The organism is Pseudomonas sp. P1_F1_2, assembly GCF_056405815.1.
On the sequence record NZ_JBFUBK010000097.1, the window covers coordinates 1 to 56,387 of the forward strand.

53 protein-coding genes and 1 pseudogene (1 of these 54 running past the window's edge) are annotated in these 56,387 nt (G+C 59.6%); 35 read left to right on the forward strand and 19 right to left on the reverse strand.

The annotated features are described in order from the left end of the window. Window positions 1-218 precede the first annotated feature (218 nt). Window positions 219-410: a YegP family protein gene (locus tag AC1D2P_RS23685; protein ID WP_046029596.1), complete on the reverse strand. Its 192-nt coding sequence runs from the start codon at window positions 408-410 to the stop codon at window positions 219-221. Window positions 411-641: 231 nt separating this feature from the next. Between AC1D2P_RS23685 and AC1D2P_RS23690 the strand changes: the two genes are divergently transcribed. The 6 genes from AC1D2P_RS23690 to AC1D2P_RS23715 all read left to right on the forward strand — a co-directional run bounded on the left by AC1D2P_RS23690 (window position 642) and on the right by AC1D2P_RS23715 (window position 6,315). Continuing rightward, window positions 642-1,655 carry a glycosyltransferase family 2 protein gene (locus AC1D2P_RS23690; protein WP_477758074.1) on the forward strand — a complete coding sequence of 338 codons (1,014 nt, stop codon included), beginning with the start codon at window positions 642-644 and terminating at the stop codon, window positions 1,653-1,655. Window positions 1,656-1,658: 3 nt separating this feature from the next. Beyond that, window positions 1,659-2,369: a class I SAM-dependent methyltransferase gene (locus AC1D2P_RS23695; protein WP_109787413.1), complete on the forward strand. Its 711-nt coding sequence runs from the start codon at window positions 1,659-1,661 to the stop codon at window positions 2,367-2,369. Then, window positions 2,366-2,752, forward strand: coding sequence for a GtrA family protein (locus AC1D2P_RS23700; RefSeq protein ID WP_109787414.1), 387 nt, complete (start codon window positions 2,366-2,368; stop codon window positions 2,750-2,752). The genes AC1D2P_RS23695 and AC1D2P_RS23700 overlap by 4 nt, the downstream gene beginning before the upstream one ends. Next, window positions 2,749-4,875 (forward strand): DUF6311 domain-containing protein, encoded by a 2,127-nt coding sequence (locus AC1D2P_RS23705; RefSeq protein WP_477758075.1) that lies wholly within the window; start codon window positions 2,749-2,751, stop codon window positions 4,873-4,875. Before AC1D2P_RS23700 ends, AC1D2P_RS23705 begins: the two co-directional genes overlap by 4 nt. Window positions 4,876-4,947: 72 nt before the next feature. Beyond that, window positions 4,948-5,874 carry a LysR substrate-binding domain-containing protein gene (locus AC1D2P_RS23710; protein ID WP_046029608.1) on the forward strand — a complete coding sequence of 309 codons (927 nt, stop codon included), beginning with the start codon at window positions 4,948-4,950 and terminating at the stop codon, window positions 5,872-5,874. A 75-nt stretch (window positions 5,875-5,949) separates the two neighbouring features. Continuing rightward, window positions 5,950-6,315 carry a 5-carboxymethyl-2-hydroxymuconate Delta-isomerase gene (locus AC1D2P_RS23715; RefSeq protein WP_046029609.1) on the forward strand — a complete coding sequence of 122 codons (366 nt, stop codon included), beginning with the start codon at window positions 5,950-5,952 and terminating at the stop codon, window positions 6,313-6,315. A 3-nt stretch (window positions 6,316-6,318) separates the two neighbouring features. Here the strand turns inward: AC1D2P_RS23715 and AC1D2P_RS23720 are convergent, their stop codons facing one another. Further along, on the reverse strand, window positions 6,319-7,254 hold the full coding sequence (locus tag AC1D2P_RS23720; protein ID WP_077430712.1) for a LysR family transcriptional regulator: 936 nt from the start codon (window positions 7,252-7,254) through the stop codon (window positions 6,319-6,321). Between the two features lie 413 nt (window positions 7,255-7,667). Here AC1D2P_RS23720 and AC1D2P_RS23725 point away from each other — a divergent pair, with 413 nt between their 5' ends. The 6 genes from AC1D2P_RS23725 (at window position 7,668) to AC1D2P_RS23750 (ending at window position 14,188) form a co-directional block, all read left to right on the forward strand. After that, window positions 7,668-9,050 (forward strand): glutamine synthetase family protein, encoded by a 1,383-nt coding sequence (locus AC1D2P_RS23725; RefSeq protein ID WP_477758076.1) that lies wholly within the window; start codon window positions 7,668-7,670, stop codon window positions 9,048-9,050. 155 nt (window positions 9,051-9,205) lie between these two features. Next, window positions 9,206-10,855 (forward strand): phosphoethanolamine transferase, encoded by a 1,650-nt coding sequence (locus AC1D2P_RS23730; protein ID WP_477758077.1) that lies wholly within the window; start codon window positions 9,206-9,208, stop codon window positions 10,853-10,855. Window positions 10,856-10,925: 70 nt separating this feature from the next. Continuing rightward, window positions 10,926-11,588, forward strand: a complete 663-nt coding sequence (locus AC1D2P_RS23735) for a class I SAM-dependent methyltransferase (protein WP_046029614.1) — start codon at window positions 10,926-10,928, stop codon at window positions 11,586-11,588. Between the two features lie 123 nt (window positions 11,589-11,711). Then, window positions 11,712-12,845 carry a ribonuclease D gene (gene rnd / locus AC1D2P_RS23740; protein WP_046029617.1) on the forward strand — a complete coding sequence of 378 codons (1,134 nt, stop codon included), beginning with the start codon at window positions 11,712-11,714 and terminating at the stop codon, window positions 12,843-12,845. Further along, the gene (locus AC1D2P_RS23745) at window positions 12,842-13,135 is read left to right on the forward strand and encodes a YcgL domain-containing protein (RefSeq protein ID WP_046029619.1); all 294 of its coding nucleotides are present in this window, start codon (window positions 12,842-12,844) and stop codon (window positions 13,133-13,135) included. The genes rnd and AC1D2P_RS23745 overlap by 4 nt, the downstream gene beginning before the upstream one ends. 120 nt (window positions 13,136-13,255) lie before the next feature. Then, on the forward strand, window positions 13,256-14,188 hold the full coding sequence (locus AC1D2P_RS23750; protein WP_046029622.1) for a D-2-hydroxyacid dehydrogenase: 933 nt from the start codon (window positions 13,256-13,258) through the stop codon (window positions 14,186-14,188). 69 nt (window positions 14,189-14,257) lie between these two features. On the opposite strand, the gene AC1D2P_RS23755 is transcribed toward AC1D2P_RS23750, so the two are convergent. After that, window positions 14,258-14,851, reverse strand: a complete 594-nt coding sequence (locus AC1D2P_RS23755) for a nitroreductase family protein (RefSeq protein WP_046033292.1) — start codon at window positions 14,849-14,851, stop codon at window positions 14,258-14,260. Window positions 14,852-15,018: 167 nt separating this feature from the next. Here AC1D2P_RS23755 and AC1D2P_RS23760 point away from each other — a divergent pair, with 167 nt between their 5' ends. Together AC1D2P_RS23760 and AC1D2P_RS23765 are read left to right on the forward strand one after the other, a co-directional pair. Then, on the forward strand, window positions 15,019-15,468 hold the full coding sequence (locus tag AC1D2P_RS23760; RefSeq protein ID WP_007944020.1) for a YcgN family cysteine cluster protein: 450 nt from the start codon (window positions 15,019-15,021) through the stop codon (window positions 15,466-15,468). Between the two features lie 37 nt (window positions 15,469-15,505). Continuing rightward, entirely contained in the window at window positions 15,506-16,735 is a 1,230-nt protein-coding gene (locus AC1D2P_RS23765; protein WP_477811617.1) for a hypothetical protein, read from the forward strand. 101 nt (window positions 16,736-16,836) lie between these two features. Here AC1D2P_RS23765 and AC1D2P_RS23770 read toward each other — a convergent pair whose 3' ends face one another. The 4 genes from AC1D2P_RS23770 to AC1D2P_RS23785 form a co-directional block, all read right to left on the reverse strand. Next, a complete protein-coding gene (locus AC1D2P_RS23770; RefSeq protein WP_109787947.1) occupies window positions 16,837-17,214 on the reverse strand; it encodes a YgaP family membrane protein in 378 nt (125 codons plus the stop codon). Between the two features lie 92 nt (window positions 17,215-17,306). After that, window positions 17,307-17,777, reverse strand: coding sequence for an RNA methyltransferase (locus tag AC1D2P_RS23775; RefSeq protein WP_477758078.1), 471 nt, complete (start codon window positions 17,775-17,777; stop codon window positions 17,307-17,309). Between the two features lie 188 nt (window positions 17,778-17,965). Beyond that, on the reverse strand, window positions 17,966-18,337 hold the full coding sequence (locus tag AC1D2P_RS23780) for a YajD family HNH nuclease (protein WP_007944009.1): 372 nt from the start codon (window positions 18,335-18,337) through the stop codon (window positions 17,966-17,968). A gap of 48 nt (window positions 18,338-18,385) precedes the next feature. After that, on the reverse strand, window positions 18,386-19,072 hold the full coding sequence (locus AC1D2P_RS23785) for a spermidine synthase (protein WP_258667815.1): 687 nt from the start codon (window positions 19,070-19,072) through the stop codon (window positions 18,386-18,388). Window positions 19,073-19,167: 95 nt separating this feature from the next. On the opposite strand from AC1D2P_RS23785, the gene AC1D2P_RS23790 reads away from it, so the two are divergent. Then, the gene (locus AC1D2P_RS23790; RefSeq protein ID WP_046033297.1) at window positions 19,168-19,458 is read left to right on the forward strand and encodes a hypothetical protein; all 291 of its coding nucleotides are present in this window, start codon (window positions 19,168-19,170) and stop codon (window positions 19,456-19,458) included. Here AC1D2P_RS23790 and AC1D2P_RS23795 read toward each other — a convergent pair. Beyond that, entirely contained in the window at window positions 19,455-19,928 is a 474-nt protein-coding gene (locus tag AC1D2P_RS23795) for a cyclic nucleotide-binding domain-containing protein (RefSeq protein ID WP_258667816.1), read from the reverse strand. The two genes, AC1D2P_RS23790 and AC1D2P_RS23795, sit on opposite strands and share 4 nt — an antisense overlap. Before the next feature lie 136 nt (window positions 19,929-20,064). Continuing rightward, window positions 20,065-22,119: a S9 family peptidase gene (locus AC1D2P_RS23800; protein ID WP_046033299.1), complete on the reverse strand. Its 2,055-nt coding sequence runs from the start codon at window positions 22,117-22,119 to the stop codon at window positions 20,065-20,067. A gap of 102 nt (window positions 22,120-22,221) precedes the next feature. On the opposite strand from AC1D2P_RS23800, the gene AC1D2P_RS23805 reads away from it, so the two are divergent. From AC1D2P_RS23805 to AC1D2P_RS23815, 3 genes are read left to right on the forward strand one after another with little or no spacing between them, the layout of a single operon-like run. Beyond that, window positions 22,222-22,719: a hypothetical protein gene (locus tag AC1D2P_RS23805; RefSeq protein ID WP_046033300.1), complete on the forward strand. Its 498-nt coding sequence runs from the start codon at window positions 22,222-22,224 to the stop codon at window positions 22,717-22,719. Between the two features lie 33 nt (window positions 22,720-22,752). Further along, window positions 22,753-23,529: a class II glutamine amidotransferase gene (locus AC1D2P_RS23810; protein WP_034150022.1), complete on the forward strand. Its 777-nt coding sequence runs from the start codon at window positions 22,753-22,755 to the stop codon at window positions 23,527-23,529. 11 nt (window positions 23,530-23,540) lie between these two features. Next, the gene (locus AC1D2P_RS23815; RefSeq protein ID WP_077430707.1) at window positions 23,541-24,083 is read left to right on the forward strand and encodes a DUF2937 family protein; all 543 of its coding nucleotides are present in this window, start codon (window positions 23,541-23,543) and stop codon (window positions 24,081-24,083) included. Window positions 24,084-24,170: 87 nt separating this feature from the next. Here the strand turns inward: AC1D2P_RS23815 and AC1D2P_RS23820 are convergent, their stop codons facing one another. Continuing rightward, window positions 24,171-25,094 carry a LysR family transcriptional regulator gene (locus tag AC1D2P_RS23820; RefSeq protein WP_477758079.1) on the reverse strand — a complete coding sequence of 308 codons (924 nt, stop codon included), beginning with the start codon at window positions 25,092-25,094 and terminating at the stop codon, window positions 24,171-24,173. 160 nt (window positions 25,095-25,254) lie between these two features. On the opposite strand from AC1D2P_RS23820, the gene AC1D2P_RS23825 reads away from it, so the two are divergent. From AC1D2P_RS23825 to AC1D2P_RS23840, 4 genes are read left to right on the forward strand one after another with little or no spacing between them, the layout of a single operon-like run. Next, complete coding sequence (locus tag AC1D2P_RS23825; RefSeq protein ID WP_046033303.1) at window positions 25,255-26,541, forward strand: MFS transporter; 1,287 nt, start codon at window positions 25,255-25,257, stop codon at window positions 26,539-26,541. A gap of 44 nt (window positions 26,542-26,585) precedes the next feature. Then, a complete protein-coding gene (locus AC1D2P_RS23830; RefSeq protein ID WP_046033304.1) occupies window positions 26,586-27,338 on the forward strand; it encodes a 5-oxoprolinase subunit PxpA in 753 nt (250 codons plus the stop codon). Further along, the gene (pxpB, locus tag AC1D2P_RS23835; protein WP_109787951.1) at window positions 27,335-28,039 is read left to right on the forward strand and encodes a 5-oxoprolinase subunit PxpB; all 705 of its coding nucleotides are present in this window, start codon (window positions 27,335-27,337) and stop codon (window positions 28,037-28,039) included. The genes AC1D2P_RS23830 and pxpB overlap by 4 nt, the downstream gene beginning before the upstream one ends. Beyond that, window positions 28,036-28,962 carry a 5-oxoprolinase subunit C family protein gene (locus AC1D2P_RS23840; RefSeq protein WP_046033306.1) on the forward strand — a complete coding sequence of 309 codons (927 nt, stop codon included), beginning with the start codon at window positions 28,036-28,038 and terminating at the stop codon, window positions 28,960-28,962. The genes pxpB and AC1D2P_RS23840 overlap by 4 nt, the downstream gene beginning before the upstream one ends. Window positions 28,963-29,082: 120 nt before the next feature. Here AC1D2P_RS23840 and AC1D2P_RS23845 read toward each other — a convergent pair whose 3' ends face one another. Continuing rightward, entirely contained in the window at window positions 29,083-30,261 is a 1,179-nt protein-coding gene (locus tag AC1D2P_RS23845; RefSeq protein WP_477811618.1) for a vWA domain-containing protein, read from the reverse strand. 12 nt (window positions 30,262-30,273) lie between these two features. Next, on the reverse strand, window positions 30,274-31,119 hold the full coding sequence (locus AC1D2P_RS23850; protein WP_046033307.1) for an AAA family ATPase: 846 nt from the start codon (window positions 31,117-31,119) through the stop codon (window positions 30,274-30,276). Window positions 31,120-31,321: 202 nt separating this feature from the next. Between AC1D2P_RS23850 and AC1D2P_RS23855 the strand changes: the two are divergent. After that, a pseudogene (locus tag AC1D2P_RS23855) lies at window positions 31,322-31,553 on the forward strand (DUF4160 domain-containing protein). After that, on the forward strand, window positions 31,541-32,044 hold the full coding sequence (locus tag AC1D2P_RS23860) for a DUF2442 domain-containing protein (protein ID WP_223522413.1): 504 nt from the start codon (window positions 31,541-31,543) through the stop codon (window positions 32,042-32,044). The pseudogene AC1D2P_RS23855 and the gene AC1D2P_RS23860 overlap by 13 nt, the downstream one beginning before the upstream one ends. On the opposite strand, the gene AC1D2P_RS23865 is transcribed toward AC1D2P_RS23860, so the two are convergent. After that, window positions 32,041-33,147 carry a DUF748 domain-containing protein gene (locus tag AC1D2P_RS23865; protein ID WP_477758080.1) on the reverse strand — a complete coding sequence of 369 codons (1,107 nt, stop codon included), beginning with the start codon at window positions 33,145-33,147 and terminating at the stop codon, window positions 32,041-32,043. The genes AC1D2P_RS23860 and AC1D2P_RS23865 overlap by 4 nt on opposite strands. 99 nt (window positions 33,148-33,246) lie before the next feature. Between AC1D2P_RS23865 and cysK the strand changes: the two genes are divergently transcribed. Further along, the gene (gene cysK / locus AC1D2P_RS23870; protein WP_109787955.1) at window positions 33,247-34,221 is read left to right on the forward strand and encodes a cysteine synthase A; all 975 of its coding nucleotides are present in this window, start codon (window positions 33,247-33,249) and stop codon (window positions 34,219-34,221) included. 216 nt (window positions 34,222-34,437) lie between these two features. Beyond that, a complete protein-coding gene (locus AC1D2P_RS23875; protein ID WP_077430705.1) occupies window positions 34,438-35,376 on the forward strand; it encodes an aspartyl/asparaginyl beta-hydroxylase domain-containing protein in 939 nt (312 codons plus the stop codon). A gap of 250 nt (window positions 35,377-35,626) precedes the next feature. On the opposite strand, the gene AC1D2P_RS23880 is transcribed toward AC1D2P_RS23875, so the two are convergent. Next, window positions 35,627-36,172, reverse strand: coding sequence for a hypothetical protein (locus AC1D2P_RS23880; protein WP_109787956.1), 546 nt, complete (start codon window positions 36,170-36,172; stop codon window positions 35,627-35,629). 446 nt (window positions 36,173-36,618) lie between these two features. Between AC1D2P_RS23880 and AC1D2P_RS23885 the strand changes: the two genes are divergently transcribed. Further along, complete coding sequence (locus AC1D2P_RS23885; protein ID WP_046033312.1) at window positions 36,619-37,482, forward strand: DMT family transporter; 864 nt, start codon at window positions 36,619-36,621, stop codon at window positions 37,480-37,482. A gap of 36 nt (window positions 37,483-37,518) precedes the next feature. On the opposite strand, the gene AC1D2P_RS23890 is transcribed toward AC1D2P_RS23885, so the two are convergent. The 4 genes from AC1D2P_RS23890 to AC1D2P_RS23905 form a co-directional block, all read right to left on the reverse strand. Next, on the reverse strand, window positions 37,519-38,460 hold the full coding sequence (locus tag AC1D2P_RS23890) for a LysR family transcriptional regulator (protein WP_046033313.1): 942 nt from the start codon (window positions 38,458-38,460) through the stop codon (window positions 37,519-37,521). A 70-nt stretch (window positions 38,461-38,530) separates the two neighbouring features. Further along, on the reverse strand, window positions 38,531-40,060 hold the full coding sequence (locus AC1D2P_RS23895; RefSeq protein WP_109787958.1) for a tripartite tricarboxylate transporter permease: 1,530 nt from the start codon (window positions 40,058-40,060) through the stop codon (window positions 38,531-38,533). After that, window positions 40,057-40,590, reverse strand: coding sequence for a tripartite tricarboxylate transporter TctB family protein (locus tag AC1D2P_RS23900; RefSeq protein ID WP_477758081.1), 534 nt, complete (start codon window positions 40,588-40,590; stop codon window positions 40,057-40,059). Before AC1D2P_RS23900 ends, AC1D2P_RS23895 begins: the two co-directional genes overlap by 4 nt. Before the next feature lie 53 nt (window positions 40,591-40,643). Beyond that, the gene (locus AC1D2P_RS23905; RefSeq protein ID WP_123433935.1) at window positions 40,644-41,660 is read right to left on the reverse strand and encodes a Bug family tripartite tricarboxylate transporter substrate binding protein; all 1,017 of its coding nucleotides are present in this window, start codon (window positions 41,658-41,660) and stop codon (window positions 40,644-40,646) included. 380 nt (window positions 41,661-42,040) lie between these two features. Here AC1D2P_RS23905 and AC1D2P_RS23910 point away from each other — a divergent pair, with 380 nt between their 5' ends. The 6 genes from AC1D2P_RS23910 (at window position 42,041) to AC1D2P_RS23935 (ending at window position 49,522) form a co-directional block, all read left to right on the forward strand. Further along, a complete protein-coding gene (locus AC1D2P_RS23910) occupies window positions 42,041-43,396 on the forward strand; it encodes an MFS transporter (RefSeq protein ID WP_477758082.1) in 1,356 nt (451 codons plus the stop codon). Further along, window positions 43,389-44,345, forward strand: coding sequence for an amidohydrolase family protein (locus tag AC1D2P_RS23915; RefSeq protein WP_223522419.1), 957 nt, complete (start codon window positions 43,389-43,391; stop codon window positions 44,343-44,345). Before AC1D2P_RS23910 ends, AC1D2P_RS23915 begins: the two co-directional genes overlap by 8 nt. Further along, a complete protein-coding gene (locus tag AC1D2P_RS23920) occupies window positions 44,342-45,346 on the forward strand; it encodes a 4-hydroxythreonine-4-phosphate dehydrogenase PdxA (protein WP_223522420.1) in 1,005 nt (334 codons plus the stop codon). The genes AC1D2P_RS23915 and AC1D2P_RS23920 overlap by 4 nt, the downstream gene beginning before the upstream one ends. 351 nt (window positions 45,347-45,697) lie before the next feature. Further along, on the forward strand, window positions 45,698-46,873 hold the full coding sequence (locus tag AC1D2P_RS23925; protein ID WP_046033320.1) for an L-rhamnonate dehydratase: 1,176 nt from the start codon (window positions 45,698-45,700) through the stop codon (window positions 46,871-46,873). Window positions 46,874-46,925: 52 nt separating this feature from the next. Then, a complete protein-coding gene (araD1, locus tag AC1D2P_RS23930; protein WP_477758083.1) occupies window positions 46,926-47,921 on the forward strand; it encodes an AraD1 family protein in 996 nt (331 codons plus the stop codon). Window positions 47,922-47,941: 20 nt separating this feature from the next. Then, window positions 47,942-49,522, forward strand: coding sequence for an aldehyde dehydrogenase (NADP(+)) (locus AC1D2P_RS23935; RefSeq protein ID WP_477758084.1), 1,581 nt, complete (start codon window positions 47,942-47,944; stop codon window positions 49,520-49,522). A gap of 131 nt (window positions 49,523-49,653) precedes the next feature. Here the strand turns inward: AC1D2P_RS23935 and AC1D2P_RS23940 are convergent, their stop codons facing one another. Then, entirely contained in the window at window positions 49,654-50,547 is an 894-nt protein-coding gene (locus AC1D2P_RS23940; protein WP_477758085.1) for a DMT family transporter, read from the reverse strand. A gap of 157 nt (window positions 50,548-50,704) precedes the next feature. On the opposite strand from AC1D2P_RS23940, the gene aceK reads away from it, so the two are divergent. Continuing rightward, window positions 50,705-52,423, forward strand: coding sequence for a bifunctional isocitrate dehydrogenase kinase/phosphatase (aceK, locus tag AC1D2P_RS23945; RefSeq protein ID WP_046033324.1), 1,719 nt, complete (start codon window positions 50,705-50,707; stop codon window positions 52,421-52,423). 257 nt (window positions 52,424-52,680) lie between these two features. Further along, on the forward strand, window positions 52,681-56,387 hold the 5' portion of the coding sequence (hrpA, locus tag AC1D2P_RS23950) for an ATP-dependent RNA helicase HrpA (RefSeq protein WP_477758086.1). It continues 205 nt past the right edge of the window; the window shows 3,707 of its 3,912 coding nt (coding positions 1-3,707); it begins with the start codon at window positions 52,681-52,683; its stop codon lies beyond the right edge, outside the window.

Here is a 56,387-nt window from a genome sequence, read left to right on the forward strand (position 1 = left end):
TTTGATGCGGCGCTGAATCCGTTGCCTGTCTGAGGCGTATTGTTCCCCAGGATTTTGTTGGTGCATTTTCGGGCTCCATCGCGGGCACGCCCGCACCCCCTTTGGATTGCATTCTTCCTGAACGAATGCAATCCACTGTGGGAGCGGGCTTGCCCGCGATGAGGCCAGTGAAATCAGCCCAAGAATCAGCTATCTGCCTCGGGCACTGGCTACCAGGCCTAGATTTCTTTCACCGGCGTTTCACCCTCGACCCCTTTGATCAACCCGATGACGTGCAGGCAATCGGCTTTGTTCACATACGACTCACCACTGGCAATCGTCTCGTGATTCCCCGCCCTCAACCGCCAGCGCCATTGTCCTTTGCCGGTGCTCGGGGTGCCTTTGGACTGCCTGTAGATCTCGAAATACATACTGCTCGCTCCATGCGATGGGTTATAGCGACAACCAGTGTGACGCATCGGGGGCAAGCCTAGCGGAGCTGGCTTTTTTGGCCATCCAGCATTTGTTTCCAGGCATTTGAAAATATTTCTGCCGGCGCCAGCGGGCCGGTGGGAATGGCCAATTCCCCCTCGGATTCGCCCTTGCATCACCTTCCTCGGTCCTGCTTAATACGATTCGGTTCATGCGTCGAGCACCTGTCGATGCCCCCGGATTGTCGTAAAACCACTATAAAAAAGAGCAATCAATTGACTCATCAGCACGGAACGCATCTGACCGGGCCTCTGGCGTTGTCGCTCGTCATCCCGGTGTTCAATGAAGCAGCGACCGTCGATTTGTTCATCGCGCGGATCAATGACGTCTTCAACCAAGAGACGCTGATTGGTCTGGAGCTGGTTTTCGTCAACGACGGCAGCACCGACGCCACACTGGACCTGCTGCTGGAACGCCAGCAGACAGATCCACGCCTGCGCATCGTCGACCTGAGTCGTAATTTCGGCAAGGAAGCGGCGCTGACTGCGGGTTTACAGACGGCTACCGGACAGGTCGTGGTGCCGATCGATGTCGATTTGCAGGACCCGCCTGAAGTCATTCTTGAAATGATCGCCCGCTGGCGTGAAGGCTATGAAGTGGTGCTGGGCCATCGTCTGAGTCGCAACACCGACTCCTGGGCCAAACAGACCTCGGCCAACTGGTTCTACCGCCTGCACAACAAGATTGCCGAACAACACCTGCCGGAAAACGTCGGTGATTTCCGGCTCATGGACCGTTGCGTGGTCGATGCCTTGCAGACACTGCCCGAGTCCCGACGCTTCATGAAAGGCCTGTTCGCCTGGGTCGGATTTCGCACCACTTACGTGAACTACGAGCGCCCCGAACGGGTGGCGGGGGCGACCAAGTTCAACGGCTGGCGCTTGTGGAATTTCGCCCTGGAAGGCATCACCAGTTTCAGCACTGAACCGCTGCGGGTCTGGACCTACCTTGGTCTGGTTGTTTCGCTGATTTCTTTCGCGTTCGCCATTTTCATCATCCTGCGCACCTTGATTTCCGGAATTGACCTGCCGGGTTACGCCTCGCTGATGGTCGCCGTGACTTTTCTGGGTGGCTTGCAATTGATCGGCATCGGCGTGCTGGGTGAATACCTGGGCCGGACCTACATCGAATCCAAGCGCCGCCCGGTTTTCTTGGTGCGTCGTGTCTACGACCCCAAGGACTGAAGCATGGACCTCAAGGAAACCGACATCCTCGGTTCGAGCATCGACCAGCATTGGTATTACGCCTCCAAAGCGGCGGCGACCATGCGCTTGTTGGGCAACACACCTTTCACAAAGATTCTCGATGTGGGCGCAGGCTCCGGGTTCTTTACTCACCACTTGCTAAAGCATTCACCGGCCACCGAGGCGTGGTGCGTAGACATTAGTTATGAAGCTGACTCGGACACGACCACCGCCGCAAAACCCGTGCATTACCGACGCGCAGTCGACGCGCTGGATGCCGACCTGGTGCTGCTGATGGACGTGCTGGAGCATGTCGATGACGACGTCGGTTTGCTCAAGGCGTATGTGGATAAAGTCCCGTCCGGCAGTCGATTCCTGATGACGGTGCCCGCGTTTCAGTTTCTGTGGAGCGGACACGATGACTTTCTTGAACACAAACGCCGATACACCTTGGCTCAGCTGGAAACGGTGGCGCGCGATGCCGGGCTGACGGTGAAGCAGGGTGCTTACTACTTCGGCCTGGTGTTCCCGATAGCAGCCACATTGCGGCTGCTGCCCAAAGGCGCGCAACCGTCACCGCCGCGCTCGCAACTCAAGCGACATCACCCGTTGGTCAATTCGATCCTGAAGACGCTGTGCCGCCTCGAATTGCCGCTTATGGGCGCCAATCGCTGGGCGGGTCTGACGGTGTTTGTGCTGGCGCAGAAGCCGTGACGTCGGCCGAAAAATCCGCCCTGATCAAGCGTGGCCTGCGTTTTGCCGTGACCGGATTGTTCGTCACGGCGCTGCATGCGCTGGTGGCCGTGCTGTTCATCAATTTCGTGGTGGCGCAGCCACCACTGGCCAACGGCGTGGCTTTTGCCGTGGCGACGGTGGTGTCTTACGTGATCAACACCACCTGGAGTTTTTCCGCACGGTTGCACGGCCGAACGCTGCTGCGTTTCATGATGGTGTCCGGTGCCGGTTTTCTGCTGGCGATGCTGGTGGCGTGGGCCGCGCAATTGGCCGGGCTGCATTATTTGCTGGGGATTGGCGCGGTGGCGCTGACTATTCCGGCATTTACCTTTGTACTGCATAACTTCTGGACGTATCGATGAAGGACTTGGTTAAGCAGTTGCCGATCAACCTGTTGCCTGTGTTGATCGGTGTTCTGGCCTTTTTCATCGTCGTTGGGCCAAGGGCGCTGAACCCTCAAAACATTGCATGGCTGGGTAATGGTGATCCGGCGACGCATTATCTGGGCTGGGTCTTTTTCCGACAGTCGCCCTGGACCTTTCCCATCGGACTCAATCCTTCCTATGGGCTGGAATTGAGCAATGGCATCATTTTCTCTGACTCCAATCCACTGCTGGCATTCTTGTTCAAACCGTTCGCCTCTCTGTTGCCAACGCCTTTCCAGTATTTCGGACTCTGGTTCCTGGCCTGCTTCGTTTTGCAGGCCTGGTTTGCCTGGAAACTGGTAGGGCTGGTGTCGACCCACGTGGGTGTGCGTGCCGTGAGTACGGCGTTGTTCCTGTTTGTTCCGCCCATGCTCATGCGCATGCCTTTCCATTTGTCCCTGGGTGGGCATTTTCTGGTGCTGGCCTCGTTGTATCTGGCGCTGCACCCGCAATTGCGTCGTCGACGCCTGGTCTGGGGGGCGTTGCTAGCGGCGGCCGCGTTGATCCATGCGTATTTTTTGGCGATGGTTGCAGTGATCTGGATCGCCGATCTCACGAGCGGCTATTTCAAGAAAAAACTGACGCTGCAGTCTGCTGCCATCGAATTGATCGGGCTGTTTTCGCTGGTCACTGTTTGCTGCTGGCAGGCGGGCTATTTTTCGGTGGGCAGCGAGGGTGCGATATCGGCCGGTTTTGGTCTGTACGCCATGAACCTGCTGTCGCTGATCGATCCGGGGAACTGGGCGGGGCAGTGGTCCTATGTGCTGAAGGATTTACCCGGTGTTCAAGGGCTCGGTGAGGTTGAAGGATTTCTTTTCCTTGGCCTTGGGCTGATGACGCTGGGCATTTGCGCACTGGTGGGGTTACTTCAAGGCCGTACAGGTTTTTTCCAGCGACTGCGGCGCTGGCCGTTATTGCTGGTAGCGTTGGTGGGACTGGGCCTGTTCTCGATTTCCAACCATGTGGCTTTAGGCTCGCTCGATATAACCTTTCCACTGCCGCCTTGGGTGATTTCAATCGCCAACGTCTTCCGTGCTTCCGGGCGGATGTTCTGGCCGCTGTACTACGCGTTTATCTTCGCCATGATTTTCCTGGTGATCCGCGCCAATACCTCCCGCACCGCCGTGAGTCTGTTGTCCCTGGCATTGCTGATACAGGTGCTGGACACCCATGCCGGCTGGGCCGGCGTTCGCAAGCAGTTGATGGTTGAACCCGCATCGAAGTGGGCCTCGCCCATGGTCGATCCCTTCTGGAACAGTGCAGCGGCTCATTACCGGAACATTCGTTGGGTGGTTCCGCAAAACCAGTCCCCAAACTGGATGGCAGTGGCTGATTTTGCCAGCGCCCATGGCCTTGCCACGAATGCCGTTTACCTGGGGCGGGTGGACACGGGCAATTGGATAAAATCCGGGCAGGACACCGCGCGTGAAATGGCGTCGGGCAAGTACGACGCTGATTCGTTGTACCTGTTCGATGACCGTGCCTGGATGCAGGCCGTGAGAAACGTGAATACCCCAACGGATCTGTTCGCCAGGATTGACGGGTTCACGGTGCTTGCTCCGGGCTGGAAACAGTGCAGCGCCTGCACACAGGCTACCTCGCAAATCAATCCGCTGGAGTTGGTTCCATCGCTGGAGCCCGGACAAAAAACGCTGTTCAACACCGGCAGCAAAGGCGGGGCGCTGCTGGCCAAGGGGTGGTCCGATACCGAGCTTTGGGGGACCTGGTCCAAGGACCCTGAAGCTGAAGTCATGTTCCGGGTCCCGGCGCCCGTGCATTCCTTGCGTCTGGAGGCCACGGCGTTCCTTCCTCCCGGGCATGCTCGCCAACGTGTCGCCATCAGCATCAATGAACTGCCGGCCATGAATACTCTGCTTGAGCAGGCCGATGGCAATGTTATCGAAATGCCGCTCACCACCGAGATGCAAGCGCGGGTAGCGAGTCAGGGTGTACTGAGGCTGCAATTTCAGTTTGCCGATGCGGTCAGTCCAAAACAGTTCGCAATGGGCCAGGACGTGCGACAACTCGCACTCGGATTGAAGGCCTTGACGGTCAATTGATGGCCGTTGCACGTAGACGCTCCCCTCGCGCCTTTCTACACTGCCGTGAGTGTCGGGGACCGGGGGCAATGAATGAATCGCAATGAACTGCGCAAGGCGGACATCAACCTGATGGTGGTGTTCGAAACGTTGATGCTCGAGCGCAACGTGACGCGGGTGGCGGAGAAGCTGTTTCTCGGGCAGCCGACCATCAGTGCCGCGCTCAATCGCCTGCGCACGATGTTCAATGACCCGTTGTTCATTCGCGTCGGCCATCGCATGGAGCCGACGGCCCGCGCCGAGGAACTGATTCAGTACCTGTCGCCGGCGCTGGATTCGCTGTCGGTGGCCCTGAGCCTGACCCACGATTTCGACCCCGCCAGCAGCACCATGACCTTTCGCATCGGGTTGTCGGATGACGTCGAGTTCGGCCTGCTGCCGCCGCTGTTGCGGGCCTTGCGCCAGGAAGCGCCGAAGGTGGTGTTCGTGGTTCAGCACGTCGACTACTGGCGCATACCGGACTTGTTGGCGTCCGGCGACATCACCGTCGGCATCAGCCAGACCCGCGGCCTGCCAGCCAATGCCAAGCGCAAGCTGTTGCGGCACATTCAACCGAGCATCTTGCGCGCCGATGCGTCCGACACACCGCTGACGCTCGATGAATATTGCTCACGCCCTCATGTGCTGGTTTCCCACACCGCGAACGTCAGTGGTTACGCCGATGAGTGGCTGGCGGAGATTGGCCGCACGCGCCAGGTCGTCCTTTCCGTGCCGCAATACAGTGCGTTGCCGGCCTTGCTCGCCGGCACTGATTTGATTGCCAGCCTGCCGGATTACACCGCCGAAGCCATGGCCGCCTCTGGCTTGCTGTTCAAGGAACCCTTTCCGTTCAAGACCCCGACGCTGGACTTGTCGATGGTCTGGCTGAGCCATGTCGATACCGACCCCGCTGAACGCTGGTTGCGTTCGCGTCTGGAGGGGTTCATGAGTGAACGTTCGTCACTGCCGTTGGCCCAGTGAGTCGTCGGTCAACGCTGTGTTATACGTAGGACCTTTCTGCACACTCTTTCTGCACACCCTTTCTGGAGCCGCGTCATGCCACACCTGCACATGGAATACACCGCCAACCTGCCCGGGCTGAACGCCGACGTGGCGTTGATCCGGCTCAATAACACCCTGGTGGCTTCCGGTCAGTTTGCTGCGGAGTTCGACATCAAGAGCCGAGCGATGAAGGTCGAGACTTTCAAGGTGGGTACCGCGTTGGCTGAACGGGGGTTCGTCCATGTGAAGCTGGCGTTGTTGAGCGGTCGCTCGCCGCAGATCAAGCAGCAACTGTCTGAAAGCTTGCTGGCGGTGGTACAGGACCTTTGCGAGTGGCCGGCGGAGGTTGAAGTGCAACTGTGTGTCGAGATTCTCGACATTGATCGCGAGTCCTACGCCAAGACCGCCATCAGCCGCTGAGCTTCAAGCCATTGCCTGCTCGGCACAGACCTCGATCACCTGCTCGCGCAACCAGGTGTTGGCATTGTCCTGATCGGCACGTTGACTCCACTGCATGTCCAGGGTGAAACCCGGCAGCCCGTTGGGGGCTTCGCAGTGATTGAAGATCGCTTTGTTGGCCAGCAATTGCTGGATGCGACGGGGCAACGTCAGGATGAAGTCTGTGCCGGTGATGGTTTTCAGTGCCGCACTGTAGCTGTTGGCGCGCGCGACGATCTGCCGTTTGTGCGCCTGTTGCGCCAGCCAGCCGTCGACCCTGTTGGCGGTGGACGTCCATGGGGTCGGGAACACATGTCGGCGTTCGACAAAGGCTTGCAGGCTTAAACGCGGTTCCAGGGGTGTGGCGCGTTTGTCGAACACGCAGACCAAGTCATCTTCCAGCAACATTCGGGATTTGAAGTCGGTGTGGCTGCGATGGAAGTTTGGGCCGAAACAGATCACCAGATCGAGACTGCCATCGCGCAACTCTTCGACCGGAATATCGGTTTCGAATGTGTGCAGGTTGACCATCACCGGCAGGTCGGCGAAGTCGAAGCGCTTCAACAGGCGCGGCAGAATCAGCTGCTCGAAATACTCCGGCGCGCAAATATTGAACGTCACCGCTTGCAAGGTCGGGTTAAACGCCGGGGCACTGACGTGACACAAGTTGATGCTTTCGAGAATTTTCTGCACATGCGTGTACATGGTGCTGGCTTTGTAGGTAGGGCGCATACCGGTGCGGGTATTGGTGAAGAGCTCGTCTTCAAAACTGATACGCAGCTTTTTCAGGCAGTAACTTACCGTGGACTGGCTGACGCAGAGTGCCGCCGACACACCGGTGACGCTGCTTTGCTCGTACACGGCGACAAATACCATGAGGTCTTGCATGTCGAGCTTTCTAAGCAAATTACTGTTCAGCATCCATTCTGACTCGCTGTGCTCCTTGCGCTGACAGTGCGCAAACGTGTGCGAACGATCCTAACGGAACGACCGTACCAGGAGAATGCCTTGTAGGAAGTTTCATTGAAAGGCGTGGGGTAGGGCGCGAATGATTGTTTAGCCAATCCGTAACCAAGGTTCTTCAAATCCAGATTTAAAGACTCAACCGCCCGTGTGACGCTGCTGCTCATCTGTTCTCTGCGGTTTTTTCTATGGGCGATTGTCCCGTCGCACTTCCCTCCGAGTTGGCCTTCTGGGCGCTGTGGCATTGTCGTCACGCACGCCCACCGGATTCCTGCATTTCCCGTTGATTGTTCTGACAGGTCCCGCGCCCGGCGCTGGATCAAATCGGCGACGCCTGCGCGTTCGCCTGACGCGGAAATAAGAGAATGCTCATGAGTAGTGCCACGACATCGTTCGCCACCTTGCAAGAAGCCCTGACCTTTCTCGAACAGAACCCGGATATCGAAATGTTCGAGCTGTTCATTCTCGACAACAACGGTGTGCCACGGGGCAAGTTGTTGCATCGCGATGAGCTGCTGGCGGTCTACGAAAGTGGCCGGCCATTGCCGAGTACCATTCTCGGCCTGACCATTAATGGCGATGACGTGGAAAACTCCGGACTGGTCTGGGATGTCGGCGATATTGACTGCCGCGCCTACCCGGTCAGCGGCAGTCTGACGCGCATGCCGTGGCGGCTGATTCCGACAGCGGCGGTGCAAGTCAGCATGCACCCCAAAGAAGGCATGCCGGCGACGATCGCTGATCCTCGGCACCTCCTGGCGAAAGTGATCGAAGACTTGCAGGCCGATGGCTATTACCCGGTCATGGCGGCAGAGCTGGAGTTTTATCTGCTGGACCAACAGCGCGACAGTCAGGGGCGACCGCAACCGGCGCGCGATGTCGACGGCGGGCGACCTCGCACGACTCAAGTCTACGGTTTGCGTGAACTGGAGCAGATCGAGCCGTTTCTGGCCGATCTCTACAGTGCCTGCAAGCTGCAAGGAATTCCGGTGCGCACGGCAATTTCCGAATATGCGCCGGGGCAAGTGGAAATTACCCTCGAACACCGCACCAATGCCCTACAGGCAATGGATGAAGCGGTGCGTTACAAACGGTTGGTCAAGGGCGTGGCCCATAAACACGGGATGACGGCGTGCTTCATGGCCAAACCCTTTGATGACCTGGCGGGCACCGGGATGCACATGCACGTCAGCCTGGCGGACAAAGAGGGCAACAACCTGTTCGCCAGCGAAGCGCCAGACGGCACACCACTGCTCAGACAAGCCGTCGGCGGGATGCTCAGCACCTTGCTCGATTCACTGCTGTTGTTCTGCCCGAATGCCAACTCCTATCGCCGATTCCAGACCAACAGCTACGCCCCCCTGGCGGCGACCTGGGGTGTGGACAACCGTACGGTGAGTTTGCGCGTGCCAGGCGGGCCTGCGTTTTCCCGGCACATCGAACACCGTATTTGCGGTGCCGACGCCAACCCGTACCTGGCCGCCGCGGCGATCCTGGCCGGCATCCATCGCGGTATCCGCGAACGATTGGACCCGGGTGCGCCGGTGGAAGGCAACGGGTACGCCCAGGCCACGGAGTTGTTGCCGACCGATTGGCTGACCACGTTACGTGCGCTTGAAGGTTCGACCTGGGCACGTGAAGCGTTCGGCGGCCCCTTCCTTGGCGTTTACCTGGCCGTAAAGCGCGCCGAGTACCGACAATTCATGGGCGAGGTCGGTGAACAGGATTGGCGCTGGTACCTGAACCAGGCCTGAATCATTCTCAAACAGTCGTGATATCAGGAGCCAACTATTCGTTGGCTTCTTTTTCACAAAAAATTGATGGTTGGGTACCTAACATAAGTGTTGTCACGGTCAATGAAATTTTCACATTTGCCGTAGGCACTTCTTTTTAGGAACAGCCGATCACCATGTTGAAGATTAAAGCCGTGCGCCCGGAATGGGTGACACTGATTGCCAGTGCCTTTTTGTTAACCGCCTTCAATTTTGTGCTCTGGCAACACCTGTTTGAAATCACGACGTCCGACGGTAAAGGCATCGTCATGCGCGTGGCATTCGGGGCGATGATTCTGGCGGCGTTCAACATTGTGCTGACCTTGCTGGCGTTCAAGCGTGTGTTGAAGCCGGTGCTGATGCTGATCTTCATGATCAGCGCCGGGGTGGCGTATTTCATGAGTCAATACGGTGTACTGATCGACACCGGCATGTTGCGTAATTTCGCACAAACCAATGCGACGGAAGTACGAGACTTACTCTCGTTGAAGTTGTTGGCTTATATCCTGTTCCTGGGTGTTTTGCCGTCATGGTTATTATGGAAAACCCCGGTTAATTATCGCCGTTGGCACCATGAGTTATTAAGTAAAGTTCTGGTGAGTGTTGTGTCGGCTACCGTCATCGGTGGTGTGGCACTGATTAACTATCAGGGCTTGTCCTCATTGTTCCGCAATCATCACGAGTTGCGCCTGATGGTCGTGCCGAGCAACTACATCGGTGCCTCCGCTGGCTATTTGCGCGAACAGGTTGCTTCGGCCCATCAACCCTTTGTCAAAATCGGCGAAGACGCGCAGAAGAATCCGACCTGGCAGGGCCGCGATCGCAAATCCCTGACGGTATTGGTGGTGGGCGAGAGCGCCCGGGCCGAGAACTTCGGCATCCTGGGCTATGACCGCGACACCACCCCGAAGCTGAGTAAAGAAGCCGGCCTGATCGCATTTACCGATGTGCATTCCTGCGGCACGGAAACCGCCGTGTCCGTGCCGTGCATGTTCTCCAACATGGGCCGCAAGGACTACAACGCCAGCAAGGCGAAGAATGAAGAAGGCCTGCTGGATGTACTCAAACGTGCCGGCCTGGAAGTGATCTGGCGTGATAACCAGTCGGGCTGCAAAGGCACTTGCGATCGGGTCACCCTCGACGACGTGAGCAACTTGAAAGACCCGGTACTGTGCGCCAACAGCGAATGCCGCGATGAAATCCTGCTGCAAGGTTTGCAACATTTTATCGACACACTCGATAAAGACACCGTGCTGGTCTTGCATCAAATGGGTAGCCATGGCCCTGAGTACTTCAAGCGTTACCCGAAGGAGTTCGAGCGCTTCACCCCGGTTTGCGAAAGCAACGCACTGAACAATTGCAGTCGCGAAAGTATCGTCAATGGTTACGACAACACGCTGGTGTATACCGACCACGTACTGTCGAGCCTGATCGATCTGTTGCGCAAGAACCAGGAGAAAGTCGACACCGCGATGCTGTACCTGTCCGACCACGGCGAGTCGTTGGGTGAATACAACCTGTTCTTGCACGGCACGCCTTACATGCTGGCGCCAGAACAACAGAAGCACGTGGCCATGCTGGCGTGGTTTTCCGACAGCTTTCAGAAATCGTTCTCGGTGGACACCCAATGCCTGCAGCTGACTCGCGACAAACCGTTGAGCCAGGACAACCTGTTCCATTCGATGCTGGGGCTGCTGGAAGTCAGTAGCAAGGTCTACAACCCGGACCTGGATATGTTCGCCGGGTGTCGTGGTGCAGCTGGCGACGGTGTGCTGGCCAAGAAATGAAGGCTTCAAGCTTTTTACGCACCGGCCGCTAACAGGCAGCCGGTAGAGTCACTACCAAGAGTCATTGCACATGTCTGCGCAACCCACATCCGCCATCGAGCTTGAGTTCGCCCGGCGCTACGATCAGGAACACGCCCGCGTCTGCCAGCAGCCGCAACCGCGTAGCCTGACGGGGCGTCTGGCGTTCTGGCGCGAGGAAAACCTGGTGCGCAATGCGCTCAAGGTTGCGGGCGAGCCGGGGTTGATCCTTGACGTGGCGTGCGGCGCCGGGCGTTTCTGGCCGGTGCTGGCGGAGCATGCGAACCGCGTGATCCTCGCGTCGGACCCGTCTCAGGACATGCTCAACCATGCGCAGACTCATCATCCGCAGAGCTTGCTCAAGCGGATCAAGACCTTCCAGAGTTCAGCCTTCACCCTTGGACTGTCGGCGAATGCAGTGGACTGCATTTTTTGCATGCACCTGTTTCAGCACATCACCTGCGCCGAACATCGATTGGCGATGCTTGAGGAGTTCCATCGGGTCAGTCGCGATACGGTCATTGTTGCAGTGCGGGTGGACGGATTGTTCAAGCTGCGGCTACCCGAAATAGCGACCGCTAACGCTCCACAGCTGGTCAGCAAGGTCGAGATTGAAGCCGAATTCAAACAGGCGGGTTTTCGCGTGTTGCGTCATAAAGATTTCCTCCCGGGCTGCACGTGGATGCGGGTCTACGTACTGAGTAAGACCAGCTAGTCTCCACTTGTCAGACTTTTCTTGCCGTCGGGTAGGTCTTTTCGCTAAAGCTCTTGTTCAGTGGATGCGCGGAAATCGCCGGGGGCGATATATACTGCGCGCCATTCTTCAAGGGAGAGCCGTGTGGCCATCGATATTCACTGGATTCGCGACAACGATAGCCTCGGTCAGTTTTGCGCCGAGTGGCAGCAGTTGCCATTCGTTGCCCTCGACACCGAATTCATGCGGGTCGACACCTTTTACCCGATCGCAGGCCTGCTGCAGATCGGCGATGGCGTACGCGCTTACCTGATAGACCCGCTGACCATCGACAATTGGCAGCCCTTGGCCGCGTTGCTGGAAAACCCGGCCGTGGTCAAAGTCGTCCATGCCTGCAGCGAAGACCTCGAAGTGCTGTTGCGCCTGACCGGCAGCCTGCCAGCGCCGTTGTTCGATACGCAACTGGCGGCGGCCTACCTGAACCTGGGCTTTTCCATGGGGTATTCGCGGTTGGTGCAAGAGGTGCTCGGCATCGACCTGCCCAAGGGCGAGACCCGTTCCGACTGGCTGCAACGTCCGCTTTCCGACACCCAAATCAGCTACGCCGCCGAAGATGCTTTGCATTTGGCGGAAGTTTTCGTACAGCTTCGTCCGAAGCTTTCTGACGACAAGTATGCCTGGGTCCTGGAAGACGGCGCCGAGCTGGTGGCCAACCTGCGCCGCGAGGTCGACCCTTACGAGGTCTACCGCGACGCCAAACTGGCCTGGAAGCTGTCTCGCGCCCAACTCGCCGTGTTGCGTGAACTGTGCGCCTGGCGCGAGCGCGAAGCCCGCGCCCGGGATCTGCCGCGCAATCGTATCGTTCGTGAGCATTCGTTGTGGCCGCTGGCGCGGACTCAGCCGGACAACCTCGGCGCGCTGGCGAAAATCGAAGACATGCACCCGCGTACCGTGCGTCAGGATGGCGAGTTTCTGCTTGATCTGATCAAGCGTTCCGGCAGTGTGTCGCCTGATCAATGGCCGCCAACCGTGCCGGAGCCGTTGCCGGTGGATGCCGCCGCACTGGTCAAACAATTGCGCGCTATCGGCCAGGCCGAAGCCGAACGCTTGAACATCGCGCCGGAATTGATGCTGCGCAAGAAAACCCTGGAAGCGCTGCTCAAGAGCGGCTTCCCCAATGGTCCTTACCAATTGCCTGATTCGTTGCGTGGCTGGCGCCGCGAATTGATGGGCCAGGCGCTGCTCGACAGCCTGGCCACCGCCGGAGAACAGCCTTGAAACGTATTTGCTCGATCTACCGCAGCTCGAAAAGAAGTGAAATGTACCTCTATGTGCTCAAAAGCGATGCACTGGAGCGCGTCCCGGACTCATTGATGGCGGCCTTCGGCAAAGCCATCCATGCGTTCGACCTGGTGCTGACCCCCGAGCGCAAGTTGTCGCGCGAAGACATCGCCGTGGTTCTGGAAAATCTCGACACGCAGGGTTATCACCTGCAAATGCCGCCCGCCGAGGACGAGTACATCGAGCACTTGCCGGAAGAATTGCTGCGACGCAACGACCCGATGTGAGGGGCTGACAGGTTCTGTTCAGGACCTTCATGAAACACTGGAACAATTTTTGATGATGGCTATAGCGAGGGCGCGACCTGCCTTCGGTGGCCGTCTGCACTGTTTTTGAAAGGTTTAACCATGCGCGTTCTGATTGCTGAACACGATCACCCTGTGTACGCCCAATTGTTGCGTCAGGCAGCGCCAGAGCTGGAAGTGCTGACCAGTGGCGACTCCGCCGAGCTGGCCCGTCAGGCGGCGGACTGCCCGGTGTGGCTGGGCCAGCCGGATTTACTCGCGACACTCCTGCGTCAGGGCCACCAGCCACAGTGGCTGCAATCGACCTGGGCGGGCATCACGCCGCTGCTGGCCGACGGCTTGCCCCGGCACTATCGACTGACTCGCGCGGTAGGCATTTTCGGTCAGGTCATGGCCGAGTATGTGCTGACTTATATGCTTGGCCACGAGCGTGAAGTACTGGCGCGGCTGGTTAGCCAGGTCGAGCGCAAATGGGACAGCCGCCACGGCCAAAGCCTGGCCGGACGCAAGGTGTTGATCGTCGGTACCGGTGACATCGGTCAGACCGTGGCGCAGTTCCTCGTGCCGTTTGGGGTCAAGTTGTACGGCATCGCCAGCGAAGCTCGCGAGCTGGCGCCGTTTGTTGAAGTGGGTTCGCTGGCCGATTTGCCGCGACTGGTCGGTGAAGTGGATTACGTGGTCAATCTGCTGCCCAACACCCCCACGACCCATGACTTGTACGACGCGGCGCTGTTCAAGCAGTTCAAGCCGACGGGGTTGTTCATCAACGTCGGGCGCGGTGTGGCCGTGGTCGATGCTGACTTGGTAGAAGCCTTGAAAGAAGGGCATCTGGCGGGCGCGGTGATTGATGTCTGCCGTCAGGAACCGCTGCCGCAGCGCCATCCATTCTGGACCGCCTGGGGCTTGCTGCTGACCGGCCACAGCTCGGCGCCGACGTCGCCATCGATGATGGTGGACCTGTTTGTCGAGAACCTGCGGGCGTATCAGGCCGGTGAGGCATTGCGCGGGGAAGTGGATTTCGAACGCGGGTATTAAACACATGCCAAAACACTGTAGGAGCCGAGCTTGGTCCGGGCGGCTCCTACAGTAGATCTTCAGTGGGGCTTAGAGGGTGAAGTCGCCCTCAGCCGCCAGTTCGTTCAACGGGCGGCGCGGGCTCGGCTCTTCACGCGCTTGCAGGTAATCGGCCAGCGATGCCTTGTCGCCCAGCTTGCCGACGGCGACCGCCGCATGCAGTGCATAACCTTCAGGAATATTCAGCTCCTTGCGGGTCAATTCCTGATCGAAACCGGCCATGCCGTGGGTGTGCCAGCCGCTGATGCTCGCTTGCAGCGCCAGATGGCCCCAAGCTGAACCGGTGTCGAAGGTGTGCCACAGGGCCGGGGTTTCTTCGGTGGCGCCCGGCACGGCGAAGGTGGTTTTCGAGATCACGATCACCAGAGCCGAGGCATGTTGGGCCCAGCTGCGGTTGAATTCGTTCAGCAGCCCCAGGTAACGCTGCCAGTTTGGCGTATCGCGACGCGCGTAAAGAAAGCGCCAAGGCTGCGAGTTGTAGGCCGACGGCGCCCAACGTGCTGCTTCGAAGAAGCTCAGCAGTGTCTCTTCTGGAATCGCTTCACCGGTGAAGGCGCGGGGCGACCAGCGATCAGTGAACTGAGGGTGGATGGCATAGTCGGCAACGCGTGGATTAGCACTCATCAAGAGATTCCTTGCTACGTTTGAAAGTGAGGGGGCGAGGCGAAACCCTACTGGCCGGCGCAAAAACTGACAAGCCCGTTTCTACCGGCAGTCGCCAATGCTTGGCCCACAGGGGCCTTGGCACTAGACTGGCGGCCTTTTCACCACCTGATGTTGATGCTTGAGCCATGGCCGCCAAAGTCGAACCGTTCTGGATACGCAAAACCCTCGATCAACTGGATCAAGAGGAATGGGAGTCGCTGTGCGACGGTTGTGGCCTTTGCTGCTTGCAAAAACTCGAAGATGAAGACGACAACAGCGTCTACTACACGCGTATCGCCTGCAAATTGCTCGACCTGAAAACCTGCCAGTGCACCGATTATCCGAACCGGCGTGACTTCGTTCCGGACTGCATCCAGCTCACGCCGGGCAAGGCGGACGAATTCAAATGGCTGCCACCGACCTGCGGCTATCGCCTGGTCAGTGAAGGCAAGGACCTGCCGCTCTGGCACCATCTGGTGTGCGGCGACCGCGATGCGGTGCACCACGAACGTATTTCACAATCCGGACGCATGCTGGCCGAAGGCAGCGTGCCTGAAGATGATTGGGAAGATCACCTGATTTTCCGGGCGGGCTGATCGCACCAGGGTTTTAACGTTTCACGAAGGAGTGTGTATGGCTGTGGGATTGCGGCTGGCGTTGGTCGTTGGGCTACTGGCCCTGAATTCGTCCGTGTGGGCGGCGATGAAAGTCGATCTGGATTATCACGTGCGCCTGTTGCCGCAAAGTGATCAGGCTGAGGTGCGCCTGACGCTGACGCAGGGTTCGTCGGTGCGCAGCCTGGATTTTGACCTGGGCGATGGCAGCCGCTACAGCGACTTCAAGGCCGATGGCCAGTGGCAGCTCACGCCGGGCAAGGTGGCGCGGGGTGTCTGGCATCCCGCCGCCGACAAGGCCAGCCTGACCTACCGCGTGCGCATCAGCCATGGGCGCAAAAGCGGCAGTTTCGACACGCGCATGACGCCGACCTGGGCGCTGATGCGCGGTGACGATCTGGTGYCGGCCGCCAAGCTCGATCAGCAGGACGGCGTCGAGCTGGTATCACGCCTTGAGTTCGAGTTGCCCACCGGTTGGAAAAGCGTCGAAACCGCCTGGCCGCGGATCGGCAAAAACAAATTCCGCATCGACAACGTGTCCCGGCTGTTCGACCGGCCGACTGGGTGGATGCTCGCCGGCCACCTCGGCAGCCGCCGCACGCGGTTGGGGGAAACCGAAGTCACCGTCGCTTCGCCTCAGGGCCAGGGCATGCATCGCATGGACGTACTGACGCTGCTGACCTTTGTCTGGCCGCAAGTTCAAGCCGTGTTCCCGAGCCATCCAGGCAAATTGCTGATTGTCGGTGCCAACGACCCGATGTGGCGCGGTAGCCTCGCGGCGCATGAATCGATCTACCTCAATACGCGTCTGCCGCTGGTCAGCGAAAGCGGCAGCAGTGCGCTGGTGCGTGAATTGGTGCAGGTGTTCGCACGGCTCAACGATACGCAGCGCAGCGACTGGATCAGCGAAGGTTTTGCCGAGTATTACGCCATTGAGCTGATGCGCCGCGCCGGCGGCATGAGCGATGAGCGGTATGAAAGCTTGCACGGCAAGCTGATCAAGGACAGCCAGAAAGTCACGACCCTGCGCGGCGAACAGATCAATTCGGCGCAAGTGTCGAAAGCCGTGGTGCTGTTACAGGAACTGGATCGCGAGATACGCTTGAAAACCCGCAACAAGCGTTCGCTGGATGATGTACTGCGCGAGGCGATGCATCTGGGAAGTGTGGATACCAAGGCGTTCGTTCAGTTGGCCGAGAGCGTCATTGGCGAATCGTCCAAGGTCCTTGATACCGCGTTGCTTCAGTAACACCGCCATCGCGGGCAAGCCCGCTCCCACAGGGAAACGCATTCCAAGGTGGGAGCGGGCTTGCCCGCGATGAGGCCCTCAGCTTCAGTACATATTGAGGATCAAACCCCGGCTTTCGGCGACTTCAACGAATCATTACCCGTCACCGTAGCGGTTTTGGTCGCTGCCTCGGCATTCGCCTTCAGCTTGCTCAACTCTTCCCCGGCCCGCTCGATCTTCGCCCGCACGATGTCCATGTCCTGGCGGCTTTTCTCGATCATGCTTTTGAGCGAACTGTGCCCGGTAATCCCTCGAGCCAGTGCCACGCCGCCGATCGCCACCTGAATCAAGCCGAAAATACCGCCGCGACGCAGGCCCTTGCCCATCATCAACACGCCACCGGCCACGGAGCCGGCGCGTTCCCAGCCGTGAACGTTCTGCTCGGAAGGGGTCTGGAACGGGGTGGATTCGATGCGCTCTACACGTTTGAGTTCGCTCATGATCTTTCTCCTGGCAGAAATCACTGATTCAGTCGTGGATAGTTAAGCTGACTGCCGAGGCCGGCGGCTTGTTCCATTGGATGTGCATTGATTCAGCGAAATTTCGCACCGGAACGGGTGTTGAGCCCTTTGGACATGCGGTCGTAGAGCACGACATTGACGGTGGCCGCCAGGTTCATGCAACCGGTGGTCGGGATGTAGACCACGTCTTCGCACCAGTCGCGAATGTCTTTATCCAGCGAGCCGTCTTCCGGGCCGAAGATGTAGAGGGCGCGGTCCGGGTGGGTGTATTCCGGCAGGGAACGGGCGCCATCGACCAGTTCCACGGCAACCGGCACGCAGCCCAGAGGCAGGATTTTTTTCAGGTCGTCGATGCCGATCAGCGGGATGTCGTAGAGCACGCGCTTGGTGTCGGTGACGAAGTCGGCAGCGCGTTCATAGCGCTTGCCGGTGTAGAACACGGACGCCACGCCATAGCAGCCGGCGGCGCGCATGACCGAACCGACGTTTTCGGGTGATTTGGGGTTATACAAACCAATGCAGCTGTACCGTTTGTCTGCCACGAGCGGGGTGCCTTCGGGGAAAAAACGGCGATTATACGGGGATTGGGGGAGGGGTGTTTGGTTTGAGATTGGTGGTGCCTGGACAATTGCTATCGCGGGCAAGCCCGCTCCCACAGGATTCGTGGTGTACACAATAACTGTGGGAGCGAGCTTGCTCGCGATGAGGCCAGTAAGGGCGCCGAAGACCTTCAGTCTTCCTTCTTCATCAACCCCGCCAACGCCGCAAACGGGTTGTGTGTCGCCTTGGCGATCTTCGGCGTGCTCAGCGACCCTTCGCCAAAATACTGCTGGTCGGTATAGCGCGAGTGTTCATTGTCGTGGCAGTACAGGCACAACAATTCCCAGTTCGAGCCGTCCTGCGGGTTGTTGTCGTGGTTGTGATCGCGATGGTGCACGGTCAGTTCGCTCAGGCGCTTGCCGGAAAACTCACGGGCGCAGCGGCCGCACACGTGCGGGTACATCTTCAGGGCTTTGTCGCGGTAGCCCATTTCCTTGTCGCGCTGGTTGTCGGCGAGGATGCGATCCAGCTTCGAAGTGTTGGTCGGGGTGGACGAACTCATGGGTTCACCTTTGTAAAAGACTAATGACGGTTATGTTCAGAGTTTAGCTCAGCCCTTGAGCTTCTCGGCAATCCAGATGGTGTGGCGTGTGCCCTTGTTGCCGTGGGCGAAGACCTGGACTTCCTCGGCCTTGAAACCGGCCTTTTTCAATTTGTCGGAAAACTGTCGGTCGGCACTCGCCGACCACACCGCCAATACGCCCTTGGGCCGCAGGGCCTTGGCGCAAGCGCTGAGGCCGCCGGCGGAGTAGAGCCAGCTGTTGGCCTTCTGGGTCAGGCCTTCGGGGCCGTTGTCGACATCGAGCATGATCGCGTCGAACCCTTGTGGTTCGGCTTGCAGGACGTTGGCGACATCTTCCATGCGGATGACGGTACGCGGGTCGAGCAACGGGTTGCCGGCTTTTTCGCCCAGCGGCCCACGGTTCCACTCCACGACGCCCGGCACCAGCTCGGCGACCACCACTTGCGCGCTTTTGCCCAAATGCTTGAGCGCCGAGGCGAGGGTGAAGCCCATGCCCAGGCCGCCGATCAGCACGCGCGAATTCGGCCGGCCGGCCACTTTGCGGCAGGGGATCTCGGCCAGTGCATCCTCGGAGCCGTGCATGCGCGTGTTCATCAACTGCCCGCCGTCGCCACCCTGGATCTTGATGACGAAGTCCTCACCGTATTCGAACAGGCACAGGGCACCGCCGTTTTCAGGAATGGGCGTGGTGTCGAGCAGGACGAAACGTTTCATGGGGCTCTCTTGAGAAAGTCTTGCATAAACTGGGAGGGCAAACGGGCGCAGTTGGGAGTAGCCTGAATGTGACGAAATCGCCAACGGAGCCATTGATGAAGCGCACCATTCTAACGGCCATTGCTCTGGCCGCGCTCTCGATTACTGCAGTGCAGGCGCAACAGTTGCAATCCATCCCCGTCAGCCCCCCAACCATGCCCGGTTCGCCCGGCACCGCGACGCCGACGCCGTACCCGCAAATCACCGCGCCTTCCTTGCCAAAAACGGGGCCGGGCAGCAGTGGTCCGCCATTGGTGCCGATTGAAATGCCGAGCCCGCCGACCAAGGACCAGCCTGTGCCGGGGATCGAGCCGACCCCGACGAAAGCCAAATCGCCGGGCGGCTAAACCTGTTGCGAAAGCAGTTGTCCATCCGCCATGCGCAGGCGTTTGGAGAGGGAGACGGCGAGGGCGCGGATGATCTTGGCGGCGATTTTCGGTGCGTCGTTGATCATCTTTTCCAGCGAGTCCTTGCCCAGGTTCAGCAGTTGGCAGTGACTGGCGGCCACGCAACTGGCGGAGCGTCGTTCACCGTCCAGCACCGCCATCTCGCCGAACGAGCGGCCGCTGCGCAATGTAGCCATGGTCACCAGTTGCCCGTCACCATTGGTTTTTTGCACCGCCACCTGGCCGGTGTGAATGATGCACATGAAGCTGCCGGCATCGCCCTCGTGGAAGATTTCCTCACCTTGCGCCACGGTGCTGATGCTGAAATAGCCCGAGGCGGCCGCGAAGTCTGCGGGCAGCAATTGATCGAACAGGCCGCAATCCATCAGCCAGTCGCGAATTTCGTTGTTCAGTAAGGTTAGTTCTGACATGTCGTCACGGTCTTTTTTCTTGTGTCTGTTGCTGGGTCGAGTTTGAACGCACCACACGTCCCCTGCTTCCACAGGGGATCTGAGTGGTAGCGGGCCCGGAGTCTGGTCTTAAGACCGACACACCGGGCCAAGTTCCTCAGGCAATACCCAATACCTTGAACAAAAATGCATATTCGAGCGCTACGTCACGCAATCCCTGGTAACGACCGCTCATTCCGCCATGTCCGGCGCCCAATTCGGTCTTGAGCAGCAGAGGGTTCGCGTCGGTTTTGGTCGCACGCAATTTAGCCACCCACTTGGCCGCTTCCCAGTACTGCACGCGGCTGTCGTTGTAGCCGGCAATCACCAGCGTTGCCGGGTAGGCTTGTGCGGTGACGTTTTCGTACGGGGCGTAGGCCTTGATCCGATCATAAACGTCCGGCTCTTCAGGATTGCCCCACTCGTCGTATTCCGTGACGGTCAATGGCAGGTCGGGGTCGAGCATGGTGTTGAGCACGTCGACGAACGGCACTTCGGCAATCGCCGCGCCGAACAATTGCGGCCGTTGATTGAGCACGGCGCCAATCAGCAAGCCACCGGCGCTGCCGCCGCTGATCGCCAATTGTTTTGCGCTGGTGAAACCGTTGGCAATCAAATGCTCTGCACAGGCAATGAAGTCGCTGAACGTGTTGTGCTTGTGTTCCTGTTTACCGGCCCGATACCAGGCCTCACCCAATTCGCCACCGCCACGCACGTGCGCGATGGCGAAGGCCATGCCGCGATCCAGCAGGCTCAGGCGAGCGTGGGAGAACCACGGGTCGAGGCTTTCGCCATAAGCGCCGTAGCCATACAGATACAGCGGCACCGGTTTGCCGAGGTGCTCGCGCTTGACCACCAGGCTGATAGGCACCTGCGTACCGTCCGGTGCCGTTGCCCACAGGCGCTGACTGACGTAGGCATCGGCGTCGAACGGGCCGAGTACCGGCGTTTCCTTGAGGACTTTTTGCTCGCCGCTCGCCAGTACGAGCTGACGGATTTGCGCCGGACGGTTCAATGCCTCGTAGCGCAGGCGGATCCTGTCGCTGGCGAACTCCAGGCTGTTCTGTACGTGCAGGCTGTAGGCCGCGTCCGGCAATTGCACGCGATAAGGCGACTGGCCTTGTGGGTGGACTTCGATGATCGGCAAGCCACCTTCGCGCAGGCTCAGGGTCATGGCGCCAGTGTTCAGGCTCATGCCGTCGATCATCACCGTGTCGCTGTGGGGGATCAGGTTTTGCCATTCGGCCTCGGTGGGCGCCACCCCGGTATCGACGGTGCTGTACAACGCGAAGTTGATGCCGTCGCGGTTGGTACGAATGAACCAGGCCCATTGGCCATCGAGGGCGCCGTGGTCGACGTCGTACTCATGGTCCTCAACCCGTGGCGCCAGACAGGTGAAGGCCTGATGCGGCAGGGAGGCGTCCAGCGCCCAGACTTCACTGGTGGTCTTGCTGCCCAGGGACAGCAGCAGTTGCAGCTCGGAGCTTGAACGGTAGCAATGCATGAAGAATCGGCCGTCCGGCTCGTGGAACACTTCTTCGGCCGCCGTGCCGTCCAGCCGATAACGGAACAGTTTGTGCGGGCGATGGGTGTCGTCCAGCTCGCCAAAAAACAGCGTCAGGCTGTCGTTGGCCCACGTCATGCTGCCGTCGCAGTCCTGGAACTCCAGTTCACTGACGCGACCGTCCGACAATTCCTTCACGAACAGGGTGTAAATCTCATCACCCGTGGAGTCGATGCTGTAGGCCAGGCGCTGGTGGTCCGGGCTGATGCTGAACGCCCCCAGGGAAAAGAAGCCACCGTTGGCCAATTCGTTCGGGTCCAGTAGCAGCTGTTCCTGGCTTTCGTCGAGTTGCAGGCTGTCATCGGCCGGGCGCGGGCAGCGGTAGTGCCGGGCATATTCGTCACCGGCCGTGGTGCGCGTGTAATACAGGTACGGCCCCCAAGGGGAGGGCAGCGACAAATCGGTTTCGAGAATCCGCCCCTTGATCTCTTCGAACAGGGTCTCGCGCAGGCCGGCCTGATCGGCGGTTTGTGCCTCTTGATAGCTGTTTTCAGCCTTGAGGTAGTCGAGCACCGCGTTGGTGTCGCGCTCCTGTAGCCAGGCATACGGGTCATCGCCTTCCGCCTTGTGGGCAATGGGCGCGTCGGAAACGTTGGCGGATAGGGGCATGAAAGACTCTCGAACGTTGTACGAAATTGGCGGGTCGCAGACAGCGGGCAAGCCTGATGTGCGAAAAGTCGTTACTATAAGCGCCTCTTTGCCTGCCTTGCCATGGACACCATGACCGAGAACGACTATCTGATCGCTTGGGGCCTCTACGCCTTCGCCGCTTTGGGCTGCCTGTTGGTGTGGATGCGATTGACCCGCTGGATGTGGCGTTGGCTGCGCGAGCCGTTGCGGCTGCTGGTGGCGGTGTTGCTGTTTAGCCCGACGATCATCGACCCGGTGAAGGACAAAGTCGCACCGGCCATCGCCATCACGGCGCTCGACCTGCTATTCAAGGTCGGCAACAACGCCTGGCGGGCAATTTCCGATCTTTTTATGTACGGCATGATCGCCTTCGGACTGTACCTGGTGATGGTGGCGATCCGCTTCCCGATCGAGCGCGCTTCCAACGCTCGCAAGGAACAGGCGGCCGCCGCCAAGGCTGCTGCCAAGGCAGAAGACCCTGACGATGATCATCCCTTCGGCGGTGCCGGCGATGATCGTTACGGCCGACCGCCGGTCCCGAGCAATCCTCAGCGATTGCGGGTCGAGCCACGTTTGTAACCTTGCCCCTGCCTTTTCATCGAGAACCCGAGCATGTGTGAGTTATTGGGCATGAGCGCCAATGTGCCGACCGATATCGTGTTCAGCTTCACCGGGCTGATGCAGCGCGGCGGCCGTACCGGGCCGCACCGCGATGGCTGGGGGATCGCGTTCTATGAGGGGCGCGGCCTGCGCCTGTTTCAGGACCCGGCTGCCAGCTGCGAGTCTGAGGTGGCGAACCTGGTGCAGCGTTATCCGATCAAAAGTGAAGTGGTGATCGGGCATATCCGCCAGGCCAATGTCGGCAAGGTCTGCCTGTCCAATACCCACCCGTTCGTGCGCGAACTGTGGGGGCGTAATTGGTGTTTCGCGCACAACGGCCAACTCGCTGACTTTCAACCGACCGCCAGTTTCTACCGCCCCGTCGGCGACACCGACAGCGAAGCGGCATTCTGCGATTTGCTCAACCGTGTGCGCGCAGCCTTCCCGGAACCGGTCGAGGTTGAAGAATTACTACCCGACCTGGTGGCGGCCTGCGCCGAATACCGCAGCAAAGGCGTGTTCAACTGCCTGCTCAGCGACGGCGACTGGCTGTTCTGCTATTGCTCGACCAAATTGGCCCAGATCACTCGTCGGGCACCTTTCGGCCCTGCGCGCTTGAAGGATGTCGATGTGATTGTCGACTTCCAGGCCGAAACCACGCCCAACGACGTGGTCACGGTGATTGCCACCGAACCCCTGACCGAAAACGAAACCTGGACCCGCTACGAACCGGGCCAATGGAGCCTTTGGCGACGCGGCGAATGCGTCAGCCAGGGCAAGACCGAATAAGGATCTCCCCGATGTTGCTCAGTTATCTACGCCTGGTGTTGTTTGCGGCGGGTCTGTTGGTCGGTGTTCAGGTGCCGGGGTTTATCAATGATTACGCCAAGCGGGTCGAGGCGCATCTGATAGAGGCGCAAACAGGCTTGAGCGGTTTTCAGGGCACCGCCAATCAGTTCTTCAAGGGGGATATGCAGGCACTGGTCGCTCATTACCGCGCCAGCGAAGACCCGATCTTTCGCAGCGATGCCGACAGCCTGAGCAACCTGCTGACCCGTCAGCTGGCGTTGGACAAACAATTCCAGGCCATGCAAGGCCCGTGGTACATCCGCTTCCTGCAGGTGGTACTGGCGGCTGACCCGGATATTCGCAAGGAAACCTGGAACGGCTACAGCTATCAGATCCTGCTGACGCCCGAAGCGATGATCTGGGGGATGAGCGGCGCGTTGTTGCTGTCGTTCGGGATTGAATGCCTGTTCCGCTTGATCGACTGGGTGGTGCTGGGCGGCAAACGCCTGCGCCAGAGCCGGCCGATTGAAGACCGCGATGTGCGCGGCCTCTAGGCCGAATCGGCCCCCTGTAGCAGCTGGCGCAGCCTGCGTCCGGCTGCGCAGCAGTCGTCAAACCAGCGCCGGGATTTACCTGAAACGCTACATAGGTTGGCGCGCCAGAACGATGTAATCCTCGCCCATCTCCTGCGCATACCGTTTCAGCACCTGCTGACACAACGCCACAATCTCCTCGACCCACTCAACGCCCGTGCGCCACGACACCACCACCTGTAAATCCGGCGGTCGTTGATCAATGGCCAACAGCGTCATTTCCCCGCGCGCCAATTCCTCGGCTACCAGCACCGGCGGCAGCGCGCCAATGCCAAAACCATCACGCAACAAGCGGGTTATCGCCGACACCGAATTCACGCAGTTGAGGCGCGGGGCCATTACGCCATTGGCCTGCATCAGGGCCAGCACTTCCTGGTGTGGATGGGAGTTTTTCGAGTAGGTAATGATCCGCTCGCGCGCCAGATCGGCGATGCCCGAATATTCGCGGTTGTAGAGTGAATTATTCGCCGCGATCCAACCCATGGGATGGCTGGCCAGCTCCAGGCTGCGCACGCTTTCCTGACGCATCAGGTCGGTTTGCAGGATCAGATCGAGAAAGCCTTTTTGCAGCTGATCGCAGAGGTTGAGCGAGGTATCGGCCACCAGTTCGATTTCCACCAACGGATAGAGATCCGTCATCTGCGCCACCAGCGGGCTCAGCCAGGTGTGGATTACCGTGTCCATGACGCCGATCCGCACCCGTCCGACCTTGCTCGATCGGGTCTCGATCGATTGTTTGAGTGCCTGCATGGTGTCCATCATCTGCTCGGCATAGTCGAGCACTTTCAAGCCTTCAGGCGTCAGGCTGACGCCGCGGGAATCGCGCAAAAACAGCTTCACCCCCAGTTCACCTTCAAGCACCGCAATTCGGCTGGAAATCGAGGCCTGGGTGGTGAAGAGTTTGTCGGCGGTCAGACGAAAACTTTTGAGTCGAGCGACCCAGACAAAGGTTTCAAGAAACTTCAAATTCATGGGGTCAGCTCGTGGGGATAAAGTTTTCTTATGTCTGGAGCGGGTTTTTATTAGTTGGACGCAGCAGGGCCACGGACCCAAAAATCGACGCATCCGGTTCCCACGATAGGCGTCGTCGGGGCTTAGAACAATACCAATAAAATTTGCACGGAGAGTTGCCATGAGTGCGCCCGACACGCTCGACATCCCCAATGCCAAGGCCCGCCCGGGACCTTTCGACTGGTACCGCAACATCAATCAGCAGGAGCGTCGCACCTTCTGGAGTTGCAAGATCGGTTATGGCCTGGACGGCATGGACACCCAGATGCTCAGCTTCGTGGTGCCGACCCTGATTGCAATGTGGGGCATTACCACCGGCGAGGCCGGGCTGATTCACACCAGCACCCTGATCGCCTCGGCCATCGGCGGTTGGGTGGCGGGGATTCTCTCTGACCGCATCGGTCGTGTGCGCACCTTGCAACTGACGGTGCTGTGGTTCGCCTTCTTCACCTTCCTCTGTGGCTTCGCGCAAAACTATGAACAACTGTTGATCAGTCGCACCCTGATGGGATTCGGTTTTGGGGGTGAATGGACCGCCGGCGCCGTACTGATGGGCGAAGTGATTCGCGCCAAGGACCGGGGCAAAGCCGTGGGCATGGTGCAATCGGGTTGGGCGTTGGGGTGGGGGTTGACGGCGATTCTCTATGCGCTGCTGTTCTCAGTGTTGCCGCCGGAAGACGCCTGGCGCGCCCTGTTTATTCTCGGCATTGTGCCGGCGATTTTCGTGATCTTCGTTCGTCGTCTGGTCAAAGACCCGGAAATCTATCGTGAAGCCAAAGCCAGACAGGAACCGAGCAACCCGGCGAAGTTCTACGAGATTTTTGCCCCCGGCATTCTGTTCACCACGATTCGTGCTTCGGTGCTGACCACGGGCGCACTGGGCGGTTACTACGCGATCACCTCATGGTTGCCGACGTTTCTGAAGAACGAGCGGGGCTTGAGCGTACTCGGCACAGGCGGTTATCTGGCGATGGTGATTGTCGGTTCCTACGTCGGTTACGTTATCAGCGCGTATTTGACCGACCTCCTGGGGCGCAAGAAGAACTTCATCCTGTTCGCGGTCGGCTCGTTCACCATCGTTTTGCTCTACACCCAACTGCCGGTCAGCAACGCTGTGATGCTCTGGCTGGGCTTCCCGCTGGGCTTCTTCGCTTCGGGGATTTTCAGCGGCATGGGCGCGTTTTTGACCGAGTTGTTTCCGACGCGGATTCGCGGTTCGGGCCAGGGTTTTTGCTACAACATTGGCCGCGCATTGGCGGCATTGTTCCCGCTGCTGATTGGTTTGCTTAGCCAGCGTGTGCCGCTGAGCGTGGGCATCGGGGCTTTTGCGGCAGTGTCCTATGGGGTGGTGATCCTTGCAGCGCTGAGCCTGCCGGAAACCCGTGGCAAACAACTGGATGCGCAGTAATCTGCCTGCATCTGAAAAGAACAATGCCTACAGGAGTGTTCACCGTGAGCCGCCTGCTATTGAACTGCGACATCGGCGAGAGTTTCGGCAACTGGACCATGGGTCTGGACGCCGAGGTCATGCCCTTCATTGATTGCGCCAATATCGCCTGCGGTTTCCACGCCGGCGACCCGAGCATCATGCGCAAGACCGTCAGCCTGGCCCTGGGCAATGGCGTACAGATTGGCGCACACCCGGCCTATCAGGACCTGGTCGGTTTCGGCCGTCGCTCCATGGCCTACACCCCCCAGGAACTGCAAGACATTCTGCACTACCAGATCGGCGCTCTCGACGGCATCTGCCGGGCTCAGGGCGCACGTGTCAGCTACGTCAAACCTCACGGCGCGATGTACAACGACATGATGGCCAACCCGGCACAATTGCGCGCGGTGCTTCAGGCCGTGGCGTCTTACGACCGGACATTGCCGCTGATGTTGATGGCCACCCGAGACAACAGCGCCGCGCAACAACTGGGCGATGAATATGGCGTGACCTTGTGGTTCGAAGCCTTTGCCGACCGTGCCTACGACAGCGCTGGGATGCTGGTCTCTCGACAACTGCCGGGGGCGGTGCATCACGACCCGGAAAAAATCATTGAGCAGGCGCTGACCATTGCCCGTGGCGATCACCTTGTCGCCAGCGACGGCAGTGCCTTGCACTTGCAGGCCAACACCCTCTGTGTGCACGGCGACAACGCCAGTTCCGTGGCTGCCGTGCGCCGGATTCGCCAAGCCCTCGATGAGCAGAGCGCACCATGAAACCGCGCGTGGAAGTGGTGGCGCTGGATTGCCTGATGCTGCGTCTGTTCGACGAGATCAACGAGGCCAACATGCCGTGGATGCTCGCCGCCAGCGAGCGCTTGCGCGAAGCCTTTGGCAAGCAACTGATTGACCTGGTGCCGTCTTATACGACGCTGATGGTGCATTACGATCTGCTGGCATTAACCCCGGCTCAGGCTCGGGAACTGATTGCCGAAGCCTTGATCGATTTGTCGCCCAACGCCCGTAGCCGTGGCAAATGCCATGTGTTGCCGGTCTGGTACGACCTGAGCGTCGGCCCGGAACTGAGCCTGTTGTCCAGGCGCAGTGGGCTGGCGGTGGACGACGTCATCCGCCGCCACAGCGAGCGTGAATATCAGGTGTTCGCGCTAGGCTTTGCGCCAGGTTTCGCATTCATGGGGCTGGTAGAAGAAGTGCTGGCGGCTCCACGTCTGAATACGCCCCGCAAGAAGGTGGCGGCGGGCAGTGTCGGGATTGCCGAGCGGCAAACGGCGGCTTATCCGGTGGTTTCGCCTGGAGGCTGGAACCTGATCGGTCGCACCCCGGCCAAACTGTTCGACCGTGAGCGCGACGGCTACAGCCTGATGCAACCGGGAGACACCGTGCGCTTCGAAGCGGTCGACCATGCCGAATTCATCAATCTGGGCGGTGACGATACGCCATTGGAGGCGCAGGCATGAGCCGCTTATCCATTGAAGCGAGTACGCCGCTGTGCCTGTTGCAGGACGCCGGTCGTTTTGGCGTGCGGCACTTGGGCGTGACCCAGGGGGGCGGGCTGGATTGGCGATCGATGTCCTGGGCCAACTGGCTGCTGGGCAATGACCTGAACGCGCCGGTGATCGAAATCACCCTCGGCGGATTCACGGTGGTGGCCGAAGAGGATTGCGTGCTGGCACTGGTCGGGGCGGATCTGGGGGCACAGGTGCAGGGCGAGGCACTGGCGCCGTGGCGCAGTTTCAGGCTGCAAAAGGGCCAGCGATTGCACTTCACCCAGCCGCTGCTCGGGGCTCGGGCTTATCTTGCGGCACCCGGTGGGTTTGATGCGCCAAACGTACTGGGCAGCCGTTCGACGGTGGTCCGTGAGGAACTTGGCGGCCTGGATGGAATGGGTCGGGCGTTGGCCAAAGGTTCGCAATTGAGTTACTCCGGGAGTGCATTGCTACTGCTGCGAGAATTGCCGGAGGAGCATCGACCGGACCTCACCAACGATTCGCCGCTGGATCTGGTGCTGGGCGCACAGATCGGCGAGTTCAGCGGGCAGAGTCTGTTCGACGCGTTCAACAACGCCTGGACCCTCGACAGCCGCGCCGACCGGATGGGCATTCGCCTGTTGGGTATGGCGTTGCAGTACCAGGGCAAACCAATGATCTCCGAGGGCATCCCGCTCGGCGCGGTGCAGGTGCCACCGGATGGGCAGCCGATTGTGTTGCTCAATGATCGGCAGACCATTGGCGGGTATCCACGATTGGGCGCGTTGACGCCGTTGGCGCTGGCACGATTGGCGCAGTGCCTGCCGGGAGCGAAGGTGCGACTGCGGCCGGTGGTGCAGGATGTGGCGCATCGGGAGCAGGTCGAGTATTTGCGGCGGTTTTCAAAACGCTAAAAGCATCGCTGGCAAGCCAGGTTCCTACAGGGATTGAGGTCGCTCACAAAACATGTGAACCACCTAAATCCCTGTAGGAGCCGGGCTTGCCAGCGATGAGGCCCGAACGGACAGCGAAGATTATTTGGAAAGAAACCGCATCCCTTCTTCCAACCCACGAAGGGTCAGCGGATACATCTGGTCGTCAATCAAGTCCCGAACAATGTTGGTCGACGACGTATAGCCCCACGTATCTTTCGGATACGGGTTGATCCAGATGAGTTTCTTGTACTTCTCCTTGAACCGCTGCATCCACACATAACCGGCTTCTTCGTTCCAGTGCTCGACGCTGCCGCCGGCCTGGGTGATTTCATAAGGCGCCATGGCGGCGTCACCGATGAAGATCACTTTGTAGTCGGCGCCGTACTTGTGCAGCAAGTCCTGGGTCGATGTGCGTTCGGAGGTGCGACGCATATTGTTCTTCCACACTGATTCATAAATGAAGTTGTGGAAGTAGAAGTACTCCAGGTGCTTGAACTCGGTCTTGCAGGCCGAAAACAGCTCCTCGCAGATCTTTACGTGGGCGTCCATCGAGCCGCCGATGTCGAACAGCAGCAACAACTTGACGGTGTTGCGCCGCTCCGGCCGCATCTGGATATTCAGCAGCCCTGCATCCTTGGCGGTGTGGTCGATGGTGCCGTCGATATCGAGTTCTTCTGCTGCACCCYGACGCGCAAATTTGCGCAAGCGGCGCAGGGCAACCTTGATGTTGCGCGTGCCCAGCTCGACAGAATCGTCGAGGTTCTTGTACTCGCGCTGATCCCAGACCTTGACCGCCTTGCCCTGGCGTTTGCCGGCATCGCCGACCCGAATGCCTTCCGGGTTGAAGCCACCGGAGCCGAACGGGCTGGTGCCCCCGGTGCCGATCCACTTGTTGCCCCCGGCATGGCGTTCTTTCTGCTCTTCGAGGCGCTTCTTGAACTCTTCGATCAGTTTGTCCAGGCCGCCGAGGGACTGGATCGCCGCCCGCTCTTCGTCGGTCAGCGAACGTTCGAATTCCTTGCGCAACCAGTCTTCGGGAATCAGTGCCTGAAGGTGATCGTCGAGTTTTTCCAGGCCATTGAAGTAAGCCCCGAACGCCCGGTCGAACTTGTCGAAATGCTTTTCGTCCTTCACCAGAATCGCCCGGGACAAGTAATAGAACTCGTCCATGTCGGCGAAGGTCACGCGCTGTTTAAGCGCGTTGATCAGGTCCAGCAGCTCGCGCACCGAAACCGGCACTTTGGCGGCACGCATTTCATTGAACAGGTTGAGCAACATGGCATCAGCCTCTTAGCGGGTGCCGCGACGGCTCATGAACGCCAGGCGTTCAAGCAGTTGCACGTCCTGTTCGTTCTTGACCAGCGCGCCGGCCAGCGGCGGGATGGCTTTGGTCGGATCGCGTTCGCGCAGTACCGCTTCGCCGATGTTGTCGGCCATCAGCAGCTTGAGCCAGTCCACCAGCTCGGACGTCGATGGCTTCTTCTTCAGCCCCGGCACTTTGCGCACGTCGAAGAACACGTCCAGCGCTTCGCTGACCAGGTCTTTCTTGATGTCCGGGTAGTGCACGTCGACGATCTTTTGCATCGTGGTGCGGTCCGGGAAGGCGATGTAGTGGAAGAAGCAGCGACGCAGGAAGGCGTCCGGCAGCTCTTTCTCGTTGTTGGAGGTAATGATGATGATCGGGCGCTTCTTGGCCTTGATGGTCTCGTCGATCTCGTAAACGTAGAACTCCATCTTGTCGAGTTCTTGCAGCAGGTCGTTCGGGAATTCGATGTCAGCCTTGTCGATTTCGTCGATCAGCAGAATCACCCGCTCTTCGGATTCGAAGGCTTCCCAGAGCTTGCCCTTTTTCAGGTAGTTGCGAACGTCATGGACCTTTTCCGTGCCCAGTTGCGAGTCGCGCAGGCGGCTGACCGCGTCGTACTCGTACAGGCCCTGATGCGCCTTGGTGGTGGACTTGATGTGCCAGGTGATCAACTTGGCCCCAAGGGACTCGGCCAATTGCTCGGCCAGCATGGTTTTGCCTGTACCTGGCTCGCCCTTGACCAGCAGTGGACGTTCCAGGGTAATGGCGGCGTTGACCGCCAGCTTCAGGTCATCGGTGGCGACGTAGGCCTGGGTGCCTTCGAACTTCATCTGCTAATCCTCGAACGGTGACGCCGACCTGAGTAATGCAGGCCGGGACGCAATAATTGTGATGCCCGACTATACCGCGCTGTCCGGTCGACTGTGAACGCAGACGACTTATTCAGTCTCTGAATGGCACGTCACATATTGACTCAGTCTCGGCTGCTGGCCAGTATTGAGCTATCGCCATTTTGGCGATAGCTTGCGGGGCATGTCTACTAAATATCGATTTCGCGACACGTACCGTATTCAGTTGCGCGAGAAGGATCATCCGCCACCCCCATGTCCACCTGACAGGGGGTGGGCTGGATGTAATGCTCAGCCTTGAAACCGTAGAAGTCATGGTGGGCAAGGCACCGCCGCTGATAATCAAGGAAGCGCTCGAGTGGGTCAGCGCCCATCAAGTGCCGTTATTGGAGGATTGGAAACGATGTTACCCATGAAGCGACCGCGGCTGTTGGCCGTTCAGGCATTGCCGGAAAACCGTCTGGCGCTGACCTTTATCGATAGCCAACAACTCACACTCGATTTGAGCCGTGACCTGCAAGCCTATCCAGGGTTGCAGCCATTGCAGGCGCAGGATGCGTTTGAAGGCGCCGCGTTGGGCGATGATGGCTGGAGCGTCGAGTGGCCTGACCTGGACATCCAGATAGGGGCTGATACGTTGTATCTGGATGCGCTCGCTCAAAACTCTCCCGATGAAAACACGCGAACGTTCATTGAATGGCGCGCTCGCACCGGTTTGTCACTCAATCAGGCAGCGGAGGCGCTTGGGGTGAGTGCGCGGAGCATCACCCGATATAGTAGTGGCCGTGAAGCGGTGCCACGATCGTTAGCCTTGGCCTGTCTGGGATGGGATTTCTTGCAACAGCAATCAACGTCTACACGGGCCGCAGAAACAACGGGGCGCTATACCGTCACACGCAAACCTTAGCCCGCTTCCGGCTTCGGCTGCTCATAGCGCGCATTGAATGCCTGGATGAAACCATTGCGTAAAATCTGCAAAAACGCCTGAAACGCGCTGATATCCTGCCGATGCACATTGCCGCGCAGTTCCACTCGGGTTGCAAACTGGTTTTTGCCCTGGTTTTTCAACACGGTTTCGGAGCCGCCGACGATGGCCTCCCAGATGGACCGGAAGATCCCTTTGTCCTTGTTTTCCACGTCCTGTTGCCAGTTGAACACGTCGACGTCTTTGAGCAATGGTTTGATATAGCCCGTCAATTGGGCTTTTTTGGCTTGCGCTTCAATGACCACATCACCGTGGCCCGCATTGAAATCGAATTTGCCGTAGGCCGCGGCGAAATCGTTCATGCGTTTGAGTTCGATGTCCTTGGCGCGCAGGCGAAACTGGAAGTCTTCGAAATTGTTCAATGGGTCGAACGTTGCGTTGGTTTCCAGTGGCGCATGCCCCAGCAGCAGGGCTTTACCGTCGAAGCGGGCGTCTCGCTTGCCTTTAGTGTCGACCACGTTGGTCAGGTTATAGATGCTGGCGTTGACCTGCGTGGCGTTCATGTTCACCGGTGGCTTGGAGTTGAAGTTTCGAAAACTGAGCTTGCCGTCGTGGATCTGCACCTCATCCAGGGTTATGGGTAACAATTTGCCAAGTTGTGCGCGCCAGTCGGTGCCCTGACCGGTCTGAGAGTTCTGCTTATTGGCGCCGCCATCGACAAAGTTCACCTCGGGATTGAAGAACTGCACATGGGCCACCACCGCGTGGTCGTACCAGAGCGAGTGCCAACTGACCGCGAGGTCGATCAAAGGTGCGTTAACGAAAGGCACAGGGACCTTGCCGTCGACTTTGACGATTTTCAGTCCGTTGATTTTGTAGGCGCCGCGCCACAGGGCCAGGTCTACGTCCGTGATCTGCCCGCTGTAGTCACCCATATTCGCCAGTTTGTCGTTCAGGTAGTTGCGCACCATGTAGGGCAGGGCGATGTGCAGGGCAATCAGGAGCACAACGAGGCCGACGAAGATCCACAGGGGCCAGCTGTATCGACGTTTCATGGTGGCAAATCTCTGGCGATGTAAAACCATTGACTGCGCTGACAGCCGGACGTTCGACCTGACTGGACGCCCAAGGGCAAGAGGCTTACCTTGATGCGCTAATTCCATGCTGTAGCTAAGGACCCAGTCATGAGCCGTATCTTCGCTGACAACGCCCACTCCATCGGCAATACGCCTTTGGTGCAGATCAACCGCATCGCCCCGCGCGGCGTGACCATCCTGGCCAAGATCGAAGGGCGCAACCCCGGTTACTCGGTCAAGTGCCGGATTGGCGCGAACATGATCTGGGATGCCGAGAGCAGCGGCAAACTCAAGCCTGGCATGACCATCGTCGAACCCACCTCTGGCAATACCGGCATCGGCCTGGCATTTGTTGCCGCAGCACGTGGTTACAAGCTGATGCTGACCATGCCGGCGTCCATGAGTATCGAACGGCGCAAAGTGCTCAAGGCACTCGGCGCCGAACTGGTGCTGACCGAACCGGCCAAGGGCATGAAAGGCGCGATTGAAAAAGCGGGTGACATCGTTGCCAGCGATCCGGCCAAGTACTTCATGCCGGCGCAGTTCGACAACCCGGCCAACCCGGCCATTCATGAAAAGACCACCGGTCCGGAAATCTGGAACGATACCGACGGCGCGGTCGATGTGTTGGTGGCTGGGGTCGGAACGGGTGGAACCATCACCGGTGTTTCGCGGTATATCAAGAATACACAGGGCAAACCGATTATCTCGGTGGCCGTGGAGCCTGCTGTTTCACCCGTGATCAGCCAGGCCATCGCCGGTGAAGAAATCAAGCCGAGTCCACACAAGATTCAGGGTATCGGTGCCGGTTTTGTACCGAAGAACCTGGACCTGACGATGGTTGATCGGGTGGAGCTGGCCACTGACGACGAGTCCAAGGCCATGGCCCTGCGCTTGATGCAGGAAGAAGGGATTTTGTGCGGTATCTCGTGCGGCGCTGCCATGGCGGTCGCTGTCCGTCTGGCGGAAACCCCGGAAATGCAGGGCAAGACCATCGTGGTGATCCTGCCGGACTCCGGTGAGCGCTACCTGTCGAGCATGCTGTTCAGCGATCTGTTTACCGAACAGGAGAATCAGCAGTAACAGCGGCTGCGGCTAAGTAGCCATTGATAATGGACAGAGGACATCAGGTCAGCCTCCGTTCAGGGAACTTATGCTAAGAAGGGCTTTGTTGCGCAATCTTTAATACTGAATGTTGCGACGGGCGGGTATTTCCCAAGGTCGGGAATGTTTATCATGGCCGACTGCCACGTCGGGTAAAAGGCGTTGAGCAATGAGCCTATTCTCAAGGAGTCGTTGATGAGTTTTTCGTTTGCCGCGAAAACGTCGGTGTTGCTGCTATTTTTCTGCAGCACGCTCTATGTCCATTTGCGTGGCAAGGCGCGTCTGCCGGTCTTGCGTCAATTCGTCAACCACTCGGCTTTGTTTGCGCCCTACAACGCCTTGATGTACCTGTTCTCCGGCGTGCCATCCAAACCCTATCTGGACCGCAGCAAGTTTCCGGAACTGGACGTACTCAAGGACAACTGGGAAGTCATCCGCGACGAGGCCATGCACCTGTTCGACGAGGGTTACATCCGCGCTGCCGAGAAGAATAACGACGCCGGTTTCGGTTCGTTTTTCAAGAAAGGCTGGAAGCGTTTTTACCTCAAGTGGTATGACAAACCACTGCCATCGGCCGAAACCCTGTGCCCGAAAACCGTGGCGTTGGTCAGCAGCATTCCCAACGTCAAGGGTGCAATGTTCGCGCTGTTGCCGGGTGGCAGTCACCTCAATCCGCACCGTGATCCGTTTGCCGGTTCCTTGCGTTATCACCTGGGGCTGTCGACCCCCAACTCCGATGATTGCCGCATCTTTGTGGATGGCCAGGTATACGCCTGGCGCGATGGCGAAGACGTGATGTTCGATGAGACTTATGTGCATTGGGTCAAGAACGAAACCGAGAAAACCCGGGTGATCCTTTTCTGCGATATCGAACGTCCGTTGAGCAACCGCGTCATGACCCGCATTAACCGCTGGATCAGCAGTCAGCTCGGTCGCGCCACAGCACCTCAAAACCTTGATGATGAACGCGTCGGCGGGATTAACCGGGCGTATGCCTGGAGCAAGAATTCCAGCGACAAGTTCAGCGGCGTGATCAAAAAGTGGAAACGTCGCAACCCCAAGGCCTACCGCGTGCTGCGGCCGGTGTTGGCGGTGGTGGTGCTGACGTTGTTGGGGTATTGGTTGTTTGGGTGAGACCCGTCAAGAAATGAAAAACCGCTCCCTGGAGCGGTTTTTTTTCGCCTTTTTCAAGGGCGTCCTGCGAGTAGGCTCGGTTCGTCGCCTTCGGTGCCCGTGACAAGTATCTGTAAGAGACGCCGCTGACTGGCAGTCAGTTCTACAGCGATGGTCTTGTCTTCAGTAGTGCGCGAGCTTTTCCTTGTGGCGGACCTCTTGATGACTTTGCGCATATTCCCTCCGTGGCTGGTTACTAATTGAACAATTGTCACGATACAAGGTGCTCCAATGTTTTGACAAGCCGGCCTTCTGTGTCGAAGTCAAAGCCAAGCTCCTGATAAATTGATACCGCACCTTCCTGAGGCTCCTGAACTTCGAGGAATCGGCTGCCGATGATTTTTGCGTAGTGTTCAATGGCAATCATCGACAGTGTCGCCACGCGATTTTTCAATGGATGTGCTTCCTTTGGACGCCCCTCCAGTCGCACGATGCGGATTCGCAACCGACTTTTGTTTGGATTCGCGAAGCACATTCCACAGAGTTCGTCCTCGAACCAGATGGCAATATCCAGAGCCAATGGCTCTCGAGCTTTCCATCCAACAACGTCGCCCCACGAAAAATGTGGATGTTCCCAATGCTCGAAAGCACCCAGTGCCTGCGCGTTGATCGCTTCGAAGCGCACCCTGGATAAATCGAGGGCGGTTGGGCCGGCTAGTTCCAGTTCATGTTGAAGCTGGGAAGTACTAGCGGCAGCCAGCTTTCGAGCCCTTGATTTATACAACTGATACCGCAGACACGTCCGTTCCCTTGGCATGTGATCTCTTGCATTCCCTGTCCTCCCAACGCGGGCGATTCCCTTTCACTCAGAGTAAGCAGCACTTCTCCGGCTGTCGTTACTGGCCCTTTGTCCAGGTCATTGCAATCTATGTCAGTCGCTGGTTATAGTCGGCGCACGGTGATTTCCAGCCCACCGTCAACCTCATCAAAAAAGATCAGCCCATGCCTGCATCCCACATCAACGCGGTAGTCGATTCAGCGGTCAACGCTGTCGTGGTGCCGTGCGGGAATCAGCAGCCTGTGCAGATCAGTCATTACCCCCCACCTGTCAGTAACACACCGGTGTGTGCAGTCGTATCGCCGCCGGGTGTTGGCATTTCGGGCTGATCAGCGTCTCTTTGCTGTTCCCCTGTGCCCCCAGAAAAAACAACTGAATTTCAGCTTCGGCTGAGTTGGCTTTTTGCCTGACTACAGGTGGTTTTCATGTTTGTCCTTTCGAAAAAAACCGCGCTCGCGGCGGCGTCCACGAGCCTGTTCGTCCTGCTGTGGAGCAGTGGGGCGATCTTCTCCAAATGGGGCCTGGCCCACGCGTCACCGTTTGCCTTTCTGTTGTTTCGCTTCGTGATTGCCTTGTGCGGTCTGGTGTTGCTGGTGCCGTTGCTCAAGCTGAAGTTGCCCAAGGGCGGTAAGCCGATGCTGTATGCGATGGCCACGGGCATGGTGTTGCTGGGGGCTTATCAGATTTTCTATCTGCTGGCCCTGGACCTGAAAGTCACGCCGGGTGTGATGGCGACCATCATGGGTGTACAGCCCATTCTGACGGTGGTCATCATGGAGCGTCAGCGCTCCATCAGCCGGATGTTCGGTCTGGCATTGGGGCTGACCGGATTGATCATGGTGGTGTATCAGGGCATCGGTCTGGCCGGCATGTCACTGGCCGGCATGCTCTACGGCTTGCTGGCGCTGGCGAGCATGACGTTCGGCTCGATCATGCAGAAGCGCATCACCGACAATCCTCTGGGCACTTTGCCGGTGCAGTACCTGGCGGGGCTGTTGCTGTGCGGGATCTTCGTACCGTTCCAGCCGTTTCATTTCGAACAGAGCACAGGTTTTATCGTGCCGGTGTTGTGGATGGGGCTGGTGGTGTCGGTGCTGGCGACGTTGCTGCTGTATCGCCTGATCGCCCGGGGCAATCTGGTGAATGTCACCAGTCTGTTTTACCTGGTGCCGGCGGTAACGGCGGTGATGGACTATCTGATTTTCGGCAACAGGCTGGCGGCGTTGAGCCTGCTGGGCATGCTGCTGATCATCGTCGGCTTGGTGTTTGTGTTCCGTAAGACAGCGTAAACACCCAAAGGCCCGGAGCATTGGCTCCGGGTCTTTTTATTTGGCCAGCGCATGCTCGGCCCGTACCGAATTCATGAACGCCTGCATCGCCGATGATTGAATGCGATGGCGGCGGGTGATGAGCCCGTAGGGTGGCAGCCGCGCTTCGAACTTGATCGGCAGTATGGCGAGCAGATCACGACCGGGATAATCCTCAACCACCGACACCGGTGTGACGCCGAGCATGTCGGTTTGCTGGACCAGGGAGAGCAAGGTCATGATCGACGTGGTTTCGACGATGCTGCTGGGGATATCGACCCGCGCGTTGTGAAACACCTGATTGATGATGGCGCGCATCGGGCTGGGATGCTGTTGCAGTACCCAGGTCATGTGCTGCAGCTCCGCCCAGCTCAGTTGTTTTTCCTGCGCCAGTGGGTTTTTCGCGCCGGCGATCACGCACAACGCTTCTTCACCGAGGCTGTCAAACAGCAACTCTTCGGCGCGTGCACCGGCCGGAATCCGCCCCAGCACGATATCCAGTTGATCCTGCAAAAGCGCCTGGACCAACACGTCGCTGGTATCGACCTGGATGCTCATGGACAGTCGGGGATGGCTTTGTTTCAGCGTGGCGATGGTGCGAGTCAACAGCCCCGACGCCAGTGCCGGAATCGCACCGACCGCGACTCGCCCCAGGTTGCCGGATTCCAGTGCCACCAGTTCTTCACGCATGCCGCTGAGTTCGGCAAACACCATGCGCGCGTAGTAAATAACGGTTTCCCCGAACGCGGTAGAGCGCATGCCCCGTGGCAGGCGTTCGAACAGTTCGACACCGAGCAAGTCCTCGGCTTCGTGGAGCATCTTGGTCGCGGCCGGTTGAGTCATGCCGATATGGTCGGCCGCGCGGCGCAACGAGCCGAACTCCTGCAACGCCAGCATCAACCGCAGTTGGCGCAGGCGCAGGCGACTGTGGATCACATTGGCAGCAGGAATTCGGGTCATGGGCCGTGGCTCGCTGGGAAGTCTGCGGCAAGCCTGCCAACAAATGTCAGGCGTTGCCAGCATTGCCGTGTCACAGCACCGATTTGGGTTTGGCGACGTGGGATTTGCGCAGGCCCATCAGGCCGCCCAGCGCCTTGGAAATCAGTGGCCAGAACAGCATCAGCAACGCCGCCGTGGTCAGGCTACCCACTAGCGGGTTGGACCAGAAGATCCCCAAATGGCCATCGGAAAACAGCATCGACTGACGGAACGCATCTTCAGCCTTGTCCCCCAACACGGCGGCGAGTACCAGTGGCGCAATCGGATAACCGAGTTTCTTGAACAGATAACCCAGCGCGCCAAAGCCCAGCATCAGCACCACGTCGAAGAACGAGTTGTGTACCGAGTAGGCACCGATGGCGCAGACCATGATGATGATCGGCGCAATGATCGAAAACGGAATCCGCAGGATCGAGGCAAACAGCGGCACGGTGGCCAACACCACGATCAGGCTGACCACGTTGCCCAGGTACATGCTGGCGATCAGGCCCCAGACAAAATCATGCTGTTCGACGAACAGCGTCGGGCCAGGGTGCAGGCCCCAGATCATCAAGCCGCCGAGCATCACCGCTGCCGTGGCCGAGCCGGGAATGCCCAGGGTCAGCATCGGCAGCAGGGCGCTGGTGCCCGCCGCGTGGTCGGCGGTTTCCGGAGCGATCACGCCTTCGAGTTCACCTTTGCCGAAATTCTCGCGGTTCTTCGAGAATCGCCGCGCCAGGCTGTAGCTCATGAACGACGCAGCAGTCGGGCCGCCGGGGGTGATGCCCATCCAGCAACCGACCAGCGTGCTGCGCACAATCGTCCACCAGTAGCGCGGCAGCTTTGCCCAGGTGCGCAGAATCACCATCGGCGTGATGCGCGCATGCTCGCCGCGAAACACCAGGCCTTCCTCGACGGTGCAGAGGATTTCACCAATACCGAACAGACCGATCACCGCCACTTCGAAACTGATGCCCGTCATCAAGATTGGCTGGTCGAAGGTCAGGCGCAGGTTGCCGGACACCGTGTCCATGCCGACCGCCGCCATGGCAAAACCGATCATCATCGCGACCACGGTTTTCAGCGGCGGGTTCTTGCTCATGCCGATGAAGGTACAGAACGCCAACAGGTACACCGCGAAGAACTCCGGCGAGCTGAACGACATGGCGAACGCGGCAATCCTGGTCGACAGGAATGTCAGCAGCAACACCCCGGCCAATGCGCCAATCAGCGCGGAACTGAATGCGGCAGTCAGGGCTTCGGCGGCGCGGCCTTCACGGGCCATAGGGTAACCGTCGAACGTCGTCGCCACCGATGAGGGCTCACCGGGAATGTTGAACAGGATCGAAGTGATCGAGCCGCCGAACAGCGCGCCCCAATACATGCACGACAGCAGAATGATCGCCGACACCGGCGACATGGTGAACGTCAGCGGCAGCAGCAACGCCACGCCATTGGGGGCGCCGAGGCCGGGCAACACGCCGACCAGAATGCCCAGCAGTACGCCGATCACCATCAGGCCGATGTGGCCCGGGGTCAGGATCAGGTTCATGCCTTGCAGCAGGGAATCGAACTCGCTCATTTGAAATTTCTCCCGGCCAGGGCAATCCAGTCGCCCATCGGGCCGGCATCCAGCGGGACCTTGAACCACAGCGCGAAAATCAGGTAGCTGGCGAGCACCGCGCCCAGTGACACCGTGCCGATCATCAGTTTGCCGTACGGTTTGACGCGGACCTTGTCACGCCACATGAACCAGGCAATGAAACAGGCCGAGGCCACGTAGATGCCAGTGAACGGCATGGCAGCGACGAACAGCGCAATCGGGATGAACACCGACAACACTTGCTTGAACGCGCTGCGGCTGACGAACGAAACGCTCAGGGCTTGCCAGCGCACCACGGTCAACACGCCGTTGCCGACACTGGCGGCGCTCAACAGCAGGCCAATGTAAAAGGGGAAGTAACCCGGCTCAGGGCCGGAATCGCCCCAGCCGATACCTTGTTCGACGCTGCCAAACATCACCACCGCGCCGATCAGCGTGGTGAAGAGTGTCAGGCCGAGCTCGACCCAGCGGTTGCCGACCAGCGCCGGTGAATCCGAATTTTGGGACATGAAAACACCTCCAGCAGATGACGGCCGTGCGCGTGCGGACGGCCGTTGGCGACTCAGTTTTTCAGCCAGCCGGCTTCTTTAAACACCGGGGTCACGCGGGCGGTGTCCTTCTCAATGTAGGCGGTCAGTGGCTCACCTTCGAGGAAGGTCGGTACCAGCGCGTTCTGCTTCACGTACGCCTTGAACTCCGGCGTCTCGGTGACTTTGCGCATCAGCTCAACATAGAACGCGCGCTGTTCGGCAGTGACGTCGCCCGGCATGAACACGGTGCGCGGGAAGCGGTACTGATCGATGCCCAGGCCTTCTTCGTGACAGGTCGGCACGTCGGCCCAGGATTTGTCACCGGCAACTTTCTCGGTGTAGTTCATGCGCTCTTTACTGAAGACACACAGCGGCTCGACCTGGTCGCCGCGCCATTGGCTGATGCTTTCGCTGGGATTGTTGACGTTGGCGGCGATGTGTTTGCCGGCCAGTTGGGTCGCGGCTTCACTGCCGCTCTTGAACGGGATGTAGACGAGTTTGGCGTCGTTGGTCTGGTTCAGCAGCAGGGTCAGGGTCTGGTCGACATCCTTGGACTGGCTGCCGCCCATGCGCAGGTTCGACGGGTCGGCCTTGACCGCGGCGTAGAAGCCCTTGGCGTCCTTCCATGGCGCGTCTTTGTAGCTCCAGAGAATGAAGTCATCCTCGGCTACGGCGGCGACAGGCGTCAGTTCCTGCCATTGGTAACCGAGCTTGGACACCAGCGGCAACAGGTAGATGTTGTTGGTGCCGATCACCAGTTTTTCCGCGTCGCCCTTGTTCATTTTCAGGTCGAGAAAGGCTTCGGCACCATTGCCACCGCCCTTGTTCAGGACGATGGTATTCACATCGAGAAACTTGTGGGTGGTGATGATCGACTGGATCAGGCGACCGAGTTGGTCAGTGCCGCCGCCGGGACCACCCGCGACGACGATTTCGACGTTTTTGTCCGGCTGCCAGGCAGCGTTGGCGAGAGCGGGAAGGGCGCCTGCGGCGATCAGTGTGCAGCCGAGAAACAAACGGGAGGTGCGACGGACGAATGCATTTCGCATGATGGAAGGGCCTCGTTTTTGTAGTTGTTATGAGTGGCTTGTCGATGCTCGATTGCTGCAAGCCTGGCCTGAGTGTGTGAAGCCTCAGGGCCCGCGTCTAGTCAAAACAATACATACACCGATAGCCTGGGGTTATAGGTCTGGGCAGTGAAAGTGGCAGCTGAGGCGCCAGGCTGTGCGCCAGAGCGGTTTTCGAGGAAAGCCGAAAGGGCCGCTGCCCGTTGAAAGCTGCCTGAAAGCAGGGCATGCCATAACTCGTGGCTATCGCCTGATTTCAAGTTTTGATTAGACGGTTATCACTGAGCCTTCGATAGTGCTCACCAACGCCGCCACGCAGCGGCATGTCGTCACCACAAGAATAATAAATCGAGGTACGCACCATGGCTCGTCCCAGTGCTTCCCTGCATCTGCACAACTCTGGTGTTCAATCAGCAGGTGTTCAATCAACGGCAGCGGCTGTCCCGCTCTCCGGTGCGAGCAAAGCCAGCAGCGTACGCTGGCGGATCTTTGCGATCATTTTTGCGTTGACCATGGTCAACCTGATCGACCGGGTGTCGCTGTCCATTGCGATGCCGACCATTGCCCATGAGTTTTCCCTGTCGCCAAGCCTGCAAGGGCTGATCCTCAGCAGCTTCTTCTGGGCGTATGCGCTGTTGCAGATTCCCGGCGGCTGGCTGATTGACCGTTTCGGTCCGCACCGGGTGATCAGTTGGTCCACGGGGTTGTGGGGGACTTTCCAGGTCATCGCGGCTTTTGCCACGGGCGGCGTGTCGCTGCTGTTCGCCCGCGTCGCACTCGGTGCCGCCGAGGCGCCCTTGTTTCCCTCCGGCGGCAAACTGATTTCTCTGTGGCTGGCGCCGAGTGAGCGCAGTCGCGGCGCGGTGTTGATGGACAGTGGCAGCCCGTTGGGCGTGGCCGTGGGTGGTTTGATCATTGCCTACCTGATTGCTTCGCTGGACTCGTGGCGCCTGGCCTTCGTGATTGCCGGCATCGCCACTCTGGTACTGGCATGGCTGGCGCGGCGTTATCTGCGCGATGACCCGGCCACGCATCCACAAGTGAATGCCCTGGAGCTGGAGAAGATCAACGCCGGACGCGCCACGCCGGCTGCCGAAGCCGCCCGTGCGCCGGTCAAGGGCCTGGGCATCGCGGCCCGTTCACTGACGGGGCTGCTGATCGGTCGCGCCAGTTGGGCGATGGTCTATTTCGGCTTGCTGACCTGGGGCCCGAGTTACCTGGCGCAGGCTCGCGGCTTCGATATCAAGGGCATTGGCGCGGCGACGTTCGTGATTTTCATCTGCGGTGCGTTGGGGTCGTTGACCGGTGGTTTCCTCTGCGACGGTCTGATTCGCAAAGGTGTGAGCCGCGGTGTGGCGGTCAAGAGTCTGCTGGCGTTTTCCGGTGTCGTGGCGTTGGGAGCGTTCCTGTTGCTGCCGACCCTGAGCGATCCTTTTGCCGCCGTGGCGTTGCTGGCCATGACGGCGTTTTTCCTGATGTGGGGCAGTCTTTACTGGAGCTTTCCGGCATTGCTGGCAGCCCCGGCCAGGGTCGGTTTGATCGGCGGCGTGATGAACATGGCCGGCAGCACGGGCGGTATCGCGGTGCCGATTCTGGTGGGCGTCATTGTGCAAATGGCCGGCGGTTTCGCGCCGGTGCTGGGGTTCTTTGCAGCGTGCTCGGCGGTCTTCGTGTTGGCCACATTGTTTATCAGCCTGGATGAGGTGCGTCATGACTAAGGTGTGGGACGGCCCGATCGTAGACGCGCATCACCATTTCTGGGACCCGGCGATCAATGACCATCCTTGGTTGGCGCCTGAGGCCAACATCCCATTTCGCTACGGTGATTACAGCGCGATCAAGCGTCGCTATTTTCCCGATGACTACTTCGCCGATGCCGGTGCCCATAACGTCGTGCAAACGGTGTATGTCGAGACCGAATGGAACCCGCAAGACCCGATTGGCGAAACCCGTTTCATCGAGGGACTGGCCGCTCGCTATGGCGTGCCGAACGCGATCGTCGCACAAGCCTGGCTCGACCATCCGGACGCCATCGCAGTGCTGACCGAGCAAGCGAATTTCAAGTGCGTGCGCAGCGTGCGCCACAAACCCGGCGGCCCGATCGCGCCGGAGCAGGTTGGGCACATGCGTAGCTTGATGAGCGACGAACACTGGCGCCGCAGCTACGCCGTGCTCGAAGGCCTGGGCCTGCATTTCGACCTTCAGACCCCCTGGTGGAATTTGCACGAAGCTGAACGCCTGGCCCGGGACTTTCCCGGCACCACGCTGATTCTCAACCACGCCGGATTGCCCAACGACCGCAGTGCCGAAGGCCTCGCAGGTTGGCGCCTGGCGATGGCGCGGCTGGCGCAATGGCCAAATGTGCAGGTGAAAATTTCCGGCCTGGGGCAGGGCGGTCAGCGTTGGCGCGCCAAGGACAACGCCTGGATCGTGCGCGAAGTCATAGCGATGTTCGGCTGCGACCGCGCGATGTTCGCCAGCAACTTCCCCGTGGACAGCCTGTGCGGCTCGTTCGACGACATCTATAGCGGTTTCAAATCCATCGTTGCCGATTTTCCGAGTGCCGATCAGCAACGTCTTTTCTACAGCAATGCGCAGCAGGTTTATCGCTGCGAGCCTTGCGCCATTGACCGGACATGGCCCGAACCCTTGAGGAGTGAAGCATGAACAAAACCACCATCGCGATGGTCCTGGGCGACCCGGCGGGCATCGGCCCGGAACTGATCGCACGCCTGCTCGCCGAACCCCAGGTGCGCAGTCAGGCCAATGTGATCCTGATCGCCGACGAGGCAGAAATGCGTCGCGGCATGCGCATCGCCGGGATGGAGTTTCCTTACCGTCGCGTGGAGTCGCTGGAGCAACTGTCGTTCGTCGATGACACGCCGCTGTTCTATGACTATCGCGGCGACACGGTCGGCGAATTCGCACGCAGTGAAGCCAGTGACATCGGCGGTCGCTACAGCCTCGATACCCTGGAGAAAGCCTTGCGCCTGACCGAGGCCGGTATCACTGATGCCGTGCTGTTCGGGCCGCTGAACAAGACCTCGCTGCACATGGCCGGCATGGCCCACAGCGATGAATTGCATTGGTTCGCCGAACTGCTGGATTTTCACGGGCCGTTCTGTGAGTTCAACGTGCTCGACAATCTCTGGACGTCACGCGTGACCTCCCACGTCGCCTTGGCCGATGTGCCGGGCCTGCTCAGCCAGGCGCGGGTGGTGGAAGCGATTCAGTTGATCGACACCGCGCTCAAGCGCAATGGCCTGGAAAAGCCGCGCATCGGCGTGTGTGGATTGAACCCGCACAACGGCGACAACGGTTCGTTCGGACGCGAAGAACTGGACATCATCGGCCCCGCCGTGCGGACCGCTCAGGCGTTAGGGATTGCGGCGGAAGGGCCGTACCCGGGGGACACGATTTTCCTCAAGGTGCAGGGCGATGCCAGTGCCTTCGACGCGGTGGTCACGATGTATCACGACCAGGGCCAGATCGCGATCAAGTTGATGGGGTTCTCTCGTGGGGTGACGGTGCAGGGCGGGTTGCCGATTCCGATTACCACCCCGGCGCATGGCACCGCATTTGATATCGCGGGGCAGGGCAAGGCGAATGTCGGGGCGATTCGCCAGGCGTTCGAGATTGCGTGCCGGATGGGCACCAACAACTACTGATCCCTGATCTCAATATCATAAATCCCCTGTCCACCCTGGACCCTGTGGGAGCGGGCTTGCCCGCGATGGCGGTCTGACAGTCACTACCATAGTGTCTGTACTAGCCTGATCAACCGCTATCGCGGGCAAGCCCGCTCCCACAGTTGTTTGTGTGTGGTCGATAACTTTATCTATCTGAAAAACACTTTTAGCGATCACCCCAGGTTATCGCCGGATACGCATAAGTGATTATCCGCGCCCCCCGAGCGCTGGCTAAAGTCGCTCCATCGAATGCCCGGAACCCGCCCCCAAGCGGCTCTGCGTACACGACCTGACAACTACAAGAAGCCGGCAGCGCAAGGAACTGTATTCATGAAAATCAAAGCAATCCGTACCCGCGTTTTTGAGTGGAAAGGCAAAGTCGTTCCGCCTCAGGCGCACTTCTGCACTAACGCCAGCGACATCCTGTTCGAGCGTGGCGACGCCATGGGCTCGTTCCGTTTTCACGGCTGGCTGGTGGTGGAAGTCGAGACCGATACCGGTCTGGTCGGCATCGGTAACTGCGCCCTCGCGCCACGTGTGGCCAAGGAAATCATCGACACCTACCTGGCACCGATTGCAATCGGCGAAGACCCGTTCGACAACGAATACATCTGGCAGAAAATGTACCGTCAGAGCCACGCGTGGGGGCGCAAAGGCATCGGCATGGCGGCGATCTCGGCGATCGACATCGCCATATGGGACATCATGGGCAAAGCCGTGAACAAACCGGTGTTCAAGTTGCTCGGGGGACGCACCAAGGAAAAAATCTGGACCTACGCCTCCAAGCTCTACGCCAACGACAACCTCGACCTGTTCCTCGAAGAAGCCCAGGGTTATCTGAATCAGGGGTTCACCGCGCTGAAGATGCGCTTTGGCTACGGCCCGAAAGACGGCCCGGCGGGCATGCGCAAGAACATCGAGCAAGTGCGCGCGTTGCGCCATCTGGCGGGCCCCGACGTCGACATCATGCTCGAGTGCTATATGGGCTGGACCCTGGAATATGCGCGGCGCATGTTGCCCAAACTCGCCGAATTCGAACCGCGTTGGCTCGAAGAACCGGTGATCGCCGACGACATCGAAGGCTACATCGAGCTGAAAAAAATGGGGATCATGCCAATCTCCGGCGGCGAGCACGAATTCACCTCATACGGTTTCAAAGACCTGCTGGAGCGCCGCGCCGTCGACGTGATCCAGTACGACACCAACCGCGTTGGCGGCATCACCGCCGCACGTAAAATCAACGCCATGGCCGAAGCCTGGTCGGTGCCGGTCATTCCTCATGCCGGGCAGATGCACAACTATCACCTGACCATGTCCACCACCGCCTCGCCGATGGCCGAGTTCTTCCCGGTATTCGACGTCGAAGTCGGCAACGAACTCTTTTACTACGTATTCAAGGGCGAGCCTCAACCGGTCAACGGTTACATCCAGCTCGACGACAACACGCCGGGCCTGGGCCTGGAAATCTCCGATGAATACCTGAGTGACTTCAACATCATCGAGTGACCTTGAGGCGTCGCATGCCTGCGGCGCCATCCCCGACTTTCTGGAGGCCGTCATGCGCCTGATTCAATTTGAAAACACCGCCGGGCAGCGCCAGGTTGGCCTGGTTGATGCGGCACAGATTCAGGTGCTGCGCGACACCCGCAACACTCGCGAACTGGCGCTCGCGGCGATCCGCGGCCAGCGCAGCCTGCAAGAAGAAGTGGCCCTGCGCGGCACCGAGCCCGGCCCGGACTATGCGCAGCTATTGCGCCAAGGCAGCGTCCTGCCGCCGCTGGACCACGAAGACCCGGCCCATTGCCTGATCAGCGGCACCGGCCTGACTCACCTGGGCAGTGCTTCGGCGCGGGACAAAATGCACCAGCATGACGGCGCAGTCGAAGCCGGCATGACGGACACCATGCGCATCTTCAAGTGGGGTCTTGAGGGCGGCAAACCGGCGGCCGGTGAGGTGGGCGCGCAACCGGAGTGGTTCTACAAAGGCGACGGCAGCATCGTCGTGCGCCCCGGCGCGGACTTCCCGGTGCCGCCGTTCGCTGAAGATGCCGGTGAGGAACCGGAGCTGACCGGCCTCTATGTCATCGGCGATGACGGCCAGCCGTATCGCGTCGGTTATGCGCTGGGCAACGAGTTCTCTGACCATGTGATGGAACGGCGCAATTACCTGTACCTCGCGCATTCGAAGTTGCGTTGCTGTTCTTATGGGCCGGAACTGCGCATCGGTGAGTTGCCCAAACACCTGGCAGGTACCAGCCGGATCAAGCGCAACGGCGAAACGATCTGGGAGAAGGAGTTTCTCAGCGGCGAAGACAACATGTGCCATAGCCTCGCCAACCTTGAATTCCACCACTTCAAATATGCGCAGTTTTTGCACCCTGGCGATGTCCATGTGCATTACTTCGGCACCGCCACGTTGTCGTTTGCCGATGGGGTCAAAACCCGGCCGGGGGATCGTTTCCAGATCAGCCTCGACGAGTTCGGCGCGCCTTTAGTCAACGGTATCGGCGAAAGTGCCCAGCCATTGGCTATCGGTCAGGTTCGTGCGCTTTGAGTGTTCAAAAGGAAAGCCTCATGACATTGCCACTCGGACACAACTACATCGGCGGTCGCCGCAGCGCCAATGGGACCTTGCACCTGCAAAGCCTTGATGCGACGACCGGCGAGCCGCTGCCGGGCACCTTCATTCAGGCGTCGGAAGCCGAAGTGTCTGCCGCCGCCCAAGCAGCGGCTGCCGCTTACCCGATCTACCGAAGCCTGAGCGCGGAAAAACGCGCACGATTCCTCGAGGCCATCGCCGATGAAATCGATGCACTCGGTGACGATTTTGTCGCCACCGTTTGCCGCGAAACCGCACTGCCCACAGGGCGTATCCAGGGTGAGCGCGCACGCACCAGCGGCCAGCTGCGGTTGTTCGCCAAGGTTCTGCGTCGCGGGGATTTCTACGGTGCACGAATTGATCGGGCACTGCCGGACCGCCAGCCGTTGCCGCGTCCGGACCTGCGTCAGTACCGCATCGCTTTAGGGCCAGTCGCCGTGTTCGGCGCGAGTAACTTTCCACTGGCGTTTTCCACCGCCGGTGGCGATACCGCTTCGGCATTGGCCGCCGGTTGTCCGGTGGTGTTCAAGGCTCACAGCGGTCACATGGCAACGGCTGAGTGGGTAGCGGACGCCATCATCCGGGCGGCCGAACGCACCGAAATGCCAGCCGGCGTGTTCAACATGGTCTACGGCGGGGGCGTCGGTGAGTGGCTGGTCAAACACCCTGCGATTCAGGCCGTGGGCTTCACCGGTTCGCTCAAGGGCGGCAATGCCCTGAGCCAGCTGGCCGCGTCCCGGCCGCAGCCGATCCCGGTGTTTGCCGAGATGTCGAGCATCAACCCTGTGTTCTTGTTGCCCGAAGCGCTTGCGGTACGCGGTGAGCAAATCGCTGCGCAACTGGCCGGTTCGGTGACGCTGGGGTGTGGTCAGTTTTGTACCAATCCGGGGTTGGTCATTGGCCTGCGTTCGCCGCAGTTCAGCTCCTTCCTGGAAACTTTTTGCGCGAGCATGAACCAGCAACCGGCGCAAACCATGCTCAACGTCGGTGCCCTGGTCAGCTATAGCCGAGGGCTCGCGGAGTTGCACGAACATCCGGGGCTGACGCACCTGGCAGGCAGACGGCAAGCGGGCAATCAGGCGCAACCGCAGGTATTCAAGGCTGATGTCAGTCTGTTGCTCAAGGGCGATGAACTGCTTCAGGAAGAAGTCTTCGGGCCGACGACTATCGTCATCGAGGTGGAAGACCAGGCGCAGTTGGCGGCGGCGTTGCACGGATTGCGCGGGCAATTGACGGCGACGCTGATTGGTGAGGCCGGGGAGTTGCTGGAATACCGCTGGCTGGCCGAGTTGCTTCAGGAAAAGGTCGGGCGGATTTTGCTCAACGGCTATCCGACCGGGGTCGAAGTGTGCGAGGCGATGGTGCATGGCGGGCCGTTCCCGGCCACGTCCGATTCGCGGGGAACGTCAGTGGGGACGCTGGCGATCGATCGATTCCTGCGGCCGGTGTGCTTCCAGAATTACCCGGATGCGATGTTGCCCGAGGCGTTGCAAAACGCCAATCCGCTGGGGATTCGGCGGTTGGTGGATGGGGAGGTTAGCGATTCACCTCTGTAGTGTCTGAACTGACGCCATCGCGGGCAAGCCCGCTCCCACAGTGATGGGTGTCGTGCACAGATTCTGTGTTCAATACCCAGCCCTGTGGGAGCGGGCTTGCCCGCGATGGCGTCATCAGCAGCACCACAAAATTACTGGGTTACCTTTTTGGCCGGTTTCAACACCAGCCACAACGCCGCCGCAATCAACACCCCGCCATAGATATGCGCCATGGACAGCGGCTCATCCAGCAACAACGCGCCCCACAACACCCCGAACGGCGGGATGAGGAAGGTCGTGGTCATCGACCTCACCGGCCCGATCGAGCTGAGCAAACGGAAGTAAATGACGTACGCCAGCGCCGTGCATCCCAGACCCAACCCCAGCAACGACAACCAGACATTCCAGCCACCCCAGCTCGCCGGCGGTTGGCTGATCGCGCTGTACCCGAACAACGGCAACAGAAACAGCGTCGCACCCAGCATGCTGCCCAACGCAGACAAACGGCTGTCGAGACCACCGGCCAGGTCCAGCCAGCGGCGGGCGAGAAAGCCGGCGAAGCCATAGCATGTCGTGGCCATCAGGCAGGCGAGGGCGCCCAACAGCAATTGCATGTCGAACGCCACCGGGCCCGCACGGGTCAGCACGCCAACACCGAGCAGCCCGAGAAACACCCCGCCGAGCTTGGCCGCGGTGAGCTTTTCATGGAAGAACAACCCACCGATCAGCACGCCCATCAGCGGCGTGGTGGCGTTGAAGATTGCGGAGTACCCGGCCGGCAACACTTGGGCGGCCACGGAATACAGGGTCGCCGGAACTCCGGAGTTGATCACCCCGAGCAACATCACGGTCTTGAGCTTGCCTTTGAAATCCCAGCTGATGCGCATCAGCGCGACAATCACCAGCAGGCCGACGGCGGCAATCGACACACGGAAAAAAGCCGTGGGGATTGTGCCAATCACTGGGGCGATGATGCGCATGAACAGAAAGCTCGCACCCCAAATGGCCGCCAGTGACAGTAAACGAACGATATCGACGGGGCTCACGGTGCACTCCTTCCTTGATCGGGACGAGAGTGTTGCCGAGCGCCCGATTGATGGCAACCGAAAAACGAGCAATCAATCCGGGCCGAAAATTACGCTTCTCCTCGACCCGGTTCACTGGCTAAGCTCAGGGCTCGAAAATTCCCGCAGAGGTCTCACCATGCCGCAGCAATGGCCAGCCGCCGATATCGCCCGAATGATCCTCGATGGCTTTGACGATTACCGCGAGCATTTCCGTCAGATTACCGACGGCGCCCGGGCCCGCTTCGAACAGGCCCAGTGGCAGGAGACGCAAATCGCGTCGGCGGCGCGGATCAATCTTTACGAAGAGAAAGTCGGCGAAACGGTCGAGCGCCTGCGCATCGCGTTTGACGCCGACACGTTGGATGTCAGTTGCTGGCCGCTGGTCAAAAGCGCGTACATCACGCTGATCGACCTGCGTTTCGACGATGAACTGTCCGAGACCTGGTACAACTCGATCTTCTGCGGCTTGTTCAGCCATGACCTGATCAGCGACGGCTGCATGTTCATCCACACCACCCGCCCAAGCCTGCGCCGGGCTCGCGCCGCGCAAACCCGCACCTACAAACCTCAGGGCCAGTTGTCCGGCATGCTCGCGAGCATTTTTGCCGACTACCGTTTCAGTGAGGATTACGCTGATCTGGCCGGCGACTTGAGCCGCCTCGAAGCGCAGTTGCGCGAGAATCTGCCGGACTGGGTGTGCAAGGACCCGGAATTGAGCGTCGAACTGTTTTCCTCGGTGCTCTACCGCAACAAAGGTGCGTACCTGGTCGGGCGCATCTACACCCAGGACGAACAGTGGCCGCTGGTGATTCCGCTGCTGCACCGTGAAGGCCGCGGGATTCAGATCGATGCGCTGATCACCGATGAAGCGGATGTGTCGATCATCTTCTCGTTCACCCGTTCGTATTTCATGGTCGATGTGCCGGTGCCGGCGGAGTTCATCGGTTTCCTCAAGCGCATTTTGCCGGGCAAGCACATCGCCGAGCTGTACACCTCGATCGGTTTCTACAAGCACGGCAAGTCCGAGTTCTACCGGGCGCTGATCAATCACCTGGCCAACACCGACGACCAATTCATCATGGCCCCCGGTGTGCGCGGCATGGTCATGAGCGTGTTTACCCTGCCGGGTTTCAACACCGTGTTCAAAATCATCAAGGACCGCTTCTCGCCCTCGAAGAACGTCGACCGCGCCACGGTGATCGAGAAATACCGTTTGGTCAAAAGCGTTGACCGCGTCGGGCGTATGGCGGATACCCAGGAGTTCGCCGATTTCCGTTTTCCGCTGAGCAAGTTCGATCCGGCGTGCCTGGAGGAATTGCTCGACGTGGCAGCCTCTACGGTGTCGCTCGAAGGCGACACCGTGTTGATTCGCCACTGCTGGACCGAACGACGGATGACACCGTTGAACCTCTACCTGGAAAACGCCAACGAGGCGCAGGTGCATGAGGCGCTGGAGGATTACGGCCTGGCGATCAAGCAACTGGCGGCGGCGAATATCTTTCCCGGCGACATGTTGCTGAAAAACTTCGGCGTCACCCGGCACGGTCGCGTGGTGTTTTATGAYTACGACGAAATTTGTTTCCTGACTGAAGCCAACTTCCGGCACATCCCGCAGCCGCGCACCCCGGAAGACGAAATGGCGTCCGAGCCCTGGTATTCGATCGGGCCGCTGGATGTGTTTCCCGAGGAGTTTCCGCCGTTCCTGTTTGCAGATTGGGGGCAGCGGCGCCTGTTTGATCAGCTGCATGGTGAGTTGTACAACGCCGATTATTGGAAAAGCCTGCAAGAGGCGATTCGGGCGGGGAAGGTGATTGATGTGTTCCCGTATCGACGCAAAGGCCTCGATAACGAATAACCAGACCCGCACGCCCGTAGCAGCTGTCGAGCCCCGGCGAGGCTGCGTTCGGCTGCGAAGCGGTCGTAAAATCAGCACACGCGGTGTTTCAGGTAAACCGGGGTAGTCCGAATGACGACTGCTTCGCAGCCGAACGCAGCCTCGCCGGGGCTCGACAGCTACGGAACCGAACGTCGGCGCTACAAGGGATCTCGTTCGTCCTTTAAATCTGCGACAATCGCCCCCCTGCGCCACTAGACGACTGAATTGCGTACCTGATGACCGACGAATCGCCCTCCATCGACAAACTGCTGAAAAACCTCGATCACGCCATGCTCGCCGACCGTCACCGGCTGCGGCGGCAGTTGCTTGAGCTGCGCAAGAAACCTGACGAGGCCAAGCTGGCCCTGTGGGTGACGCGCCTGCAGGCGTCCTGTGATCAGGTGTTGGCGCGACGCGCCAGCCTGCCGGTGATTCGTTACGACGACAGCCTGCCCATCGCCGCCAAGCGCGACGAAATCAAGGAAGCGCTGCTCAAGCATCAGGTGCTGATCATTGCCGGCGAAACCGGCTCGGGTAAAACCACTCAGTTGCCGAAGATCTGCCTGGAAATCGGTCGCGGCCAGCATGGCCTGATCGGCCACACCCAGCCCCGTCGAATTGCGGCGCGCAGCGTCGCCAGCCGGGTCGCCGAAGAATTGGCGACGCCGCTGGGCGCGCTGGTCGGCTATCAGGTGCGGTTCGAGGACCAGAGCGATTCCAACACCCTGATCAAACTGATGACCGACGGCATCCTGCTGGCGGAAACCCAGAATGACCGCTACCTCGAACGCTACGACACGATCATCGTCGACGAAGCCCACGAACGCAGCCTCAACATCGACTTCCTGCTGGGTTACCTGAAAACCCTGCTGCCGCGTCGCCCGGACCTGAAAGTCATCATCACCTCGGCGACCATCGACCTGGAGCGCTTCTCCAAGCATTTTGACGACGCGCCGATTGTCGAAGTCTCCGGCCGTACCTTCCCGGTAGAAACCTGGTATCGCCCGCTGACGCTGGAGCAGGACGAAGAGGGCAACCGCGTCGAAGATGACTTGACTGTGGACCAGGCGATCCTCGCCACCCTCGATGAAATCGCCGCGTTCGAACGCAGTGAGCGCAAGAGCCCCGGCGATGTGCTGGTGTTCCTGCCCGGCGAGCGCGAGATTCGTGACGCGGCCGACATGCTGCGCAAGGCCCAGCTCAAGCACACCGAAATCCTGCCGTTGTACGCACGGCTGTCGCCGGCCGAGCAACAGCGGATTTTTCAGTCGCACCCCGGACGCCGAGTCGTATTGGCGACCAACGTTGCCGAAACCTCGCTGACGGTGCCGGGCATTCGTTACGTGATCGACAGCGGCACCGCGCGCATCAGCCGTTACAGCTATCGCGCCAAGGTCCAGCGCCTGCCCATCGAAGCCATTTCCCAGGCCAGCGCCAACCAGCGGAAAGGTCGCTGTGGTCGGGTCGAGCCCGGTATCTGTATCCGCCTCTATGGCGAAGACGATTTCATCGGTCGTCCGGAATTTACCGACCCGGAAATCCTGCGGACCAACCTCGCCGCCGTGATCTTGCAGATGCTGCACCTGCGCCTGGGCGAGATCACCGATTTCCCGTTTATCGAACCACCTGACGGCAAAGCCATCAGCGACGGTTTCAACTTGCTGCAAGAACTCTCGGCCGTGGACCGCAACAGTCAGTTGACTCCGCTCGGGCGTCAATTGGCACGTTTGCCGGTGGACCCGCGCATGGGCCGCATGTTGCTGGAAGCAGCGAAACTCGGCAGTTTGCAGGAAGTGCTGATCGTCGCCAGCGCCATGTCGATTCAAGACCCGCGCGAACGTCCGCCGGAGCGTCAGCAAGCGGCGGACCAGGCGCACGCGCAGTGGAAAGACGTGGACTCGGACTTCGCCGGGCTGGTCAATCTGTGGCGTGGTTTCGAAGAACAACGCCAGGCGCTGACGGCCAGCCCGTTGCGCAACTGGTGTCGCAAGAACTTCCTCAACTACCTGCGCCTGCGCGAGTGGCGCGATTCTCACCGTCAGTTGAGCCTGATCTGCCGCGACATGCAGTTGCACATTAATAAAGAGCCGGCGGACTACCCGAAACTGCACAAAGCGGTGCTGGTGGGGCTGCTCAGCCAGATCGGCCAGAAAACCGAAGACGGCGATTACCTCGGCGCCCGCCAGCGACGCTTCTGGATTCACCCCTCGTCGGGGATCGGCAAGAAACGCCCGCAATGGCTGATGACCGCCGAACTGGTGGAAACCACCAAGCTTTACGCGCGCATGGTCGCCAAGATCGACGCCGACTGGATCGAACCGCTGGCCGGGCACCTGATCAAGAAAAACCACTTCGAACCGCACTGGGAGAAGAAGCGCGGCCAGGTCGTGGCGTTCGAGCAGATCACCTTGTTCGGGCTGATCGTGGTCGGTCGGCGGCCGGTGCATTACGGGCCGATTGACCCGGTGGTGTCCCGTGAGTTTTTCATTCGTGATGGCCTGGTGCGCGGCGAGATTCAATCCAAAGCCAAATGCCTGTCGGCCAACGCGCAGTTGCTGGAACAACTCGACGAACTGGAAGCCAAGGCCCGTCGTCGCGACATCCTCGCCGACGAAGAAACCCTGTTCGCCTTCTACGATGCACGGCTGCCGGCAGAGATCCACCAGACGGCGACCTTCGACAGCTGGTACCGGATCAACAGCCAGAAAGACCCGCAGTTGCTGATCATGCGCGAAGAAGACGTGCTGGCTCGCGAGGCCAGCGAAGTCACCGCCCTGCATTACCCGGACACGCTGCATATCGGCGATCTGGAGCTGGCGCTGAGTTACCACTTCGAACCCAATCATCCGCGCGACGGTGTGACCTTGCGGGTGCCGGCGCCGCTATTGCCGATGCTGCCGCCGGAACGTCTGGAATGGCTGGTGCCGGGTGTGATCGAAGCCAAGTGCATCGCGCTGGTGCGTAACCTGCCCAAGGCACTGCGCAAGAATTTCGTGCCGGTGCCGGACTTCGTCAAAGCGGCGTTGCAGCGCATGACGTTCGCCGAGGGCTCGTTGCCTCAGGCACTGGGCCGTGAATTGCTGCGCATGACCGGTGCGCGGGTCAGCGATGAAGCGTGGGCGGAGGCGTCGCAGCAGGTCGATAGCCATTTGCGCATGAACCTGGAAATCGTCGACGGCCAGGGCAAGTTCCTGGGCGAAGGACGTGATCTGGCGGAGTTGACCGCACGATTTGCCGAAGCCAGTCAGGCGGCGTTGGCGGTACCGCAAACCGCGAAAAGCCAGCAGCCGGTGGAGGCGAAAGTCTTTGCCGCCGTGGCCGAGAAAACCCAGCAAAAGATCGCCGGGCTGTCGATGACGGTTTATCCGGCGTTGGTGGAAGAGGGCGGCACGGTCAAGGAAGGTCGATTCTCGACGCCGGCCGAAGCCGAGTTCCAGCATCGCCGCGCCTTGCAGCGTTTGCTGATGCAGCAACTGGCCGAACCGGCGAAGTTCCTGCGCAGTAAGTTGCCGGGCCTGACTGAGCTGGGCCTGATGTACCGCGACATGGGGCGCGTCGATAGCCTGGTGGAAGACATTCTGCTGGCCAGCCTCGACAGCTGCATTCTCGACGGTGAAGACCCGTTGCCGCGCGACGGCGCCGGGTTGGCGGCGTTGGCCGAGCGCAAACGTGGCGGCTGGACTGAACACGCCGAGCGCCTGGCGAAGCTGACACTGGAAATCCTCAAGCTGTGGCATGGCCTGCAAAAGCGCTTCAAGGGCAAGATCGACCTGGCGCAAGCGGTGGCCCTGAACGACATCAAGCAGCAGCTCAGTCACCTGGTGTATCCGGGCTTCGTTCGGGAGACGCCGATGCAGTGGCTCAAGGAATTGCCGCGCTACCTCAAGGCAATCGAGCAGCGTTTCGAGAAGCTGGGCGCTCAGGTGCAGAAAGACCGGGTGTG

Excerpts from the sequence above, each read along its gene's own strand:
- AC1D2P_RS23685 (WP_046029596.1), bottom strand. The coding sequence starts at position 410 with ATGTATTTCGAGATCTACAGGCAGTCCAAAGGCACCCCGAGCACCGGC.
- AC1D2P_RS23690 (WP_477758074.1), top strand. The coding sequence starts at position 642 with ATGCCCCCGGATTGTCGTAAAACCACTATAAAAAAGAGCAATCAATTG.
- AC1D2P_RS23695 (WP_109787413.1), top strand. The coding sequence starts at position 1,659 with ATGGACCTCAAGGAAACCGACATCCTCGGTTCGAGCATCGACCAGCAT.
- AC1D2P_RS23705 (WP_477758075.1), top strand. The coding sequence starts at position 2,749 with ATGAAGGACTTGGTTAAGCAGTTGCCGATCAACCTGTTGCCTGTGTTG.
- AC1D2P_RS23710 (WP_046029608.1), top strand. The coding sequence starts at position 4,948 with ATGAATCGCAATGAACTGCGCAAGGCGGACATCAACCTGATGGTGGTG.
- AC1D2P_RS23715 (WP_046029609.1), top strand. The coding sequence starts at position 5,950 with ATGCCACACCTGCACATGGAATACACCGCCAACCTGCCCGGGCTGAAC.
- AC1D2P_RS23720 (WP_077430712.1), bottom strand. The coding sequence starts at position 7,254 with ATGCTGAACAGTAATTTGCTTAGAAAGCTCGACATGCAAGACCTCATG.
- AC1D2P_RS23725 (WP_477758076.1), top strand. The coding sequence starts at position 7,668 with ATGAGTAGTGCCACGACATCGTTCGCCACCTTGCAAGAAGCCCTGACC.
- AC1D2P_RS23730 (WP_477758077.1), top strand. The coding sequence starts at position 9,206 with ATGTTGAAGATTAAAGCCGTGCGCCCGGAATGGGTGACACTGATTGCC.
- AC1D2P_RS23735 (WP_046029614.1), top strand. The coding sequence starts at position 10,926 with ATGTCTGCGCAACCCACATCCGCCATCGAGCTTGAGTTCGCCCGGCGC.
- AC1D2P_RS23750 (WP_046029622.1), top strand. The coding sequence starts at position 13,256 with ATGCGCGTTCTGATTGCTGAACACGATCACCCTGTGTACGCCCAATTG.
- AC1D2P_RS23755 (WP_046033292.1), bottom strand. The coding sequence starts at position 14,851 with ATGAGTGCTAATCCACGCGTTGCCGACTATGCCATCCACCCTCAGTTC.
- AC1D2P_RS23760 (WP_007944020.1), top strand. The coding sequence starts at position 15,019 with ATGGCCGCCAAAGTCGAACCGTTCTGGATACGCAAAACCCTCGATCAA.
- AC1D2P_RS23770 (WP_109787947.1), bottom strand. The coding sequence starts at position 17,214 with ATGAGCGAACTCAAACGTGTAGAGCGCATCGAATCCACCCCGTTCCAG.
- AC1D2P_RS23780 (WP_007944009.1), bottom strand. The coding sequence starts at position 18,337 with ATGAGTTCGTCCACCCCGACCAACACTTCGAAGCTGGATCGCATCCTC.
- AC1D2P_RS23785 (WP_258667815.1), bottom strand. The coding sequence starts at position 19,072 with ATGAAACGTTTCGTCCTGCTCGACACCACGCCCATTCCTGAAAACGGC.
- AC1D2P_RS23790 (WP_046033297.1), top strand. The coding sequence starts at position 19,168 with ATGAAGCGCACCATTCTAACGGCCATTGCTCTGGCCGCGCTCTCGATT.
- AC1D2P_RS23795 (WP_258667816.1), bottom strand. The coding sequence starts at position 19,928 with ATGTCAGAACTAACCTTACTGAACAACGAAATTCGCGACTGGCTGATG.
- AC1D2P_RS23800 (WP_046033299.1), bottom strand. The coding sequence starts at position 22,119 with ATGCCCCTATCCGCCAACGTTTCCGACGCGCCCATTGCCCACAAGGCG.
- AC1D2P_RS23805 (WP_046033300.1), top strand. The coding sequence starts at position 22,222 with ATGGACACCATGACCGAGAACGACTATCTGATCGCTTGGGGCCTCTAC.
- AC1D2P_RS23810 (WP_034150022.1), top strand. The coding sequence starts at position 22,753 with ATGTGTGAGTTATTGGGCATGAGCGCCAATGTGCCGACCGATATCGTG.
- AC1D2P_RS23815 (WP_077430707.1), top strand. The coding sequence starts at position 23,541 with ATGTTGCTCAGTTATCTACGCCTGGTGTTGTTTGCGGCGGGTCTGTTG.
- AC1D2P_RS23820 (WP_477758079.1), bottom strand. The coding sequence starts at position 25,094 with ATGAATTTGAAGTTTCTTGAAACCTTTGTCTGGGTCGCTCGACTCAAA.
- AC1D2P_RS23825 (WP_046033303.1), top strand. The coding sequence starts at position 25,255 with ATGAGTGCGCCCGACACGCTCGACATCCCCAATGCCAAGGCCCGCCCG.
- pxpB (WP_109787951.1), top strand. The coding sequence starts at position 27,335 with ATGAAACCGCGCGTGGAAGTGGTGGCGCTGGATTGCCTGATGCTGCGT.
- AC1D2P_RS23840 (WP_046033306.1), top strand. The coding sequence starts at position 28,036 with ATGAGCCGCTTATCCATTGAAGCGAGTACGCCGCTGTGCCTGTTGCAG.
- AC1D2P_RS23850 (WP_046033307.1), bottom strand. The coding sequence starts at position 31,119 with ATGAAGTTCGAAGGCACCCAGGCCTACGTCGCCACCGATGACCTGAAG.
- AC1D2P_RS23860 (WP_223522413.1), top strand. The coding sequence starts at position 31,541 with ATGTTACCCATGAAGCGACCGCGGCTGTTGGCCGTTCAGGCATTGCCG.
- AC1D2P_RS23865 (WP_477758080.1), bottom strand. The coding sequence starts at position 33,147 with ATGGTTTTACATCGCCAGAGATTTGCCACCATGAAACGTCGATACAGC.
- cysK (WP_109787955.1), top strand. The coding sequence starts at position 33,247 with ATGAGCCGTATCTTCGCTGACAACGCCCACTCCATCGGCAATACGCCT.
- AC1D2P_RS23875 (WP_077430705.1), top strand. The coding sequence starts at position 34,438 with ATGAGTTTTTCGTTTGCCGCGAAAACGTCGGTGTTGCTGCTATTTTTC.
- AC1D2P_RS23880 (WP_109787956.1), bottom strand. The coding sequence starts at position 36,172 with ATGCCAAGGGAACGGACGTGTCTGCGGTATCAGTTGTATAAATCAAGG.
- AC1D2P_RS23885 (WP_046033312.1), top strand. The coding sequence starts at position 36,619 with ATGTTTGTCCTTTCGAAAAAAACCGCGCTCGCGGCGGCGTCCACGAGC.
- AC1D2P_RS23890 (WP_046033313.1), bottom strand. The coding sequence starts at position 38,460 with ATGACCCGAATTCCTGCTGCCAATGTGATCCACAGTCGCCTGCGCCTG.
- AC1D2P_RS23895 (WP_109787958.1), bottom strand. The coding sequence starts at position 40,060 with ATGAGCGAGTTCGATTCCCTGCTGCAAGGCATGAACCTGATCCTGACC.
- AC1D2P_RS23900 (WP_477758081.1), bottom strand. The coding sequence starts at position 40,590 with ATGTCCCAAAATTCGGATTCACCGGCGCTGGTCGGCAACCGCTGGGTC.
- AC1D2P_RS23905 (WP_123433935.1), bottom strand. The coding sequence starts at position 41,660 with ATGCGAAATGCATTCGTCCGTCGCACCTCCCGTTTGTTTCTCGGCTGC.
- AC1D2P_RS23910 (WP_477758082.1), top strand. The coding sequence starts at position 42,041 with ATGGCTCGTCCCAGTGCTTCCCTGCATCTGCACAACTCTGGTGTTCAA.
- AC1D2P_RS23915 (WP_223522419.1), top strand. The coding sequence starts at position 43,389 with ATGACTAAGGTGTGGGACGGCCCGATCGTAGACGCGCATCACCATTTC.
- AC1D2P_RS23920 (WP_223522420.1), top strand. The coding sequence starts at position 44,342 with ATGAACAAAACCACCATCGCGATGGTCCTGGGCGACCCGGCGGGCATC.
- AC1D2P_RS23925 (WP_046033320.1), top strand. The coding sequence starts at position 45,698 with ATGAAAATCAAAGCAATCCGTACCCGCGTTTTTGAGTGGAAAGGCAAA.
- araD1 (WP_477758083.1), top strand. The coding sequence starts at position 46,926 with ATGCGCCTGATTCAATTTGAAAACACCGCCGGGCAGCGCCAGGTTGGC.
- AC1D2P_RS23935 (WP_477758084.1), top strand. The coding sequence starts at position 47,942 with ATGACATTGCCACTCGGACACAACTACATCGGCGGTCGCCGCAGCGCC.